At 58.9% G+C, this 57,671-nt stretch carries 46 protein-coding genes and 4 pseudogenes; 37 read left to right on the top strand and 13 right to left on the bottom strand.

The features are described 5' to 3' along the window. The first annotated feature begins 188 nt into the window (after window positions 1-188). From GNZ13_RS32715 to GNZ13_RS32665, 11 genes are all read left to right on the top strand, one after another. Window positions 189-1,526, top strand: coding sequence for an NADH:flavin oxidoreductase/NADH oxidase family protein (locus tag GNZ13_RS32715; RefSeq protein WP_172172298.1), 1,338 nt, complete (start codon window positions 189-191; stop codon window positions 1,524-1,526). Between the two features lie 122 nt (window positions 1,527-1,648). Continuing rightward, window positions 1,649-2,440 (top strand): SDR family NAD(P)-dependent oxidoreductase, encoded by a 792-nt coding sequence (locus GNZ13_RS32710; protein WP_172172296.1) that lies wholly within the window; start codon window positions 1,649-1,651, stop codon window positions 2,438-2,440. A gap of 432 nt (window positions 2,441-2,872) precedes the next feature. Next, window positions 2,873-4,624, top strand: coding sequence for an aldehyde dehydrogenase family protein (locus GNZ13_RS32705; RefSeq protein WP_172172294.1), 1,752 nt, complete (start codon window positions 2,873-2,875; stop codon window positions 4,622-4,624). A 21-nt stretch (window positions 4,625-4,645) separates the two neighbouring features. After that, a complete protein-coding gene (locus GNZ13_RS32700; RefSeq protein ID WP_172172292.1) occupies window positions 4,646-6,298 on the top strand; it encodes a long-chain-fatty-acid--CoA ligase in 1,653 nt (550 codons plus the stop codon). Between the two features lie 96 nt (window positions 6,299-6,394). After that, on the top strand, window positions 6,395-7,000 hold the full coding sequence (locus GNZ13_RS32695) for a TetR family transcriptional regulator (RefSeq protein WP_172172290.1): 606 nt from the start codon (window positions 6,395-6,397) through the stop codon (window positions 6,998-7,000). A 493-nt stretch (window positions 7,001-7,493) separates the two neighbouring features. Continuing rightward, window positions 7,494-8,225: an SDR family NAD(P)-dependent oxidoreductase gene (locus tag GNZ13_RS32690; protein WP_172172288.1), complete on the top strand. Its 732-nt coding sequence runs from the start codon at window positions 7,494-7,496 to the stop codon at window positions 8,223-8,225. Between the two features lie 107 nt (window positions 8,226-8,332). Beyond that, window positions 8,333-9,067, top strand: a complete 735-nt coding sequence (locus tag GNZ13_RS32685) for an SDR family NAD(P)-dependent oxidoreductase (protein ID WP_172172318.1) — start codon at window positions 8,333-8,335, stop codon at window positions 9,065-9,067. Between the two features lie 910 nt (window positions 9,068-9,977). Then, window positions 9,978-11,780 carry a DUF1302 domain-containing protein gene (locus GNZ13_RS32680; RefSeq protein WP_172172286.1) on the top strand — a complete coding sequence of 601 codons (1,803 nt, stop codon included), beginning with the start codon at window positions 9,978-9,980 and terminating at the stop codon, window positions 11,778-11,780. A gap of 23 nt (window positions 11,781-11,803) precedes the next feature. Beyond that, complete coding sequence (locus GNZ13_RS32675) at window positions 11,804-13,186, top strand: DUF1329 domain-containing protein (protein ID WP_172172284.1); 1,383 nt, start codon at window positions 11,804-11,806, stop codon at window positions 13,184-13,186. 65 nt (window positions 13,187-13,251) lie between these two features. Continuing rightward, window positions 13,252-14,430, top strand: coding sequence for a WD40/YVTN/BNR-like repeat-containing protein (locus GNZ13_RS32670; RefSeq protein WP_172172282.1), 1,179 nt, complete (start codon window positions 13,252-13,254; stop codon window positions 14,428-14,430). Between the two features lie 54 nt (window positions 14,431-14,484). After that, the gene (locus tag GNZ13_RS32665) at window positions 14,485-16,920 is read left to right on the top strand and encodes an efflux RND transporter permease subunit (protein ID WP_172172280.1); all 2,436 of its coding nucleotides are present in this window, start codon (window positions 14,485-14,487) and stop codon (window positions 16,918-16,920) included. Between the two features lie 93 nt (window positions 16,921-17,013). Here the strand turns inward: GNZ13_RS32665 and nudC are convergent, their stop codons facing one another. Further along, window positions 17,014-17,979, bottom strand: coding sequence for an NAD(+) diphosphatase (nudC, locus tag GNZ13_RS32660; RefSeq protein WP_172172278.1), 966 nt, complete (start codon window positions 17,977-17,979; stop codon window positions 17,014-17,016). Between the two features lie 170 nt (window positions 17,980-18,149). On the opposite strand from nudC, the gene GNZ13_RS32655 reads away from it, so the two are divergent. Beyond that, on the top strand, window positions 18,150-18,764 hold the full coding sequence (locus GNZ13_RS32655; protein ID WP_172172276.1) for a TetR/AcrR family transcriptional regulator: 615 nt from the start codon (window positions 18,150-18,152) through the stop codon (window positions 18,762-18,764). A 133-nt stretch (window positions 18,765-18,897) separates the two neighbouring features. Here the strand turns inward: GNZ13_RS32655 and GNZ13_RS32650 are convergent, their stop codons facing one another. The 3 genes from GNZ13_RS32650 to GNZ13_RS32640 form a co-directional block, all read right to left on the bottom strand. Further along, complete coding sequence (locus tag GNZ13_RS32650; protein ID WP_172172274.1) at window positions 18,898-19,866, bottom strand: NAD-dependent epimerase/dehydratase family protein; 969 nt, start codon at window positions 19,864-19,866, stop codon at window positions 18,898-18,900. A gap of 505 nt (window positions 19,867-20,371) precedes the next feature. Continuing rightward, window positions 20,372-21,520, bottom strand: a complete 1,149-nt coding sequence (locus GNZ13_RS32645) for an alkene reductase (RefSeq protein WP_172172272.1) — start codon at window positions 21,518-21,520, stop codon at window positions 20,372-20,374. An 18-nt stretch (window positions 21,521-21,538) separates the two neighbouring features. Further along, complete coding sequence (locus tag GNZ13_RS32640) at window positions 21,539-21,937, bottom strand: VOC family protein (RefSeq protein WP_172172270.1); 399 nt, start codon at window positions 21,935-21,937, stop codon at window positions 21,539-21,541. Between the two features lie 102 nt (window positions 21,938-22,039). Here GNZ13_RS32640 and GNZ13_RS32635 point away from each other — a divergent pair. The 3 genes and pseudogenes from GNZ13_RS32635 to GNZ13_RS32625 all read left to right on the top strand — a co-directional run. Further along, a pseudogene (locus tag GNZ13_RS32635) lies at window positions 22,040-22,518 on the top strand (LysR family transcriptional regulator); the annotation flags it as partial. Window positions 22,519-22,574: 56 nt separating this feature from the next. Beyond that, window positions 22,575-22,751, top strand: a pseudogene (locus tag GNZ13_RS32630) (VOC family protein); the annotation flags it as partial. A gap of 38 nt (window positions 22,752-22,789) precedes the next feature. Next, a complete protein-coding gene (locus GNZ13_RS32625; RefSeq protein ID WP_328807332.1) occupies window positions 22,790-23,368 on the top strand; it encodes a class II aldolase/adducin family protein in 579 nt (192 codons plus the stop codon). 253 nt (window positions 23,369-23,621) lie between these two features. Here GNZ13_RS32625 and GNZ13_RS32620 read toward each other — a convergent pair whose 3' ends face one another. The 7 genes from GNZ13_RS32620 to GNZ13_RS32590 all read right to left on the bottom strand — a co-directional run bounded on the left by GNZ13_RS32620 (window position 23,622) and on the right by GNZ13_RS32590 (window position 29,505). Continuing rightward, window positions 23,622-24,704, bottom strand: a complete 1,083-nt coding sequence (locus tag GNZ13_RS32620; protein WP_172172268.1) for a GlxA family transcriptional regulator — start codon at window positions 24,702-24,704, stop codon at window positions 23,622-23,624. Between the two features lie 92 nt (window positions 24,705-24,796). After that, entirely contained in the window at window positions 24,797-25,846 is a 1,050-nt protein-coding gene (locus tag GNZ13_RS32615) for a HoxN/HupN/NixA family nickel/cobalt transporter (RefSeq protein WP_172172266.1), read from the bottom strand. 41 nt (window positions 25,847-25,887) lie between these two features. After that, the gene (locus GNZ13_RS32610; protein ID WP_172172264.1) at window positions 25,888-26,241 is read right to left on the bottom strand and encodes a nitrile hydratase accessory protein; all 354 of its coding nucleotides are present in this window, start codon (window positions 26,239-26,241) and stop codon (window positions 25,888-25,890) included. 9 nt (window positions 26,242-26,250) lie between these two features. Then, window positions 26,251-26,874, bottom strand: coding sequence for a nitrile hydratase subunit alpha (gene nthA / locus GNZ13_RS32605; protein WP_172172262.1), 624 nt, complete (start codon window positions 26,872-26,874; stop codon window positions 26,251-26,253). Between the two features lie 36 nt (window positions 26,875-26,910). Next, on the bottom strand, window positions 26,911-27,654 hold the full coding sequence (gene nthB, locus GNZ13_RS32600; protein WP_172172260.1) for a nitrile hydratase subunit beta: 744 nt from the start codon (window positions 27,652-27,654) through the stop codon (window positions 26,911-26,913). A gap of 97 nt (window positions 27,655-27,751) precedes the next feature. Beyond that, window positions 27,752-28,798 carry a CobW family GTP-binding protein gene (locus tag GNZ13_RS32595; protein ID WP_172172258.1) on the bottom strand — a complete coding sequence of 349 codons (1,047 nt, stop codon included), beginning with the start codon at window positions 28,796-28,798 and terminating at the stop codon, window positions 27,752-27,754. 203 nt (window positions 28,799-29,001) lie between these two features. Continuing rightward, window positions 29,002-29,505 (bottom strand): DUF1097 domain-containing protein, encoded by a 504-nt coding sequence (locus tag GNZ13_RS32590; protein ID WP_172172256.1) that lies wholly within the window; start codon window positions 29,503-29,505, stop codon window positions 29,002-29,004. Window positions 29,506-31,009: 1,504 nt separating this feature from the next. On the opposite strand from GNZ13_RS32590, the gene GNZ13_RS52925 reads away from it, so the two are divergent. The 3 genes from GNZ13_RS52925 (at window position 31,010) to GNZ13_RS32580 (ending at window position 37,914) form a co-directional block, all read left to right on the top strand. Next, complete coding sequence (locus GNZ13_RS52925; protein WP_236002296.1) at window positions 31,010-32,239, top strand: ESPR-type extended signal peptide-containing protein; 1,230 nt, start codon at window positions 31,010-31,012, stop codon at window positions 32,237-32,239. Next, a complete protein-coding gene (locus tag GNZ13_RS32585; RefSeq protein WP_328807331.1) occupies window positions 32,240-37,111 on the top strand; it encodes a beta strand repeat-containing protein in 4,872 nt (1,623 codons plus the stop codon). Between the two features lie 68 nt (window positions 37,112-37,179). Beyond that, entirely contained in the window at window positions 37,180-37,914 is a 735-nt protein-coding gene (locus GNZ13_RS32580; RefSeq protein WP_236002295.1) for an OmpA family protein, read from the top strand. Between the two features lie 226 nt (window positions 37,915-38,140). On the opposite strand, the pseudogene GNZ13_RS52920 reads toward GNZ13_RS32580, so the two are convergent. Further along, a pseudogene (locus GNZ13_RS52920) lies at window positions 38,141-38,368 on the bottom strand (DDE-type integrase/transposase/recombinase); the annotation flags it as partial. Between the two features lie 748 nt (window positions 38,369-39,116). Here GNZ13_RS52920 and GNZ13_RS32570 point away from each other — a divergent pair. The 3 genes and pseudogenes from GNZ13_RS32570 to GNZ13_RS32560 form a co-directional block, all read left to right on the top strand. Next, window positions 39,117-39,311 (top strand): annotated as a pseudogene (locus GNZ13_RS32570) (acetyl-CoA C-acyltransferase); the annotation flags it as partial. 15 nt (window positions 39,312-39,326) lie between these two features. After that, complete coding sequence (locus tag GNZ13_RS32565) at window positions 39,327-39,797, top strand: MaoC family dehydratase (protein WP_172172250.1); 471 nt, start codon at window positions 39,327-39,329, stop codon at window positions 39,795-39,797. Window positions 39,798-39,817: 20 nt separating this feature from the next. Continuing rightward, window positions 39,818-40,696 (top strand): NAD(P)-dependent oxidoreductase, encoded by an 879-nt coding sequence (locus GNZ13_RS32560; protein WP_172172248.1) that lies wholly within the window; start codon window positions 39,818-39,820, stop codon window positions 40,694-40,696. A 10-nt stretch (window positions 40,697-40,706) separates the two neighbouring features. On the opposite strand, the gene GNZ13_RS32555 is transcribed toward GNZ13_RS32560, so the two are convergent. Continuing rightward, window positions 40,707-41,300 carry a TetR/AcrR family transcriptional regulator gene (locus GNZ13_RS32555; protein ID WP_172172246.1) on the bottom strand — a complete coding sequence of 198 codons (594 nt, stop codon included), beginning with the start codon at window positions 41,298-41,300 and terminating at the stop codon, window positions 40,707-40,709. Between the two features lie 103 nt (window positions 41,301-41,403). Between GNZ13_RS32555 and GNZ13_RS32550 the strand changes: the two genes are divergently transcribed. From GNZ13_RS32550 to GNZ13_RS32475, 16 genes are all read left to right on the top strand, one after another. Beyond that, window positions 41,404-42,372 (top strand): quinone oxidoreductase family protein, encoded by a 969-nt coding sequence (locus GNZ13_RS32550; protein ID WP_172172244.1) that lies wholly within the window; start codon window positions 41,404-41,406, stop codon window positions 42,370-42,372. A 136-nt stretch (window positions 42,373-42,508) separates the two neighbouring features. Further along, window positions 42,509-43,366, top strand: a complete 858-nt coding sequence (locus GNZ13_RS32545; RefSeq protein ID WP_216675118.1) for an MBL fold metallo-hydrolase — start codon at window positions 42,509-42,511, stop codon at window positions 43,364-43,366. 165 nt (window positions 43,367-43,531) lie between these two features. After that, window positions 43,532-44,263 carry an SDR family NAD(P)-dependent oxidoreductase gene (locus GNZ13_RS32540; RefSeq protein WP_172172242.1) on the top strand — a complete coding sequence of 244 codons (732 nt, stop codon included), beginning with the start codon at window positions 43,532-43,534 and terminating at the stop codon, window positions 44,261-44,263. Window positions 44,264-44,447: 184 nt separating this feature from the next. Continuing rightward, a complete protein-coding gene (locus tag GNZ13_RS32535; protein WP_172172240.1) occupies window positions 44,448-44,684 on the top strand; it encodes an alcohol dehydrogenase catalytic domain-containing protein in 237 nt (78 codons plus the stop codon). Window positions 44,685-45,183: 499 nt separating this feature from the next. Next, a complete protein-coding gene (locus tag GNZ13_RS32530; RefSeq protein ID WP_172172238.1) occupies window positions 45,184-46,479 on the top strand; it encodes a flavin-containing monooxygenase in 1,296 nt (431 codons plus the stop codon). Window positions 46,480-46,506: 27 nt separating this feature from the next. Beyond that, a complete protein-coding gene (locus tag GNZ13_RS32525; protein ID WP_172172236.1) occupies window positions 46,507-47,232 on the top strand; it encodes an SDR family NAD(P)-dependent oxidoreductase in 726 nt (241 codons plus the stop codon). 90 nt (window positions 47,233-47,322) lie between these two features. Further along, complete coding sequence (locus GNZ13_RS32520; RefSeq protein ID WP_172172234.1) at window positions 47,323-48,660, top strand: MFS transporter; 1,338 nt, start codon at window positions 47,323-47,325, stop codon at window positions 48,658-48,660. Between the two features lie 237 nt (window positions 48,661-48,897). Continuing rightward, window positions 48,898-49,623, top strand: a complete 726-nt coding sequence (locus GNZ13_RS32515; RefSeq protein WP_172172232.1) for an aspartate/glutamate racemase family protein — start codon at window positions 48,898-48,900, stop codon at window positions 49,621-49,623. Between the two features lie 403 nt (window positions 49,624-50,026). After that, window positions 50,027-50,422 carry a Rid family hydrolase gene (locus GNZ13_RS32510; RefSeq protein ID WP_172172230.1) on the top strand — a complete coding sequence of 132 codons (396 nt, stop codon included), beginning with the start codon at window positions 50,027-50,029 and terminating at the stop codon, window positions 50,420-50,422. A gap of 105 nt (window positions 50,423-50,527) precedes the next feature. Further along, window positions 50,528-51,679 carry a porin gene (locus tag GNZ13_RS32505; protein WP_172172228.1) on the top strand — a complete coding sequence of 384 codons (1,152 nt, stop codon included), beginning with the start codon at window positions 50,528-50,530 and terminating at the stop codon, window positions 51,677-51,679. A gap of 75 nt (window positions 51,680-51,754) precedes the next feature. Beyond that, window positions 51,755-52,609: a substrate-binding periplasmic protein gene (locus tag GNZ13_RS32500; RefSeq protein ID WP_216675117.1), complete on the top strand. Its 855-nt coding sequence runs from the start codon at window positions 51,755-51,757 to the stop codon at window positions 52,607-52,609. 153 nt (window positions 52,610-52,762) lie between these two features. After that, window positions 52,763-53,584 carry an amino acid ABC transporter ATP-binding protein gene (locus GNZ13_RS32495; RefSeq protein WP_172172226.1) on the top strand — a complete coding sequence of 274 codons (822 nt, stop codon included), beginning with the start codon at window positions 52,763-52,765 and terminating at the stop codon, window positions 53,582-53,584. A 10-nt stretch (window positions 53,585-53,594) separates the two neighbouring features. Continuing rightward, on the top strand, window positions 53,595-54,266 hold the full coding sequence (locus GNZ13_RS32490; protein WP_172172224.1) for an amino acid ABC transporter permease: 672 nt from the start codon (window positions 53,595-53,597) through the stop codon (window positions 54,264-54,266). A gap of 11 nt (window positions 54,267-54,277) precedes the next feature. Further along, window positions 54,278-54,940, top strand: a complete 663-nt coding sequence (locus tag GNZ13_RS32485) for an amino acid ABC transporter permease (protein ID WP_216675115.1) — start codon at window positions 54,278-54,280, stop codon at window positions 54,938-54,940. Window positions 54,941-55,019: 79 nt separating this feature from the next. Beyond that, complete coding sequence (locus GNZ13_RS32480) at window positions 55,020-55,775, top strand: SDR family oxidoreductase (RefSeq protein ID WP_172172220.1); 756 nt, start codon at window positions 55,020-55,022, stop codon at window positions 55,773-55,775. 322 nt (window positions 55,776-56,097) lie between these two features. Next, on the top strand, window positions 56,098-57,069 hold the full coding sequence (locus tag GNZ13_RS32475) for a LysR family transcriptional regulator (protein ID WP_172172218.1): 972 nt from the start codon (window positions 56,098-56,100) through the stop codon (window positions 57,067-57,069). Window positions 57,070-57,671 lie beyond the last annotated feature (602 nt).

The following is a 57,671-nucleotide window of genomic DNA, read 5'->3' as shown; positions in this document are numbered from 1 at the left end:
TTGAATTCTATATGGTATTGTTTGGATGTAATCCAACCGTCGTTCGCGAGTGCGCCTCGACTACCTCGAAGATCTGGTAGGCCAGCAGAGACGTAGCGGTACGAAGAAGATCCACTGGGGTGCGGGGCGTCTTTCGCGGGCGCGTGCCATGCGCACCGCAACTTTCACGGACATGGAGTCAGCTTTATATGCAGCCTATCGCCACTTACAGCACGCCGCAAAGCCCTTCGGACATTCTGAGTCAGCCCCTGGCATTACCATGCGGCGTGACGCTACCAAATCGCCTGGTCAAGGGTGCAATGTCAGAGTTCCTTGCCGATTCCCGCAATCGCGCGACGGAAAAGCACGCGACACTCTATCGCACGTTCGCGCGTAAGGGCCCCGGACTGCTTTTCACTGGCAATGTGCAGGTGGATCGGCTGCATTTGGAGCACGGCTCAAATGTCGTGATTCAAGGTCCTCAGGACGCCAAAGCCCTTGCGGCACTCAAGGCGTGGTCATCGGCCGCAAAGGCATTCGGCGGTCAGGTCTGGATGCAATTGTCGCATTCCGGCCGACAGACTCAGAAGTCGATCAATCTTGCGCCCAAAGCCCCTTCCGCCGTTAAGGTGAACTTGCCCGGCGATCGTTTCGGGACGCCGGTCGCGTTGACCTCGGACGAAATTGAGGACCTCGTCGAGCGGTTCGCTCATGCCGCGGGGGTAGCTCGTCAGACAGGCTTTGACGGTGTGGAGTTGCACGCCGCTCATGGTTATCTCGTCTCCCAGTTCCTGTCGCCCCTCACCAATCTACGAAGCGACCGCTGGGGTGGTAACCTGGCCGGCCGAGCTCGCTTTCTACTGGAGGCAGTTAGACGTATCCGGGCCACCGTCGGGGCCGACTTTCCAATCGGCGTCAAGCTCAATTCGGCGGACTTTCAGCGCGGCGGTTTCAGCTTCGAAGACAGTCAGATTGTCGCGGGCTGGCTTGATGAGGCCGGAGTCGATCTCATCGAAATATCCGGGGGCAACTATGAGCAGCCCAAGATGGCAAACATTGAGGGGCTTGAACCCTCCTTTGATCCCACTATCAGCAGATCCACTCAGGAACGGGAGGCCTTCTTCTCTCGTTTTGCGCCTGAGATCCGCCGCAGTGTCAGTCGGGCCAAGCTCATGGTCACCGGAGGTTTCCGCACGGCGAAGGGCATGGCTCAGGCGATTACCGACGATGGTATCGACTTGATTGGATTGGGGCGACCGCTATGTCTCTATCCGGAAGCTCCGTCCGAGCTATTAAAGGGTGACCTTGATCAATTCGAGCCGTGGGAGCATCGGCTGCGGTTGGGGCCTGGCCTTCTCGGGCCGCAGTCCCCGATCAAGATCCTCAAGGCAATCAATGGGTTTGGAACAATGAATTGGTATAACGAGCAACTTCTTCGTTTAGCCGACGGACTTCCTGCTGATCCCAAGATGAATTTCCTGATGGCATTCGTTCGGGGCAGCAATCGCGAGCGTCGGGTGGCGCGAGCTTTGGAGTCTGACCGATAGTCTGTCGGGGTCACTATCGTAAATACCTAATAGACCTCCAATACCATTCGGTATCTTTGATTGGTACACTACCCATCAATCCATCGACGGGTGACGGACGACATTGAAAACGGAGGATGCACATGGATAAGTTGAACGGCAAGGTAGCACTGGTAACGGGCGGCGCGCGAGGTATCGGTGCGGCTATCGCATTCGCTATGGCGAGCGAGGGTGCCACGGTTGTCCTCACGGATATTGATAAAGCGGCGGCGGAAACGGCGGCTAATGCAATTCGCAAGGAGGGGTGGGGCTGCATCGCGATGTTGCACGACGTTTCGAACCCTGCCAGTTGGACAACGGTTGTTGCTGAAACGGAACGTCAACTGGGGACTCTGGACGTACTGGTGAATAACGCCGGGATATTGGTAGTGCGGTCTATAGCACAAACTAGCCTTGAGGACTTTCATCGTGTGTCCGCGGTGAACACCGATGGCGTGTTCCTTGGCATCAAGTACGGTTTCGCTGCAATGGGCACGCGTGGGGGATCCATCATCAATCTGTCTTCGCTCGGGGGGATGATCGGCGCGGCGAATCAGATTGCTTACGGCGCATCTAAGGGCGCAGTCAGATTGATGACCAAATGTGCAATGGCCGAGGCCGCGAGTTTGGGGCTGCCGATTCGTTGCAATTCCATCCATCCTGGGGTCATACATACGCCCATGACAGAAGCCCACTACGGTTTCGGAGCCGGTACAGGTGTGGATGAGATGTTCGCTTCAGCGATACCGTCAGGCCGACTTGGAACCCCACAAGACGTGGCTGCCGCAGCTGTCTACCTTGCATCGGATGACGCGTCGTACGTCAACGGTGCGGAACTGATGGTCGACGGCGGCATATTTGCCGCTCCGATTCAAAAACCGAAAGTACCTAACTGATCGGAGTGCACAGCAATCGTTTCGGCGTCTGGCGCCACTTTGGTAGGTGCGTGGCTCCAGATGTGCAATCTACAGATGCGGTGTCCAATCACTGTGTCTATCGATCGAGCCCAAAAGTTCGGTGGCAGTGGGGCGGAACACTAGCCTCACTGCTACCAATCACCATTGCTCGGTCCCGGAAGCTAAAAAAGATGTATTCGCACGCTGAATGTCGGGTACTTGAATCAGGTTGCGTTAGCTTCGACACCACATCCACAGAAATGCACGCACAAAGCGTCTCTCCACGGAATCGTCGTGTGCCCGTGTACCCGTATGTATAGGGTTTTATCGAGTGCGTGAGATCGATAGCGTTAGGTGGGGCGTCGAGTCGGAACTTGCCACTTGCGTCGAGATCAAGTGACCCGCACACCACAAGTTATGCAAAGGAACCCGATGAAAACCTCGGCATCCCAATACGGTCTGAAAAAGACATTCAACCAAGGTCATTTGGACCGCGTGATTGATCGACTCTCCGCCAGCAAGCGTGAATGGGCACGACTTCCGATCAAGCAACGTATCGATCTTCTCCAGCAGGTACGTGCAGGCGTCGTAGAAACTGCCGAGGCGTGGGCGCTACTCGCCGTTACGCGGAAAGGTCTGGCGGTCGACTCGACACTCGCGGGCGAGGAGTGGATGTCAGGACCATGGGCGATGTTGACGGCTATCGACATCTTGCTTCGTACGCTTCAGCGCATCGACGGCCATCGTTATCTGAACGGAGTGAAGGTGCGTCGCACCGCCAACGGACAAACGGCCGCAGAGGTCTTTCCGCTGACCATCACCGACAGGCTGCTGTTGAGTGGTGTGAGCGCGGAAGTGTGGATGGAACCGGACATTTCGCCCGAGACGCTGAGGCAATCATCAGCCGGCAGTTATGGTGCTGAACGTTCCTCAAACGAGGGGCGGATAGCGCTCGTACTAGGTGCCGGCAATATCACCAGCATCGCACCGCTCGACGCGCTTTACAAACTCTATGCGGAAAACAGCGTTACAGTCGTCAAACTCAACCCTGTCACAGACTATCTCAAGCCGATATTCGAGACCATTTTCAAACCGCTGATTGACGCGGGCTACTTCGCGATTGCGAGCGGTGGAGTTGACGTAGGAATCTATCTGACTACGCATTCCCTTATCGATACGCTGCACATCACTGGAAGTTCCGCTTCGCACGACGCCATTATCTTCGGTGTAGGAGACGATGGCGTGGATCGCAAAAAGCGGAATCGGCCTTTAAACAATCGCCCCATCACGAGTGAACTGGGCGCGGTCTGTCCGACAATCGTGGCTCCCGGCCCTTGGACGAAGGCTGATTTGCGATTTCAGGCCGAACACGTCGCCACTCAGAAACTTCACAATTCCGGATTCAACTGCATTGCGGCCCAGATACTCATCTTGCCGCGGGAATGGCCGTTGAAGGAGGCATTCCTCGAAGAATTGCGTCGTGCCCTGGCGCGTGCGCCCTCGCGGTCGCTTTACTATCCGGGCGCGCAGGAACGGCTCGCCGGGTTTTTGGCAACAAATCCCGAAGCGATTGAACTCGGAGATGCTGCCGACGCGTCACGCATTCTTTCCTTTATCAATGTCGAAGAGAGTGAAGAGCCGCCCAGTTTTTCGACTGAAGTTTTTGGCCCCGCTCTCGGCGTGGTGTTTGTTGAGGGGAACGATCCCGCGGGCTTCTTGCAGAGCGCGATCGCTTTCGCGAACGATCGCCTGCACGGCACGTTGGGGGCAAATGTCATCATTGACCCGGTGACTGAAAAAGCGCTTGGAGTGAATTTTGAGCTTCTGTTAGCTGAACTGCGCTACGGGTGTGTAGCGGTGAATGCCTGGAGTGGGCTGGGTTTTCTGCTCGCGCACACCCCTTGGGGCGCATTCCCTGGCCACCCGCTTAATGACATTCAGAGTGGCAAAGGATTCGTTCACAATGGTTTTCTATTTGATCGGCCGCAGCGCTCGATCGTTCGCGCGCCCTTCAGACCATTTCCTCGCGGAATCTTGCACGGGAGCTTTGCCATGCTGCCAAGGCCGCCGTGGTTCGTGACGAACCGTACTGCAACCGCCACCGCTCGCAAGATTGTTGCCTTTCAGGCGAGTCCTTCCTGGCTAAAGTTGCCTGGAATTTTCCTCAGCGCGCTTCGCGGATAACTCACTTGGAGAAGAATTAGCATGTCTGTACGCTTTGCCACACCTGCATCCAGCGCATACCGTCATCAGTTGCTCATTCGTCACATTCTTGAGGGATCGATAGCGGCAGCGGCAGAGCAGGAAATCGTCTACCGAGGCGAGCATCGCCAATCATATACGGATCTCCTTGAACGGGTAAATCGGCTAGCCAGCATGCTGAAAACACTGGGTGTCAGGCCTGGTGAGACCGTGGCGGTAATGGATTGGGACAGTCATCGTTATCTGGAAGCTTACTTCGCCGTGCCTATGATGGGTGCAGTTCTTCAGACAGTTAACGTCCGCCTGTCCACCGAACAAGTAGTTTATTGCTTATGCAGCTCGACTGCGTCTGTATTGCTGTTTCATCGAGATTTTGCGCCTCTGCTGGACGCGATCCTTCCGCAATTGCCCGGTATTCGATGCCGTGTCCTGATCGCCGACGGTGAAGAGTTTTGCAAAGACGGTACCGAAGGCGAATATGAGGAATTGCTCTCCGCCAGTCACGTACGCTTTGATTTTCCGGAGTTTGATGAAAACGCGCTTGCGACCACGTTTCATACGACCGGTACGACAGGAAACCCAAAGGCGGTGAGCTTCAGTCATCGGCAGCTTGTACTTCACGCACTCTCTTTGACGGCGACACTGGCCTCTCAACCGGATGGACAAGGTTTTCGGCGCGGCGATATCTATATGCCGCTCACGCCGATGTTTCATGTCCACGCTTGGGGAATGCCCTACGTAGCGACGATGGCAGGTGCGAAGCAAGTCTACCCAGGCAGGTATGAGCCCGAGCTGTTGCTTAAACTTAAACGCGACGAAAAGGTGAATTTCTCGCACTGTGTCCCTACCGTATTGCAAATGCTTCTTGGCGCGGCGACTGTAGCAGGACATAAGTCCATTGGTCCGTGGACGTTGCTTATCGGTGGTTCCGCGTTGTCTTCGTCCCTGCAGGAGACCGCGGGAACGTTCGGTATCAATGTTCTGGCTGGATATGGCATGTCAGAAACAGCACCGACGATTTGCATCGCTCGGCATGACAGGAATGCAGCCGATGACCGAGGCGCAGCGCTTCGCCGCGCGGGCATGCCGATTCCTCTGGTCCAAACCATGATCGTCGACCCGGATATGAATCCGCTCCCAGCCGACGGTCGCAGCGAGGGCGAACTCGTATTGCGCGCCCCATGGCTCACGCAAAGTTATGAAGGTGACGTGGCCGCAAGCGAGGGGTTATGGCGTGGCGGATGGTTGCATACGCAAGATCTGGCGGTCATCGATCAGAACGGTGCTGTTGCGATTCGCGATCGACTCAAGGACGTGATCAAGACTGGTGGTGAATGGGTATCTTCAACCCAGGTTGAGGACCTGATCATGCTTCACCCGGATGTCGCAGAGGCCGCCGTGATAGCAATTCCGGACATGAAGTGGGGCGAGCGTCCGTTCGCATTCGTTGTTCCGATTGCGTCGGCGGCAGCGTCGCTTACTGCTGACTTGTTGCGGAATCACTTGGTAGCGTTCGTAGAGAAGGGATTGCTTAACCGGATTGCCATACCGGGGAACATCGCCATTGTGGAAAACCTGCCACGGACGAGCGTCGGCAAGATTGATAAGAAAAATTTGCGAACCCAATTCGAAGCGAGTGACGCAAGCAAGGCATGAAGTCAAGTGTGATATGCGTCTATTAACGAGGCGTAACGGCCGGTGTCGTTTCCGCGGGCCCAGAGTACGGACCGGATATCGACATAGGAGATGTCAATGATGCAGAGCAATGCAAGAGTCAGTCGGCTTTCGCGGATTGAGCAACAAGCGCTCACACGCAGGCGACTGATTAGCGCCGCTGAATTTGCATTTTCACGGTTTGGCTACGAAGGAGCATCTCTTGAATTGATTGCAGCGGAGGCCGGCTACACCAGAGGTGCTCTTTACTTCAATTTTTCCGATAAAGAGACTCTCTTTTCCGAAGTACTGCGTCTCCATATGGAAAGCAATATCGCGGCGTTGGAGCGGATTGATCGCCTGAAGCCAGAGAAAATTTTTGACGCAGTGGCGAGTTGGGTCAAGACGACCCAAGCCAGCTCACAGCTAATTGCGGAACTGATGCTTCACACGCGGCGAAGCATCGAATTCGCGACCCGCTACCATACGTTTCAAAAGGACTTAATTGACACGCTGGCACGTATCCTTGAGCGCCACTTTGACGCGCAGTCCACAGCTATTCCGGTCGATGCAGTGCACCTGGCGGATGGAATTACCGCTTTGGCTCGTGGACTGAGTCTGCAGGCTTCTGACCAACCAGCGGCAACGCATTGCGAGTCGGACACCCTCATTGACGAGATGCTGAAGGTCCTTATCCGCGCCTAAGCCGTCGCTTCGGTACTCCCTTGCGTTCCTCGGCAAACTCACAGTGACTGCAGGCCTGCCATAGATCGAGCGACGAAGAGCCAATAGCATAGACATGCGTTCCTACGTTCGAACGGACAATTGAGTGACAACTCCCCGTATCGCATCGACAGATGCGGCTGCGGGCGCGACTGCTTCAGGCCTTGCCTAACCGCCAAGAACGCTTATCGAATATGGATTGCCCTGTCCGGATCGAGAGCTATGCGCACTTTTGGCGGCCTCGTTGGCAGCTACGTGAAGGCGACGGCCCCTTCTCCGTCACGCGTCGCACCTTTTCAGGCCGGAAGCGAGCCAGCCGGCGGATTCGACCAAACTCCTCCATCAATACAAATACCGATTGATATTAGAAGATCAAATGGTATGCTTTCCATCAGCATGGCGTTACATGCGACTTTGATGTTTTCACGTCTTGTTCGGTGATTCCGAAACCTACTAGATATTTGGAGGAAGACTTATGGCTCGGCTGGAAGGCAAGGTAGCGATCATTACTGGGGCGGCGAGCGGGCAGGGAGCAGCGGAGGCACGGCTGTTCGTTGCGGAAGGGGCTCGAGTTGTGATTGCGGACATTCAGGAGGCTGGCGCCCAGGTTGCGGCTGAATTGGGTGAGGCGGCCTTTTTCGTAAGGCACGATGTAGCGGATCAGGGCTCCTGGGAGCGCGTGATCTCGGAGACGCTTGATCGGTTTGGCCGACTCGACATCTTGATTAACAACGCCGCCATGTTCGACCCGAAACCGTTGATGCAAACGGAGCCGGCAGAACTCGACAAGCACTATCGAGTCAACCAGCTCGGAGTGTTCCTTGGTATGCGCGCAGCGGTCGAACCGATGAAGTCCTCTGGCGGGGGCTCGATTGTGAACATCTCGTCCGTTTCCGGATTGCGCGCCCTGCCTGGTCAGTTTGCATACTCGTCTACCAAGTGGGCCGTTCGCGGTATGACGGGTTGTGCGGCAGTCGAGTTGGCACCTTTTGGCATACGAGTCAACTCGGTCTTTCCGGGCCTGATTGACACACCTATGCTCGCAGGCAACTCGCCGGAGACCAACGCGTTCTACGCAAAGATGGTGCCGCTGGGACGGATGGCCAAGCCGGGAGAAGTGGCCGAAGCGGTCGCCTTCCTGGCGTCAGACGCAGCCAGCTACATGACTGGCGCGGAGATTGCGGTGGACGCTGGCGCAAGACTTTAGTCAATCGAATCGGTGCGCGGCTTCACAAGTTGCCGCGCGAATGAATGACTGGAATGCGCCGGTTTTTCGACAAGCCGGCGCATTGCCAATACGAAAGCGAGAGAGCAATGGGCATGAGTTTGCAAGGCAAGGTCGCGGTGGTAACTGGCGGAAGCTCTGGGATTGGCCTTGAAGCAGCGAAACTGTTCGTTGACGAAGGGGCGTTTGTCTTCATTACGGGTCGGCGACAGTCTGAATTGGATCGTGCGATGTCTGAGATCGGGCATCATGTTCGCGCCGTCCAAGGCGACATCTCCAACTCTGCCGATCGCCAACGCCTCTACGAAATAGTCGCGGCAGAGGCGGGCTACATTGACGTACTGTTCGCCAACGCTGGCGTCGGTGACGTTGGGCCTATTGGCACGATCACCGAAGAGCACTTCGATCATATTGTTGGGGTCAATTTCAAAGGAACGTTGTTCACCGTTCAGGAGGCGTTGCCGCTCTTCAGAGACGGCGGTTCAATCATCCTGACCGGCTCGATCGCTGGCGCAAAGGGTTTTGGCGATCTGGTCGTCTATAGCGCGACTAAGGCGGCATTGCGTTCGCTAGCCAGGACCTGCACAGCAGGGCTCAAGGATCGCAAGATCCGGGTGAATTTGTTAAGTCCAGGGACGACAGATACGCCGATCATCGCACCGATGCCGGACGACATGAAGGCCGGCTTTGCTAGCTTGGCTCCGGCGGGCCGACTGGCTCACCCGGCGGAAATTGCGACCGTCGCCTTATTTTTGGCATCTGATGCATCCAGCTTCGTGACAGGTGCCGAAATATTCGCGGACGGTGGAGCGGCGCAGGTGTAGATCGGCATGGAGCGGGCTGATTGATCGAGGCCGCCCTTACGGTGAAGTTCCACGAGCCTATGTTTGGCGACTAACTGGTTTGGTGGGGAAGCTTTCGATCTACGAGCTATCTTGCATTTTTCGATAAGTAATACTGTTTAATTGATGTGGTCACGTAGAGCATGACGGCGAAGGGCCAACCACCCGGCTGACACAGCTCCAGCGAAAATTCACGCAGTTGTGAGAAACGAAGATAGGGAGTGTCATGGTTATCAGTAACCCCTTCGAAATTTGCTTTCTTCTTATCGTTTTCTCACTGCTCGGGATAATTCTCGTCGGGAACATACTTAGAGCGCTCAAGCTGGAGCGATGCCGTCCGAGCCTGGCTGGTGCCATCATCGGGGTGGCGACGGGGCTGGCAATCATTGAGGCGCTCCCGTGGATTTCTTGAGTCGATGCTACGGGTCGAACAACGCGCACTGGTCTCTCAGCGCCGAGCGTGTCGTTCGAAAACCGGAACAGACGGTTTCTGTGGATGTGCGACATAAATTTAAATACCGATTGATATTTAAAGTCACATTGGTATCATTGGTCTCAAGCTACACATTTGCAGTAGGTCGACTGACGGACGCAGCGGCGCAATGGACGAGGTCAGCACTATGACTTGCGGTTCACTTGACTGTGAAGGTGGCAATCATCTCACGCGTGGTCGGGGGTGGAGCTGGGATGGTTGTGGCCACGGGGCCTGTAGCTGTTAAGAGTCTTCAGCGTGGCTGATGTTGCGATTCCGGTTGGGTGCACAGTCCATGAAAATGTAATCCTCGCTTCGTAAGAGAGTTGGCGAGTATCAATTGATGATAGTTAGGAATGCAATTGATATAAATGGCTCGGGACGAGATGTTTATCTGGACATAAATACTAGACGGCTGCGTTGAACATCGCGGCCTTAAGCAAACAGGAGACGCCGGAAATGTTTGATGCTAGACCGCAAGAGACGCTGGCTGGGCGACTGAAGGGAACGATTGCTCTCTCAGCGGTGTTGATGGCTACAGTCCCCACCGGTGCCTGGGCATTTTCATTCAACATGCCATCGGACTGGCAGGTCAGTTGGGACAATACGCTGACCTACAACCTTGGAATGCGCGTTAACGGCGTCGATCCGCTCATAGGAAGTAACCCAAACTATGACGAATCCGACTATAAGTTTGCGCACGCGGGCGACATCGTCACCAATCGAACTGCACTGCTTTCGGAATTGAACGTGACGTATCAAGGGCACGTCGGCTTTCGTCTCTCTGCGTCAATATGGAAGGACTTCGCGTACGGAGGTGGAGACGTCTCAAATCCCGGGATCTATGCGCCCGCAGGTGGTGGGTTCCCGGCTATCACGTACCACTCGATCGATTCTTATTCGGACAGCAAGTATTCCTCTTATACGAATCGCTACTACGCTCAGGGCGAGCAGCTGCTTGATGCATTCGTGTTTGACAACTTTGACGTGGCGGGAAAAAACGTTTCCCTGAAGCTTGGGCAGTTTACGGAATACTGGGGTAACGCTCTGTTCTTTCCGCTCGAGGGTATCTCGTACTCTCAGGGCGCCATTGATGCCATAGCGTTGTCTGCAAGTCCCGGCGCGGAGGTTCAACAGCTATTTCTGCCTCGCCCGCAACTTAGCTTGACCGCGCATCTCACGCCTGAAGTTTCGCTTTCAGGTCAATATGCGTTCGTTTTCAATTCAAACCGCTTGCCTGCCGGGGGGACATTCCTCGCTCCCGCTGATTTTCTCTTTACTGGGCCGTCCAATTTCTTCGTTGGTGCCGTGCCGAGCAGCCAATTGGGCTTGCCGGCCGGCGGATATCTGCCTATCAACGTGCCGGCCGGCGCTAGCAATACACCACGGAATCTTGATAATAATTTCGGCGTGAAGCTAGGTTGGACACCAGCATTTCTAAATGGTGGGATGGGTTTCTATTTTCGACGCTTCGACGAAACGCAGCCTTGGGCTCCCTTGCTGGATTTCGGAGCCGGCGGAGTTCCTACGGATTACCATCTTTCGTACAACCGCGGGGTCCAACTATTCGGATATTCCCTCGATACCACAATAGGAAATATCGGCACCGGTTTCGAAGCCTCATACCGAAGAAATACCGCACTGAATAGTACAGCTAGTCCGCTGGTGCCGGTTGAGCCGCAAGGTGCAAAGGGAAACACGCTTAACCTGATCGCGAACGCGATTGTCCCGTTGTCGCGGTCATTTCTGTGGGATACCGGAACGCTGACTGCCGAACTGGCTTATACGAGACTTTTGTCCGTCACCGCAAATCAGCTTCTCTATAACGGCGTGGGTTACGCCGGTTGTAGTACCGGCAAAAAATGGGACGGATGTTCAACTCGCAACTATGCCGCAGCCGAAATCCTGTTCCAGCCGCAATGGTTGCAGGTTTTTCCGGGCGTCGATCTGAGTATGCCGATTTCGGATGTGTTTGGTATCTACGGAAATAACCCGCAGGTAGGTACTTCGCAGAATGGGCAGGGGACAAACTCGTTTTCGATTGGTGTGCAGGCAACGATCCGGCAGAAAACGACAGTTACGCTCGCATACAACGGGTACCACGCTCATACCAATGGAGTCGCCTTTACACCAAGCGGTCTTGCCTACTATTCCAGCGGCAACGGACTGTTTGGAAATAACGACCGTAACTGGGTTTCACTCACAATGCAAAGCTCGTTCTAGTAATACTTGTTGGAGGAGACGTTATGAAGAAGGTATTTGGAATTATGGCGGGAATGCTTGTCGTTGTCTCGCATTCAGGAGTTGCGCTCGCGGCGGTATCGGCGGACGAGGCCAGGAAACTAGGCACCTCGCTTACAGAGTTCGGCGCCGAGAAACAAGCAAGTGCCGATGGCGCGGTTCCCGCGTATACGGGCGGGCTTACCACGCCGCCCGCCGACTTTGATCCGAAGAGCGGCTTGATTCCGGATCCGTTCAAGGATGAAAAGCCGCTGTACAGCATTACTGCGAAGAATATGTCGCAGTATGCGGATCGGCTGACGCCTGGGGTGCAGGCATTGCTCAAGCGCTTTCCGACTTATCGTGTTGATGTCTATCCCACACATCGGACCATGCACTATCCGAAGTGGGTGCTCGACAACACACTCAAAAATGCCATCACTGCAAAGCTCGTTGGGAAGATTCAAGGGGATGGCGTGGAGGGTGCATTTGGCGGCCTTCCGTTTCCAATTCCGAAAGATGGCTATGAAGCAATGTTCAATAGCAGTCTGAACTTTCAGCGGACTCAGTACGAAGATCAGGCAAAGTCCTGGTTGGTCGACAGCGCTGGAAATCGCAGCGAACTTCCCGAGAATGACGCGAACGATTACCGACCGTACTACGATCGGGTGCTAGGGCAAGGGAAGGCGCCGCATAACGCTTACGACATTTATCACGTTGTCCAGGTATCTCCGCCGACCGGAGTTGGGACAGCGATCCTTGCGTACACTCCCATTAATAATTCGGTAGACGATCAAACGACGTGGCTATATATGCCCGGGCAGCGGCGGACGAGAATGGCTCCCGACTATAAATACGACACACCAATTTCCCAATTCGGTGGCGTTATGTTTTGGGACGATCTTGGACTCTTTCATGGGCGGATGGATCGGTTCGATTTCAATTTGATCGGTAAGAAGGAGCTGATTGTTCCGTACAGTTCGTATAAGTATCTGTCGATGTCGCCAGACCAGTTGTTCGGGAAAGAGCATCTAAATCCAGACGCAATTCGTTGGGAGACGCACCGTGTATGGGTTGTCGAAGCAACTCTGAAACATGGGGAGCGGCATGCCTATTCGAAGAGAACGTTCTACGTTGATGAGGATAGCTGGGCGATCGTGGAAGCGGACGCGTACGATCCCGAAGGGAAGCTATGGAAGGTTGGATTTGACTACACATTTAATTTTTACGATGGGGGCGGGGGAGTGTTTAGCGCAACCTATAACATTTACGATTTACAGAAGGGCAACTATTTCGGGACAAATTCTGGCGGTCCTGTCGATGGCCGTCCGTTGATCAAGCCTTTCGATACGCATCAAAAAGAGAACTTGTTCACCCCAGCAGGCATGGCCGGAACTGGTATGCACTGAAGAAAAAGCAGAGCGGCGCATCGGTCCGCGTTTCGGATGTGCTGCTCTGCAAATGGATTGGGATAGTGCGTTATTTCTCGAATCGGTTTTTGATTAGGTTTACTGATATGGTCATCTTCGAGAAGGTGTTGGACGCCCACGGTACGAGGAAGTGGACCGGTGTCGCTGTGGCTATCGCGATGGCGTTTGTGGGACTGGGCAATCAGGTCGCAACTGCATCAACGGCAGCATCGGACGGCTCGACGAATCGAGCTTTCGTTGATCCTCTTGACGCGCCGGCGCTGATGCGTACGTCCGTTGCTGGGCGACCCATAATGTCAGTTGTGGGTGCGGGCCGACGCCTTGTTGCGGCAGGCATGCGCGGCTTGATCGCGATATCCGATGACGGTGGCAAGACGTGGACGCAGGCTTCTGTGCCGGTCCAAAGCGATTTGCTGGCGCTCAGTTTCCCAACGAACCTCGAAGGCTGGGCAGTGGGCCACGACGGGGTGGTGCTGCACAGCGGGGATGGCGGGGCAACGTGGAGTCGGCAACTGGATGGGCGCGTTGCGGCGCGCAGCCTGTCTGCCATATATCAACAGAAGGTCGCGGCCGGCGATCAGTCGGTACAACCCTATCTGGATCAGTTGAATCTCAACTATAAAAGCGGCCCCACGTTGCCGTTCGTCAGCGTGGCGTTCGAAAACGCCCGCATGGGGTTCGCGGTTGGTTCGTTTGGGATGATCGTAGCAACTGAGGATGGCGGAAAGACTTGGCAACCTTATCTGGACCGTATTGATGACCCTCAGTTCCTGCATCTGAACTCGATTCAGTACATCGAAGGGAATCTTTATATTGCCGCGGAAAAAGGGACCGTCTTCAAATTCGACCGCCAATCTGGACGGTTTGTCGCCGCGACGACGGGGTACCCAGGAAGCTTCTTCGGCATTGTGGGCAATGCCAAGGTGCTATTGGCCTACGGATTGCGCGGCACCGTCTATCGCAGCACGGATTCGGGCACTACGTGGACACCGACGAACGTACCCATGCACGGCGCCATTACTGGCGCCGCCTATCTTCCGCAGCGCCGCGCGTTTGTTTTGGTGACAAGCGCCGGAGAAATCGCAACCGGGGATGAGATGGGCGACAACTTCCAGTCGCAGGTAGTCGGGAACCCGACTGTTTTTACGGCCGTTCACGACATGGGAGATAGCGCTGTGGCGTTGTCCGGATTAGATGGCACGCGCATCTTAGCGCTTCACTGACTTTAGCGGATCGCCCCTGGTAGGGCCCTTGCTTCGAGATCTTGAGAGTGTCTTATGGAAAGCAATATCGGAAGCGGTGACGGGATGCCTGTAGTACGGTCGCAAAAAGACTTCGATCGCCGTTCAGGATCTCGTCTGGAACGGCTGATTTTCAATCACAGACGGTTGATCATGATCATCAGCCTACTGTTGATTGCTATTTTTGGATTTGAAGCATCAAAGTTGACGATAGGCGTGAGCTTCCACGACATGATGCCCCAATCGAGCGAATTCATTCATAACTACCTCGAGAATGCTGATTCTTTGCGTAGTCTGGGTAACTCGGTGCGCATTGTTGTTGAAAACAAAAAGGGGAGTATATATAGCCCGCAGTATCTTCAAACACTGCGCCAGATCAACGACCGGGTTTACGTGATTCGTGGAGTCGACCGCGCTTTTGTCAAATCTCTCTGGATGCCCGTTGTCCGATGGACGGAAGTCACCGCTGACGGGTTCCAGGGCGGTCCGGTTATGCCCGACGATTACGACGGTTCCCCGGCAAGCATTCAGCGCCTTCGCGTCAATATTGCTCGTGCGGGCATTGTCGGTTCCATCGTCGGGGGCGACCAGAATTCCAGTACGATTTTTGTGCCGTTGTTGACGACGTACGGCGACAGCGGAAAGCCCATCGATGACCTTGCTGTTCGAGACGCGATAGAGAAGATCCGCGCCGACTATTCAAATGATCAGATTGCGATCCACGTAATCGGCTTTGCCGAGCTCACGGGCGACCTGATTCATGGCCTGAGGCAGGTCGTCGTTTATTTCATTTTTGCTGCACTGATCGCGATGGGGATTGTGTTCCTGTACACGCGATGTCCACGCAGTACATTGCTCGTGAGTTTATGTTCTCTGACAGCGGTATTGTGGCAGCTTGGGATTATGCGCCTGCTCGGTGCAAAGCTTGATCCGTATTCGATACTCGTACCATTCCTGATCTTTGCGGTGGGCGTCTCGCACGGTGCTCAGAAAATGAATGGCGTTACGCAGGGCATCGGTCGTGGAACAGACAGATATGTGGCAGCGCGCTATACGTTTCGCAGATTATTTGCGGCGGGCCTGACTGCGTTGCTGGCGGACGCCGTCGGGTTCGCTGTTCTGATGTTCATCGACATCCCCGTTATCCGCGGGCTCGCGCTGGCAGCTTGTATTGGCGTGGTAGTGCTGGTTTTCACGAATTTGATATTGTTGCCCGTATTACTGTCATATACGGGTGTGAGCCAGGCTGCGGCTGAGCGCAGTTTGCGGACGAGCACTAATCACCCGTTTATACGACTTCTCGCACCATTCTCACGCCGACGCGTGGCTAGCGTCGTCCTGCTGCTCGCGGCCGGGCTGACTGTTGGGGGCCTTGTCGTAGGCGAACATCTCAAGATTGGCGACCTTGATCCGGGAGCGCCGGAATTGCGTGCCAATTCGCGCTACAACCGTGACGCGGCCTACGTCACAAATCACTACGGATTGTCGACGGATCAGTTTGCGATCATCGTGAAGACACCGCAAATGGGACTTACCGGCTTTCGGACACTGTTGGAGATGGACCGGCTCGAGGAAGCGTTGCGCGATGTGCCCGGGGTGCAAACTACGACGTCAGCCAGCAGCCTCGCACGCTTGTACACCGCGTCTGGTTACGAGGGTGACCCGCGATGGATGACGATCAATCGGGATCCTTATGTGACAAACGATGCGATCAACAATGTTTATGTTGCAAACCCGGAACTTGTAAACAACGATCGTTCCGTGGCCCCCATTATTGCGTTTCTTTCGGATCATAAGGCGGAGACCCTGGAACGCGTCGTTGCAACCGCGCAGCAATTCTTGTCTACGCATAACACAGGCGATACGAAATTCCTGCTCGCGGCGGGCAGTGCTGGTATCGAGGCCGCCACGAATATCGTGGTTCGCAATGCGAATAGACGCATGTTGTTCATGGTCTACGGCGCGGTTATGTTGCTGTGTTTCGTTACCTTCCGCAGTTGGCGCGCGGTTGTCGTCGCGCTGGTTCCGCTGATGATAACGTCGATCCTTTGTGAGGCACTGATGGTCGTGCTGGGGATTGGTGTAAAGGTGGCCACTCTGCCGGTTACGGCACTCGGGGTCGGTATTGGAGTGGACTACGCCTTATATTTTCTTAGCGTACAACTGGCAATGCAGCGTCGAGGTTACTCCCTGGAGGAGGCGCATCTGTCGGCTTTGAATTTTACGGGAAAAGTGATCGCGCTCATTGGCGTCACATTAGCCGCTGCTGTGGTGACTTGGGCGTGGTCGCCAATCAAGTTCCAGGCTGATATGGGTATCTTGCTTACCTTCATGTTTCTCTGGAATATGGTTGGCGCCTTGGTCCTGATCCCAGCTCTCTCGCATTTTCTATTGAGGGACGTGTCGAAATTGCCGTTGACGGAGAAAAATTCAGGCTCACCGGGGGCGAAGTCGCGCGTTGCTTCCAGTTGAGCTGGCGAGTTGATTTTGTCCAGATATCTCCGGTCGCCGTGTAAGTGAGCGATCGGAGGCTACCGGCTTCTGTTCGACGTGATACGCACGGATTCAGGACGGAGCCGGTTCAGTAGCGCGTAGAACCGCAGCGCCTTCACTGGCGAACGCGCGGAGCAGATGGTGTGCAATGGCGAAGGGCTTGGGTGCGGACAGTCCTCCAGCGTGCGTGCTGGACAACATCGCGGCGACTTCCTCTCGTGAAAACCAGCGCGCGTCTTCCAGTTCTGTCGTGTCAACGATGATTTCCGTATCATTCGCCCGAGCGAAACAGCCGATCATCAGTGATGATGGAAACGGCCAGGGCTGAGATGCGAAATAGGCGACCTGAGAACAATGCACGCTGGTTTCCTCAAGCACTTCGCGACGTACCGCGTCTTCCACCGTTTCGCCGGGCTCAACGAAGCCAGCAAGCGCCGAGTACATTCCTGTTGCGAACTGACTCTGACGTCCCAACAGACAGTGATTGTCGTTGATGCCTAACATGATCACGACCGGATCGACTCGCGGAAAGTGTTGCGATCCGCAAGCGTCGCACGAACGTCGCCAGCCTGCGGTCGACGCCCGGCTTGGTTGGCCGCAATTCGCGCAGAAGCGATGGCGCCGATGCCAATCGAGCATTGCTTTTGCCTGAGCGAGTGCGCCCAGTAGACCGGGCGAGGCCAGGCCGCCAACGGCAATTGAACGCAGATCGATCAGTTCGAAGCGTGTCGACAGTGAAGCGGGATCGAACACACCCTGATCGAACCCGAGGGCGAAGCATGCCGACCCGGTGTCAGCCTGTCCTAGAAAAACGACCTGAACAGGGGGGCCGAACTCAGACACTTCGCTTGCCGAGAAAAGAATGTCATGTTCACTGCCGCGCTTCAGCACTGGGATATCCGCGGAGAAGACAATAAAGCGCGTTGACGGATCGCTTCGCAAACTCTCGATGAACGCGGCATCGTCGCGTTTTTCGTTTCGCCGGTCGAGCGGGTTGAACGCGAAGCCGATAGCGGTGGACTGATCACGGATGGACATTGGAGTATCTTTCGGTACGGTTACACCGGGTTGGCGTTGGGTCCCGTGCGATGCGTTTTACGGCACCCGGACGAAGGCGAGGCGAAGACGGCACATGCAAAGGGCTTTCCTAAACGGCAAAAATAAGTTACAACTTACAGTAACATTCTAAATACTGGTTAAACTTCAAAATGCAAATGGAAGTCCAGCGTCCAGTTCGCCGTAGTCGTGCTGAACAGCAAGCGCTCACGCGTGAGCGGCTGCTGGCCTCGGCCGAGAGCGCGATCGCCCGGCTCGGCTATGGTGGCGCCTCGGTCGACATCATCGCTGCAGAAGCAGGCCTCTCGAAAGGCGCCATCTACTCCAATTTCTCGACGAAGGAGGACTTGTTCCTCGAGTTGTTGCGACTCAACATGGAGCGCGACATGGCGGCGCTGGAAAAGATCGTCGAGTTGGAGCCGCAGGAACTCTATCAGGCGATCAGCCAATGGCTTGCCACCATGCATTCGGAAAGCGATTGTCCCGTTCTTGCCACGGAGCTTCAGTTGCAGGCTCGCCGCAGTCCGGAGTTTGCAGAGCACTATTATGCGCTTCAGGAGCAACAGATACGGACTCTCGCCCGTATTCTGCGCGCGTACTTCAAGGTGTCTTCAGCCAATCTTCCGATTGATGCCGCGGATCTTGCGGCGTGTATTATCGCGCTGGCCCATGGCCTGAGCCTCCAGCGTCCGATGGGTAAATCCAGATCCCGTAATCAGGCAGGCAGAGTGATCGATGAACTTCTGCAGGTCTTTCTGACGAAGTAGCTGGCGCTGCGAGCAACGCCGGTCTGGTGCCTGTGGTGGGCCGCCGCGCAAGCAGAGCTTGACACGGCGCCGTTAGCATTGGCTTCGAGGAGGGGGATTGCGGTTTTCTGCTATCGGTGCAACCGCAACGAACTCAGGTGGCGTACGACCCGAACTCGATGTCGTGCAGGATGTCCGTGCGGGTCGGCGACCAGTCCAGCAGATGTCGCGTCTTTTCTGACGACATGCGCTTGTTCAAGGAAAGACTCACGCCGATCGGGCCGCCAGTCGCGAACATTTCCCCGAATTCAAGACTTGCCGTGCGATCGCCGGCGCCGATCATGCGGCTAACGGCGGCGGCGAGTTCGCGCTGGCTCACTTCACCTGCGACGCCGTGCAGCACCGCACCCGCCGGCGCGCGTTCGACAGCGAGACAATACAGCTCGGCGAGTTCATCGACATGAACGTATCCTTGCAACGTAGCACCGGATCCGAGGTGTGGAGCGACCCCTTGAGCGCGAGCCATCCTGATGAGACCGGGCAGGTCATAGCTGCCGCCGTGTCCGTAGACGAGGCCCGGACGTATCACGATGCCGCGGACGCCCGAGGCGTTCGCTACTTCCTTCTCCGTCTCGACGCGCGCGGCCATGGCTGCGCCGAACATTTCGACCATCACCGGTGGCACATTTGCTGACGCAGGCGCAAAGACCGAGGGTGGCAAAGGCAGATCCACATCTTCATCAAAGACGTTGGGCGTCGCCTCGCCTCCATTGACGATGCCAAGAACCGCCGAGCCGCTGGTGAAGATCAGAGTCTTGCCCGTTCCTTCGATAGCGCCGAGCATGGCGCGAATCGCGTCCCGATCCTGCGCGAACGTTTCAGCGCTGCCCGCCAGTGAGCCAATGCTTGCCGTGCTGACAATGGCATCGACTTCGTTGGCCGCTTTGATCAGACTCGCGCTGTCGGCAAAGTCGCCGGCAACCGGGGTGATTCCGGCAAGGCGAAGCCTCCCGGCAGAATCTTCCGATCGCGCGAGGCCGAAGACCTCGTGTCCACGTTTGGCGAGCGCCCTGGCGGCAGCGCCACCGATAAAACCGGTCGCGCCGGTCACGAGAATCTTCATTGCATTTCTCCTTGATAGTTCAGAATTCTTTCCTGATGTCTCATATCCACAATCCGTTGGATCTGAGAGTTAAACCCGCCGTCCGGATCCGGCGAATCGTTGAGTTGAGTGTGCTCCGGGTCACGCGATAACTGTGTTGTGCGCTGCTCAGAGTCCGGGCTTCGACTATATGGATGGCCGTGTCTGATATGGCGGTGCAGATGGCTTGAGTCAAGCTGCTTCCTCAAGAATACCATTATGAATTCAAAGATCAAATGGTATTTTAGGTGGCCAGGTAGTGGCTCGCACGCTTGTCCGTCCAGGATAGGCGACAGCTTTTCTCTGGTCGAAGGCCTTCAGGGTTTTTTGAACGACCGATTCCGGCCACGTGCAGCAAGCGCTTCCGCGAAGACCTTCCCTAGTCCTTTCGACGCACCGGTAATCAGGGCGGTCGAGCCGCGATAAACAAACATTTTCTGCCCCTTGCATTGGGAATAATTTGTAATGCCATTCCGCACGTTTTGAACTAGGCGCTAATTGCTAGTTGTGTGGCTCTGTCGGAAACTTCGACTTCCGGCGACGCTGAATAGTCGCTGTAGCCACGCTCATCGCCACCAAACAGCGTGCTGCCGTCGAAGGTGCTTAACGGCAGGCCCTCGGCGAGCCGGCGCGGGAGGTCTGGATTGGCTACAAACGGTCGGCCGAAGGCGACCAGGTCGGCATAACCATTGGACAGAACCCATTCGGCGCGCGCCTCGTCGTAGTTGCCGGCAACTATGATCGGCCGCGTGAAGCGGGCACGGATGGCCTGGCGGAATTCCGCGGTGAACTGCGGTGCGTCGTCCCAGTCCGCCTCGACCAGATGTAGATAGGCAACGCCGCGTGCCTGCAGGAATTCGGTGGCTTCGAGGATGGTCGGCAGAATGTCCGGGCAGGCCATGCCACGTGCGGTCAGGAACGGAGCCAGGCGAATGGCCGTGCGCTCCGCGCCAACTTCGTCCGCTACGGCGTTGACGACTTCCTTAAGAAAGCGCAACCGGTTCTCGCGTGAGCCGCCGTATTCGTCGGTGCGCGTGTTGGATGTCGTACGCAGGAACTGGTCGACGAGGTAGCCGTTGGCTCCGTGGATCTCGACGCCGTCGAAGCCAGCAGCCAATGCGTTACGTGCAGCCTGGCGGAAATCGTTCACTACGCCCTTGATTTCGTCACAGGTCAGTGCGCGCGGGGTCGGGCAGTCGAACATGGCGCCGACGCCGGTGGCCGGGTCAACCTTCCAGATCTGGGCGTCGAAGGGGACGGCGGAAGGAGCGACCGGCAACTCGCCGTTGTGGAACTCCGGGTGGGACATGCGGCCCACATGCCAGAGTTGCAGGAAGATCCGGCCGCCGGCGGCGTGAACCGCATCGGTCACCAGTCGCCATCCGGCGACCTGTTCGGGGCTGTAGATGCCCGGCGTGAAGGAATAGCCCTTGCCTTGTGGCGAAATTTGGGAGGCTTCGGTCACAATCAGGGCGGCCGAGGCACGCTGGGCATAGTAGCGGGCGTTCATTGCATTGGGCACGTCACCGGGCTGAGAGCTGCGCGCACGCGTCATGGGAGCCATGATGACGCGGTGAGCGAGCTTGCGGCCGGCGACTGTGATCGGTGTGAAAAGTGGCGAGGCGGTAGTAGTCATGATCGCGGATCTCCAGGCTTAGTCGACGATGATTGAAATGGACCTGCTTAACTGGGTTACGACTTCGATAGCAACGCCAGGTGCCAGCGAGACGAAGAGCTGAGGTTCGTCTGAAAGCGGTACCTCGGAGAGCGTGTAGGAAACGTTGTTTGATCCCATCCGATCGACGAGCGCCGCCCACTCCGCGACGTCATCGACACGCAAGGCGATATGGTCGATACGAGGTGAGGCTTTCCCCGCGAGGGCGGGAATGGTCGCTTCGACCAGATGGATGACCGGGCGACCGTCGGCGTACAGCCAGTAGCCACCTACTCGGATAGGAGGTCGCGGACCATCGCTCAGACCGACGATGCCGCAAAGGAAACGCCGCGTACTTTCGGGGTCCCTGGTAACGATGGTTGCGTGGTCGAGCTTCATGGGGGCGCTGGCTGATTACCGATGTTGCACATTGTGCAAAGCTCAGCGCACTTTGATAATTGGCGTACGATTTGAATGATCTTCAAAAAAAGCAGAAATATCGTGGAGAACCTCGGCGACATCCGGCTTTTTGTCGAAGCGGCGAACCTGGGCGGGCTATCGGCGGCCGGACGCAAGCTCGGGCTGTCTCCCGCTGCCGCGAGTGCACGCGCCCGGTGAAACTGGGGACGACTCTGCATACGCGGCTTTTTGAACGCACGACGCGCCAGCTAAGGCTCACAGAGGAGGGGCGGATTTATCTGCTGCATTGTCAGCAGGCGCTTCAGTCCCTGGAGGATGCTCATGCGGCGCTGCATGCCGGTCGGAGCATTGTTCGCGGAAAGGAGCGGATTTCGGCTACCTCGGATTGCGGCCGTCATGTTTTGGAGCGGTTTGATTGCATCATTCTCGCGACGGCATCCGGGCCTGCGAACGACTGGCGGTTCACGCGCGGCGGTGAGGTCGAGACTTATACCGTGCCCGTTGCAAATGCCAGGGAGACCAACGACGGTGCGCTCGCGCGCGAGTGGGCAGTGGCAGGAAAGTGAAATTTTCCTTCTTGGCGTGTCAATTTTGATGGTCTTCCCTCGTCGTCTCAATGGCAGCATGCGGCTTGCCTCCGCATTTAGCCAACACTGACAGGAGATTTGCCATGACGATTCAGAAGATCACGCCTTTTCTTTGGTACTCCAAGGAAGCTGAGGAGGCCGCTGCTTTCTACGCGGATATCTTTCCAGACTCGCGCGTCATTCGGGTCATTGCGGTGCCGAGAACCATTTCCTGATTAACGCGTTCGGCGAGAATTACGACGAGGTGAAGGCGTCGAGCCTCGTGAAGATCGACGTCGACGGCAAGGTGGTTTCGGGCGCGAACAGCGCGGTGAACTACGCGGGCTTCGTGATTCATTCGGCGATCCACATGATGCACGAGGCGGGCAATCTGGTCGTGATGCATATCCATTCGCGTGCGGGCATGGCGATCGCCGCGATCAAGGAAGGCCTGCTGCCGATTTCCATGTTCTCGACCGTGTTCTACGAAAACATCGGCTATCACGATTACGAAGGTGCGTCGCTGTATCTCGACGAGCGGGAACGCATCGTTCGTTCGCTGGGCTCGGCGAAAGCACTGATCTTGCGCAATCACGGCTTGCTGGTGACAGGCGCATCGGTCGCGGAATGTTTTCTGCGGCTATACCGGCTGGAGCGGGCGTGCCAGATTCAGGTTGATGCCGCTGCCTGCGGTACGCCAAATCTGATCGGCGCGCCGGTGGCGACCAGATCGCGCAACGACCTCGGCGAATTCCAGGGTATGCAACGCGTGCCGGAAGGGACGATCGAGTTCGCGGCACTCAGACGCAAGCTCGACCGGATAGATCCCGGGTATCGGGACTAGACCAGCGGCGTTGCTGCCAGCCGCACGCGCACGATTCGACGGCTCGCCGGGGCCGCCAACAACCGCTGTTTTGATTCGTTACGGCATATCCGTGCAGAGGTGATCAAGGTAGTCAGCCCATTCCTGCATCACTTTGCGGCGGTCGTCGTCAAACGTTGTTCTGTCGTACGCCTTTTGCGCCTGCGAGGGCTTAGCGGAAGCTGTCTGCTCGAGGTGTGGATGCGGGAGTGGCGGCGCGACGCGTTGAAGCTGTTTAATGCAGATCGTGCGATACCAGTGCGTCGCTCGATGCGCTACGCGCATCGGGCCCCTTCGGCGCCTTCTGGACCGCAGGCTTTGCCTTGCGCGGCGCGCGCCCGGCGTGCGCCTTGGTTTCGGTGCGAAAGCGGTCGCGGTATTCGGCGGGATTGATCTGCAGTCGGCGCGCGAATACGCGGCGCAGCGCATCGGTGCCGTCGAATCCACAGCGCTTCGCGATCTCGCGCAGCGACAGATCGGTGGCTTCCAGATAGCGCCGCGCGGCGTCGATGCGCGCGTTGCTCAGGAACGTGATTGGCGTCACGCCGCATTCCTTGATAAAAGTCCGCGCGAGATTGCGCGAACTCATGTGGACGCGTTGCGCAAGCGACGCCACCGTGTGATCGACATGCAGGTTGTCGAGAATGTACTGCTGCAGCGCAGTCGTCTGCGATCCCGGCGCCGCCTGCGACTCGAGCAGCGGGCTGAACTGTGACTGCCCACCCGCGCGGCGCAGATAGACGATCAGGTATTTCGCGACGTCGAGCGCCATCACCTTGCCGAAATCTTCCTCGATCAGCGCGAGCGACAGGTCGATGCCGGCGGTCACGCCGGCCGTCGTGTAGATGCTGCCGTCGTTGACATAGATGTGATCGGGCTCGATGCGTGCCTTCGGGAAGGTCGCCGAGAGCCTCGGGACGTCCATCCAGTGAGTCGTGACCACGCGGTTGTCCAGCAGACCGGCGGGCCCAAGCGCGAACAGGCCGTTGCAGATCGCGCAGACCCGCCTCGCGCGCCGGTACTGCTGGCGCAGCCATTCGCTCAGCGCGGGGTCGTCGAACGCATCGAAGATGCCGAGGCCACCCGGCACGATGATCGTGTCGAACTCGGGGCATACGTCGAAGATCGTGCGATCCGGCACTACCGTCAGCCCACTGGAGGATTGCACGGTGCCGCGCGTCGTACCCACGGTGAGCATTTCGTATTCGCACTCGCCGCAGCTCAGGATCCGGACTTCGGCGAATGCATCGCGCGGGCCCGCGATGTCGAGCAGCTGGAAGCCGGGAAATACCACCATGCCGATCTTGATGCGCTTCATCGAAGTCACCCGCGGATACGTGAAACGGTTGAACGCTAACGTGGATCGTCGCGCGGCGACCTGGCGGCGCGATATGCCGCGCGACGCGCCGGTCAGGCCGTGGTGACGTCCCGATCGTACCCGTTGAGTTTATAGAGCAACGCGGAGACGATCCAACCGACGATAAAGATCCCGACGATCGCGTAGCCGAGCATGCCGAAGTTGTCGTTGAGCGTATCGACGAAATGCCAGAACGGTCCGGACAGGCTGAGCGCCTGACTCGCGATGCCAAGCGCTTCGATCCCGCCGATCAGCAGCGCGATGACCGTCGAGATCAACGTGATCGTCACGTTATAGTACAGCTTGCGTAGCGGCCTCACGAACGCCCAGCCGTAGGCGCCGAGCATCAGGATCCCGTCGGTCGTGTCGACGGTCAGCATGCCGGCGGCGAACAGGCAAGGAAACACGAGGATCGTCCACATCGAAAAGCCTGCCGATGCCTGCGACGCCGAAGTGCCGAGTAATGCCACTTCGGTCGCGGTTTCGAAGCCGAGCCCGAACAGAATGCCGAGCGGGAACATTAGCCAGCTCGAGCGAACGAGACGAAACAGCGGCTTGAAAACGCGCGCGAGTAGATTGCCGTCGAACTGCAGCAGCCGCGGATCGCCGATCGGCTGCATCGATCCGCTTCTCATCCGACGGAAGGCCCGCACCAGGTCCGCCAGCAGCACGACGTTGACCGCGCCGATCCCAAGCAGGAACGACGCCGACACCACGGTGCCGATCATTGCTCCCGTTTCCCTAAACGCATTGAAATGGTGAACCAACGCGTTCGTTGTCATCGCGACAACGACGGCGCCGACGACCACCATAAGCGAGTGCCCGAGCGCGAAGAAGAAGCCGACGGAGACGGGGCGCTTGCCATCGTTCATCAGCTTTCGCGTGACATTGTCGATCGCGGCGATATGGTCCGCATCCATCGCATGACGCAGGCCGAAGCTGTACGCGAGAAACGCCGTGCCGACCAGTGCCGGCGACGTGCGCAGGACGACGCATGCCCACGCCCATGCGAACAGGTTGATCAGCCCGAGTGCCACATACATCGTGACGATCCTGCCTCGCGTCGAAGCGGCGGGGCGGGCGGTTCCGGTTAAGGTAGTCATGGCGGGTTTCCTTTGCAGTCTGTGCTATTTGATGTCGTGGATCAGCAGATGGTGGCGGACGCTGCTTGGCGGGCGGCCAGCACAAGCTTGAGTTCGGCCGCGGAGAGCGTGCCGCTCGACTCGATCACGCTCAGCAAGGCCTCGAGGAAGCGCTCGTAGTAGTCCCAGCGCGGCTGGTTCGTGCAGTCGAGCGCCTCCCATCGGGCGATTGACGCGATCAGGCATTGCCTGAACGCTTCCCACTCGAAACAGCCTGTTTTGGAGAGCGACAGGGCAAGCCCGAACACGTCTCGTTCCCAACGGTTGGTGAAGAGCAGCTTGCCGTCGAGGCGAGGCGGCGAGTCCGGATCCCCGAGCATCGATGCCGTGGCGTATTCCTCGAATCGCGTGAACATTGCGCGCTCCTAGGCCAGCGGTGCCGTGACGAGCGCGACGCCCATCATCGATTCCGGTGTGACCAGCGCGGCAAGTTCATCCTCGCTCATGCCTTCGGTGTTCGCCGGGCGTTCGGGAATCACAAACCAGCGGATCTGCGCACTGCTGTCCCACACCTTCACTTCCTTCGTGTCCGGCACGTTGACACCGAACTCGCGCAGCACGGCGCGCGGTTCGCGCACGCCGCGCGCGCGGAACACCGGGTCCTTGTACCAGTACGGTGGCAGGCCCAGCACCGGCCACGGGTAGCACGAGCACAGCGTGCAGATAATCAGATTGTGTACCTGCTCGTCATTGATGACCGCCGCCATGTGCTCGCCTTCGGCGCCGGTCATGCCGGCCGGCAGATCCAGTTCGGCGATCGCGCCCGGCGTATTCGCGACGAGCCGCTTCCTGTATTCGGGATCGACCCACGCACGGGCCACGATCTTCGCGCCGTTGAATGGCCCCGCGACGGTTTCGAAATGACGCAGCACCGTGTCGACCGAATCGGTGCCTATCACGCCTTTCTCGATCAGAAGTGCCTCGAGCGCGCGCACTTTCGCTGCGCTGGTTGCCTCGCGATCGTCCCGATAGCCAAAGATTTCACCCATGTCGTTTCCCTCCGGTCCTATGAAAGATAATTGCGCTCAGTTGGCGGCCTGTACGTAGGCTTCGTACAGGTCGGCATAGATGGTCGTGTTGGGTTCGCTCTTACCCGAGCCCCAGATGTCGGCGGCGTCGAATGCGATCCGGTAGACAGGCATCGGCTTGCCGATGCCGTCGGCGCCCGTCGACACGAAGTACGAGAAGCTGCCCGGATAGACGACGTCGACCACGCCGGTCTTGTTGCGCAGATAGCCGGGAAGGCGCGTGTGGTCGACCGCCTCCGGATCGGCAATGCGAACCTTGTCGCCTGCTGCGAAGCGCGGCGCGCGATCGGGTTCGTGATAACCGGAATCTCCCTGCTGCAGATACGCGTTGATCTGCGCGGCAATCGGCGCGCTCGGACGATCCGGTAATGCGGCATTCGGTTGCGCGCGATAGAACGCACTTTTCTTTTCGAGCTCCGGCGCACTGATATAGCCCGAGTCGACGAAGAACTGCGCGATGCCCCCGAGCCACTTCTCGTAATAGCGATACTTGAAATATTCGAACGGATGCATGTCTTCCGCGCCGGTGCGCAGCGACGCCCACGTCCAGTCGCTTTTGAACGTGGTAGGCAGGTCCTTGATGGAATAGGCGGGCAATGCATCGGCGAGATGCGCGCTCTCGGCCATCATCGCGGTGTGAATCCCGAAGATGCGCTGCTCCCATGGCTCGACGAAGACCCGCGTCTCGAGATTGACGGGTCCGAGGTTCTCGATGCCTCCAAGATGATGCTGTAGTTTCACGGTGTACTCCTAACGGATGATGAAGGTCCTGCGCGGAGAAGCGCATTGGTCGCGTGACGCTGGAAGTTGGTTGCGCTCGTGTGGCGCGGTGTTGCCGTTAGCCTGAGAGGTCTGCCAAAGTCGGGTGCGCAGCGGACTCCGGCAGGCCGGCCGAAGCCGGTACGGTCGCTGCGGCGCCGGCGACACAATCGAGCAGACCTGCGCGGAGCGCGTCTGCATCGAGCGCGCGGCCGATCACGACGAAGCGACTCTCGCGCGCCTCGTCTGTGGTCCAGGCGTTGCCGAAACTTGTCTCCATCAGCATGTGCACGCTGTGAAAATGCAGGCGCCGCGCTTCACCGCTCACGTTCAACACGCCCTTCATCCGCAGCAGCGCCGCGCCATGCGACTGCACGAGCTGGTTCGCCCAGCGGTTGAAGCGAACGCCGTCGAGCTCGCCGGCGATATGGAATGCGCAGGACGCGATGCTCGTGTCGTGCTCGTGATCGTGCTCGCTTTCGGTGAGCAGGCCGGGCTCGATGGCGAGCAGGTTGTCGATCGAGAAGCTGCGCTGGCCGAGTAGCGTATCGATCGCGACGGCGGACCGCATCGCGAAGTCGAGCGTCGCGGTCGGATTCAATGCGCGGATGCTCGACTCGAGCGCGGCGAGGGCGGACGGTGCGACGAGATCCGTCTTGTTGATCACGATGCGGTCGGCGAACACAATCTGCTCACGGGCGGTGTCGTCGCTCAGCTGGCCGTGCGCGTGCCGTGCGTCGACGATCGCGATCACCGATTCCAGTTCGACGCGCTCGCGCACGTCGGGATCGGCGAGGAACGTCTGCAAGACCGGCGCGGGATCCGCGAGACCAGACGTTTCGACGATCAGCCGCTCGAGCCTGTCACCGTAGCGCGCCAGTAGTTGCAGCACGCTCGCGACGAGGTCGCTGCGGACCGTGCAGCACACACAGCCGTTGTTGATTTCGATGACCGCTTCCTCGTCGGCGACGATCAGTTGCCCGTCGATACCGACTTCGCCGAACTCGTTGACCACGATGCCGATCGGCGTCGGCCGCGTGCGGTCGAGAATGTGGTTGACGAGGGTCGTCTTCCCGGCGCCGAGGAAGCCGGTAACGACGGTGGTTGGGATCTTCCTGATACGCATCTCGCGACTCCGTGGGCGCCTCGCAGCGCTGATATATCAACAAAATAACGGCTTTTACGCGGCAAAACCGCCGCTGTCGCGCCGCGTAACAACGTTGGCAGAAACTGCATGTGCGGATGGCGAAAAATGTCGAAACCATCCGATACGGACAGATCGGCTTCTTCCTGTGGTTGCGTGCCGGGCGCGAGCGGCCGCCCGCGAAGCTAGTTGAGGCGCACTTCGCGCTTGAACGTCAACGCGTTGCCGATTACCTCCGACACGAACCCGAACACCGCGCCCGTCATGAGCGCGGCGGCGGCGACCAGCGCCGGGTTGGACAGGCCCGCGGTGGTGATCGCCTTGCCGGTGGCCACGGTGGTGCCGACGGTCGAGGCGAAGCCCCAGACGATCGCCGGCAGGACGTCGAGCAGTTTGATCTTCGACGCCTGCACTATCGCCGCGTTGCCGATGCCGACGCATATGGCGATGGCGATGGCGGTGTTGCTAGTCGTCGCGATCGCGAACAGCGTCAGCGAGCTGATCAGGAGGCCGGTGAGATTCGACGCGACGCTCTTGACGAATCCCGCCGTACCTCCGCCGAGCACGAAGAACGATGCCCACGCGATGAACGTGACCCAGACCGGAACGGGGAAGACCGTGCCGGTCAGCCAGGTATCGACGACTGCGAGCACACCGATGCTGAGCGTGTATGCCTCGGGCTGTTTCATGACTCTCTCCTTTGGACGATCGATGCGTTGATGGATGCGGACATGCGTTTGCACGGCGCATTTCTAGCGACTTCCAGGCCGGACTCGCGTCGCTGTCCGTGTCGTACACACGATTGACCGGAAACGAAGGACCCGATGTCCGAAATGGAATGAACGCTGCTTGACGGACAGCAAAGCCCCAAACGAACAGCTTGTGGCGATGACGCGATCTCTGGCGAAAGGGCTTCCGATCGATCCAGTGTGGTGCGCGCGTCACTTAAACCGTGCGTTGCGCATCGATTTGGACGCGTGCGGGTGCGCCAGGCAGTGCAGTGTGGGATGTCGCGAGCTTGCCCTGCTCGTGGGGCGGCCGTCGCATGCGCAGCTTCTCCGGTACTGCGTCTCGAACAGTTCAACGTGACAATGCCCTGGGAACACAGCGCTACCGAATGAATCTTTATTTCATTTTTATTTCATTTTCACTCTCGAGCTTTCACAAGGGCGTGAGAACAATGGCGAGACTAGAAGAGTCTTCGTTATCTGTCTTGCATGAATTTAATTAATAAGAATTGTTTCACGAAATTGACTTAAAAAATACCGAAAAAATTACGAAACTCCTTAGTGAGATGTCAGGAAATCCTGGCGGACGTTTGACCTGTTTGGGGCGTGTAAGGCTTTCAATCCTTGGGTTTCACACATCGTTGACTTTCGTACCAGGCGTCGGCAACCCGTTGACAGCGATTCATGGCGCAATACGAACACTATGCTGCATCACACGACGCAGTACAAAGGCGAATCCGCAATAGGTTACTGGTCCACCAATTGTTAAATTTAGTAATGCCCAGATATCGCAAAAGGCTTTTTGTAGACAAATGAAAAGACCTATGAGAAAGTTCCCAACGAGCACTTAACTTTCTTTCCCTTACACGGTTTAATAATGGGAGATGCCGAATTCGATGCGAATAGCTCGGCGGCCTTCGTCTCACATAGTGCTCAAGATGTCGCCAGAAAGAAAAACGGTGCTTGCCGCCTGGCATAGGACTATTTGCCATGCCGTGCGCCGACGAAACGGTTGCAACGGGCTACTAAGGGGCCGGTAACTATGAGTATTCCAGGCGGAACAGGGCGGGGCAAAGACTCAGCGACAGAAGAACATCAGTCAGGCAAGCAATTGGCGCGTCGCAGTGCGATCGCCATTCCTATTCAGGGACCCTTCGGACCTTCATAACCCACGACCCGGAGATCGTTTGAACGGTGCGGCCGCCGGAAAACTGGCTATCTAGCCGATCCTCATCGATCACCTGGGCGCGTAACCTCCTTCGTCAGGAGGACAGATTCGTGCGCGCTAAGGATTCGCCATCCATCGGGGGCGGCAGCAAGGTGTTGCAGTTTCAACGGTAAAGCGACGCACGCGGCAGCCAAAGCTTTCGCTTGCATAAATAGGTATCCTTAATAAATAGAGGTGCGCGCACACGCTCGTGCTTAAGAAATTCGCATTGCCACATTACTTCTTGAGGAAACGATCATGAACAAGGTATATCGGTCGATCTGGAATAAAGCGCTAGGTGCCTTTGTAGCCGCGTCGGAGTTGGACAAGTCGCGCGGCAAGGGGAAGTCAGTGGCGGCTGCCTCCGTATGCGATGGGCGCAGCGGCGAGCATGGTGAACATGGTGCTTCGGCGCTGTACGGTTTCAATCCGCGTGTCCTGACGGTTCTGTTGCTGATTGGCGCGGGCGGATGGGCCGCGCAGGCGCAGGCGCAGGTGAGCTGCTCGGCGGCACCCTTCAACTTCTATAGCGGCAGCACCACGTGCGTGGGCTTTCAGTCCACAGCCTCTGGGGGTGGAGCCACTGCGGTAGGTTACGCCGCCAACAGTACGGGACTTAATGCCTTGTCCTTCGGCTTTCAAGCCATTGCGGCTGCTACCAACGCCATTTACGTGGGCGCGCGCACTGCTCCGGGTACCGGCGCGACCGCGCAGTCGGCGATTGGCATCGGTACGGATGTCACCTCTAGCGGCTCGTCGGCCATTGGTATTGGCACTGACGTCGTCTCTAACGCCGACTATGCCACCGCGATTGGCTTTCAGGCGGTGGGGAGCGGGCCTGCAGCCGTCGCAATGGGTTATATCGCCACTGCCTCCGGGACGCATGCCGTCGCTCTCGGCTTTCAGTCCATCGCCAGCGGCCTCAACGCCGTTTATCTTGGGCCGCGTTCCGTCGCAGGCACGGGTGCAACGGCGGCGGGGGCGATTGGCATTGGCACGGATGTCACTGCTTCCGGTCCCTCTTCGCTGGCCGCCGGCACAGTGTCCACAGCCTCGGCACAGAATGCAGTGGCATTGGGGGCGGGCGCCGCCGCCACAGGGCTCAACTCGCTCGGCATGATGAACGGCTCCAAAGCGAGCGGTGCTAATGCGATAGCGTTGGGCGGAGCGGATTCTGTCGCTGAAGGCGGCTCGTCTGCCCCAGCGACGGTGGTTGGCGCCGCGGCGTCGGGCATTCGCGCCATTGCGATTGGCTCTGGCGCGAGCTCGGGTGGCTCCTCGTCCATTGCGATAGGCGATTCGGCTCAGACGGGAGCCAACACCGACGCCATCGCCATGGGTACCTCAGCGACGGCTAACGCCACAAATGCCTCTGCCATAGGCAATGGCGCACGTGCGCTCGCCGCCTCCACGGTCGCCATCGGCGACGGCAGCACCGTCGCTGCGGCAGCCGGCGCGGGTTCGTTCGCCGGCGGACAGAACTCTTAGGTGCTCAGCGGGACGGGCGCGGTGGCGCTCGGTCAGGCGCAGACCGCCAGCGGCAACGGCGCGGTTGCGATTGGCGATCCCAATACCGCGACCGGAAACGGTGCTGTCGCCGTGGGCGCGAACAATACCGCCACGGGCGATGGTGCGGTGGCACAAGGCAACAGCAATATCGCCAATGGCCAGGGCGCGGTTGCGCTGGGTAACGCGAGCAACGCAACCGGCGCCAGCGCGCTGGCATTCGGCGATACAGCGGTGGCCAATCAGGCTCATGCGATTGCGCTGGGTGCCGGCGCGTCGGCCAGCAACGCGAACGCGGTTGCGTTAGGTTCGGGCAGCACAACTGCCGCCGCGGTGGATACGGGCAGCATCACGGTGGGCGGCATCACGAGCACGGTAGCAGGCGCGACACCCGGCAGCACCGTGAGCGTGGGTTCAGTGGGCAGCGAACGCACGATTACCAACCTCGCGGCGGGCCGCGTGAGCGCAACCAGCACGGATGCGGTGAACGGCAGCGAGCTGTATGCGACGAACCAGGCCGTCAACAACCTGACCAGCGGCACCGCAGGCCCGTTTGTATCCAATAGTTCGGTGACGTCGACACAGCCGGTATCGTCGGGCGCGAACGCTGTCGCCGGCGGCTTCGGTGCGACGGCGACAGGGGCCGCCTCGTTAGTGGTCGGCAATCAGGCAACCGACAATGGGGTCGCTGACTCCACTGTGCTGGGCCAGGGCGCGAGTATCGCCGGCGGCGTGACCGGCTCCAACGTGGCACTGGGCCAAGGCGCGTCGGTGACCTCTGCCGCGGTGCCGACGGCTAGCGGCACGATCGACGGCACGACGTTTACCTACGCGGGCGGCACGCCTGCCGGCGTGGTCAGCGTCGGCACGTCGGCTGCGCCGCGCCAGATCACCAACGTGGCGGCCGGCCGCGTGACGGCGGCGAGCACAGATGCGGTGAACGGCTCGCAGTTATACGCCGCCGATACGGCGATCACGTCGGTCGGTACGCAGGTCACGAACCTGGGCAACAGTGCTGCGTCGGGTCTCGGTGGCGGCAGTGCCTACAACAGCACGACGGGTGCGCTGACCACCAGCCTGAGCTATGGCGGTAACACCTATACCTCAGTGCAGAACCTGGTCAACGCCTTGACCGGTGGGGGCACGACGCCGGGCATCAAGTATTTCCACGCTAACTCGAGTGCACCGGACAGCCAGGCGCTGGGCACCAACAGTGTCGCGATCGGACCGAACGCGACGGCAAGCAACGCGAACGACGTTGCGCTCGGTGCGGGAAGTGCGACCGCGGCGCCGCATACGGGCACCACTGCGCTTTACGGCGGCACGGCGGCCGGCATCGCGAGCGCGGCCAATGGCGTGGTGTCGGTCGGCTCGGCCGGGCAGGAGCGGCAACTGCAGAACGTGGCAGCGGGCGTGATTTCGGCTGCCAGCACCGATGCCGTCAATGGCTCGCAACTGAATACGGTCTTCACCGGCGTCAACAATCTGGGCACGTCGACAGCGAGCACATTGGGCGGCGGCGCCAGCTATAGCGCGGCTACCGGCAATCTCACCGGCTTTAGCCAGCCGGTCAACAGCGTCAGCAGTACGGGGGCCGTGACCGGACCCACGGCGCAGACGACGGTTGCCGGTGCTTTGACCGCGCTGAATACGAATATCGATAACACGGCAAATATCGCGGTCAAGTACGACGCGGCCGGTGGTACGAAGATCACCCTCGGTGCGACTGGCGGAGCGGGAGCAGGGTCCCCGGTGACGATTACCAACATGGCGCGGGCTGCGTTGAACGCAACGAGCACGGACGCTGTGAATGGCTCGCAATTGTTTGCAACGAACCAGAATGTGACGTCTATCGTCAACGGCCAGTCTGGTCCATTTGTATCGAACAACAGTGTGACGGCAGTACAACCGGTATCGAGCGGAGCCAATGCCAGTGCCGGTGGTTTCGGAGCGCGCGCAACGGGTGCATCCTCCACGGTGCTGGGCAACCAGTCTACTGACAACGGTAACGCCGATGCGACGGTATTGGGCCAGGGCGCGAGCATTTCGGCGGGCACGACCGGCAGCAATGTTGCGCTGGGCCAGGGCAGCACTGTGACAACCGGCGCTGTCGCCACCTCCGGTGCGACCATTGGCGGTACGGCCTATACATTTGCCGGCAGTGCGCCGGCAGGTGTCGTGAGCGTGGGCACGACAGGCGCTGAACGGCAGATTGCAAATGTGGCGGCAGGGCAACTGAGCGCCACGAGCACGAACGCGGTGAACGGTTCGCAGCTGTTTGCAACCAACCAGCAGGTAACGGTCAATACCACGGCGATCTCCAACATCAACAATGGCGCCGGGATCAAATATTTCCACACCAATTCGGTTCTGGCGGACAGCGTTCCGAGCGGTACCGACGCGATTGCGGTGGGGCCAGCTGCCAATGCTTTCGGCAACGATTCAATAGCACAGGGTCTGAATGCGGTTGCCGGCGTTAGCGGCACACCGGCGACGGCCAACGACATTGCCCTGGGTAATGGAGCCCAAGCCACCGGCGGCAATTCGATCGCCCAAGGTACTGGGGCAACTGCGAATACGGCCGGCGCCATCGCGATAGGTCAGACGGCAACCGCGACAGGCGGCAAGGCCGTGTCGATTGGCGTGGGCAATACTGCCAGCGGCAATGGCGCGGTCGCCATCGGCGATCCGAACTCGGCGACCGGCACCGGTGCGATAACGATGGGCGCCAACAATACCTCCAACGGTCAGGGCGCGGTTGCGCTTGGCAATGCCAACACGTCGACCGGCCAGGGCTCTGTCGCGCTGGGCAATGCATCGCAAGCGAACAATGCCGGCGCCATCGCCCTGGGTGACGCTGCAACGGTGTCGGCCGCGGCGACGCAAGGCGTCGCGATCGGCTCCGGAGCCACGGTCACCAACGCCGGCGCGGTGGCCCTGGGTGCAGGAAGTACAACTGCTGCGGCGGTGGCGACGACCGGCGACACGATCAACGGCACGGCCTACACGTACGCGGGTACTGCTCCGACGAGCACGGTGAGCGTGGGCAGCGCAGGTAACGAGCGTACGGTGACCAATGTGGCGGCAGGCCGGGTGAGCGCGACCAGCACCGATGCAGTGAACGGTTCGCAGCTGTACGCGACGGATCAGGCGGTCGACAGCCTCGCTAACGTGGTGACGGCCAGCAAGACGCACTACTACAGCGTCAACGATGGCGGCACGCAGGGCGGCAACTACAACAACGATGGCGCCACCGGCGCCAATGCGCTGGCGGCGGGCGTGGGGGCGACGGCAAGCGGCGTGAGCAGCTTCGCCGGCGGCAACGGCGCCGCCGCGCAGGCAGACAACGCGCTTGCACTGGGCGCCCTGTCGAGCGCCTCGGTGGCCGGCGGGGTCGCGATCGGCTCGGGATCGGTGTCCAATCGCGTGGTCCTGTCCGGCATCGGTTCAATTGCGAACGGCACCCATGCGATTCCCTTCAACACGTCGGATCAAACCTTGCTCGGCGCACTGTCTTTCGGCAGCGCGGCCGGCAACACCTATCTCCAGTTGACCAATGTCGCGGACGGCACGCAGGCACAAGATGCGGTCACCATCAGGCAGCTTGCCGGTGCGCTGTCGTCGTTCGCCGTTACCGGACAGATGTACTTTCACGCGAATTCGACGGCGGCGGATTCGCTGGCGGTCGGTGCGCAGTCGATTGCCGTCGGACCGACGACGGTGGTCAACGGTGACAACGGCGTGGGCATCGGCAACGGCGCCATAGTCGACTCGACGGCACCGGGCGGCGTCGCGATCGGCGAAAGCTCGAACGCGGCCCAGGCCGATGCGCTTGCGCTCGGCAGCGGCGCTATCGCAAGTGGCGCCCAGTCGATCGCACAAGGGGCGAACGCAAAGGCTGCGAACGCAGGCGGCATGGCTATCGGCTCGGGTGCGCAAAGCAGCGCCGTCGATGCGGTCGCGCTGGGCTCAGGCGCGAGCGCGTCGATGGCGAACAGCGTCGCGCTGGGCGCGGGATCGGTGACAACGGTTGGCGCGTTGAGCAATTACATCGCGTACGGGTTGAGCAGTCCGCAGTCGTCCGCGGGCGAGGTCAATATCGGCAATCGGCAGATCACCGGCGTGGCAGCCGGCAAGGCCGGAACCGACGCGGTGAACGTCTCGCAACTGGACGCGGTGTCAACCCAGTTGACCACGCTGATCAACCAGCGGACCACCAACACCGGCGGCAGCTTCTCGTCCACGCCTGGGACGCCGACGCCACCGGCGTCCACGGGACCGAATTCGTCGGCGGGTGGGCAAGGCGCGTCGGCATCCGCCTCGAACAGCACGGCGGTCGGCAACAGTTCGCAAGCCAGCGCGACGGGAGCGACCGCTGTGGGTGTCGGCGCAGCCGCGAGTGGGAATAACTCGGTGGCGCTGGGTGCCGGTAGCACGGACGGGGGGCGTAGCAACGTGGTATCCGTCGGCTCGCTTGCCGACACGCGGCAAGTGGCGAATGTGGCTGCGGGAACGCAGGGGACGGACGCAGTCAACGTGAACCAGCTCAATGCCGGGCTCGCGCAGGCGAATGCCTATACCGATCAACGGGTGGACCAGTTGCAATCGGGAATTAACTCGGTCGCGCGCAACGCTTATTCCGGTATCGCCGCAGCGACGGCATTGACGATGATTCCGGAGGTCGACAAGGACAAAACGTTGTCGTTTGGCATCGGCACGGCGGGCTTCCGCGGCTATCAGGCCGTCGCGCTGGGGGGAACCGCTCGTATCACCGAAAACATCAAGATGAAAGCAGGCGTTGGCATGAGCCCTGGCGGCACGACCTTCGGGATGGGCGCGGCGATGCAATGGTAGGGCGCAGACGCCTTTGCTCAAATGCGGACAACATCGTTCTGTTCCGAACCGGCAGTACGAAAAACAGTATGGAGAACACAATGAAGCAACTCTATGGATGGGGTTTATCGCTGAGCCTGGTTTTTCTTGCCGGATGTTCGAGTGCCTCGGGGCCGACGTTTAACGCTTATACGGTCACGACCGCGGACGGTTCCAGGCTTCATCAGGTCGAATGTCATGGGATCTTCGAGGGACCTGCCACATGTATGAAGGTGGCCCGGCAGATATGCCGCGGAGAACCTGTTCGCGCGGTGCAGAAGATCGGGCGCCTCCAATCGGATAATGACGAAACCGATGTAACGCGGCGGCTCACCTTCGCGTGCGGTGGCGCACCTGATACCGCGCCTGCAGCGGCCTCGCAGCCGGTCGCATCCAAGCCGCAAACGGTCGCCCAGTTCGTGCTGCAAACCGATACCCTGTTTGCTTTCGGGCAGTCCAGCCTGGCTTCAATATTGCCGGGCGGAGCGGCCAACCTCGAGCAGGTCATCGCGCGTATCAAGCAGCGAAGGGGTGTTCAGTCCATTTCGGTCGTAGGCCATACCGACCGCCCCGGGCCGGAAACGGTCAACCAGCCGTTGTCACTGGCGCGTGCACAAACGGTACGGGAATACATGATCAATCATGGGCTCGACGGTGAAGTGATTCATGCGACGGGAGTGGGGTCCCGTGATTCAACAACCCAATGTCCGGTCGGCGAGAGCAGGGCAGTTATCGCTTGCCTTCAATCGGACAGGCGGGTCTCCATCGAAGTTCGGGCACAGTGAGATGGCTCAGTGCCGAATCGACTCGCGATGAACGAGTGAACGTTCGGCGCTGGGCGTACACGCGCGGCCCTGCCAAGGTACGCTATACGCTAAGCTTGCGTGCACGTCGCGCCACAGCCGGCGCGACGCCCCAAACCATCCCTCGCATGTCCACCGCATGGTCGTCCAAGACGGCTCTGGTGCAAATAGCGGAAATAGTCGAGGAGGTTGATTTTGATAGGATAGCTTATTGACCAGAGGCGACCGCATTCCAAACGGCCGGTGTAGCGGTGTCTTGGAGGTCGAGCGTTGCGAGATTGAACTGACCCTTGCGAATGCGATGCATCAACTCGATGCCTGCAATCGTGGTTGTGGCGCTTGTGAACCGCCTGAAGCCAAGCATGACCTTTGTCCGGGACTTGATGTTGCGATGGTCTTGCTCGATCAGGGTGTTCAAGTACTTCGAAGATCTGATCTCAGTGTCCGCGGGCAGCAGGCTAAGCTTGTAGGGCAGGTACCAGCGAACACACAGAAGGATGATCTCGCGATCAAAGTGTCGCCCATCGAACAGCTTGTCCAGGCTCTTCGACTTACTCATCGTCCGTCATCAGTTCGTGTAGTCCGACGACTCGAACCCATTCACTGTCTCCAATTTGCACCAGAACCCTCCGCACCATCACGAAGATCGGCGAAGACCACCGACGCACACTTCCAGGCGTCGACGGCCGTACACTCCTAGCCTGCGAGGAGTTCAGTAATCAGAAAATAGATTCGTAGTACAAATTTTCGATGTATGTTGCTGCAACGATTATAGGTTTCCGTGAAGGGTGCGACAAAGACCTTGTAAGCAGGGCGGCATGCGTCTCGGGCATGGCAGGAGAGGGCATGCCATCCCTCACGGGGGCACGAGGTTGTTCGCGCAGATGAACCGGGCAACCGGTTGGCATTCACCCAATCTTCAGGGCCAGACCCGGCAGCGATGCGCCCGGTTCCTGACAGGCATCAATTAGTCGTCGCTTGTCCGCATGGTCGAAGCTGCGTTTGCCGCCGGTATCAACGCGTGTCATCCGAAAGGGTAAAAAGGAATCCAGGCTCGGCTGCACGCTCCTCCCGTTCCGATTTCTCGCTTGACAAAGTAACAGACCTGTCCGTAATATTAAAATTACTTACAGGTTAGTCACTTTACTGTGAGCAGCCATGCGGGTGATAGAACCAGAGACTTTCTCAGGCTGTCCCAAGACATCGTCAATGTCGAAGGCGGCTGCATCGCCGGTAGCCACCCGATCGGGGCAACAGAGACCGTGCTCACCACCCGTCTTATCCATTCGATGCGCTGTGATGGTTTCGAACGAAGCATCGTCACCTTGTGCATCGGCGGCGGGGAAGATATTGGGCTCGCGCTCGAAACCATTGCATAAGGCTGGGACGGGATCATGGATCAGTTGAACGAGCAGCGCTATCTAGAAGATTTTGCAGTGGGGCAGACGTTCGGCTCAGGGCGGCTGCGCATCGACAAGGAGCGGGTCCTCGCGTTCGCTGCCGAGTTCGATCCGCAGCCCTTCCATCTCGATGAGGCGGCGGCACGCCACTCGATTTTCGGTGGTCTGGCCGCCAGCGGCTGGCACACCGCTGCCGTGACAATGCGGTTGTTGATTGAGACCGAACTCAAGCCGGCTGGCGGCTTTATCGGCGCTGGCCTTGACGAGTGCCGCTGGCCCCGGCCGGTGCGTCCCGGTGACGAGTTGCGCGTCGAGTGCGAGGTGATCGAGGTGCGACCGTCAAAGTCTCGTCCGGAGCAGGGGCTGATCAAGCTCCGAACGACCACGTTGAACCAGGACGACGAGGCCGTGCTCGTGCATGTCGTGAACATGGTTGTGCCGCGCCGGAAACAACATTCGTCTTGATACCGGAAGGCGGGATATTCATGGACATCGGTTTCATCGGCTTAGGCGTCATGGGACAGCCCATGGCGCTCAATCTGGCCCGCGCTAGCACACAACTCGTTGTCTGGAACCGCTCCGCTGACAGATGCGAGTCGTTGCGAGCGGCCGGCGCAACCGTCGCGACCCATCCTGCCGAGGTATTTAAACGGACCCGAGTGGTATTCCTGATGCTGGTCGACGGCGACGCAATCGACGCCGTCCTCGGCCGCGGCACATCGCAGTTCAGCGCGAACGTTGCGCACCACACGATCGTCCACATGGGGACGACCTCGCCCGACTACTCGCGCGGACTCGAGGCCGACATTCGCAACGCCGGTGGCAGCTACGTGGAAGCGCCCGTCTCAGGCTCGCGCAAGCCCGCCGAGGCGGGCCAGCTCGTGGCGATGCTGGCGGGCGAAAACGCGGCTATCGAAGGCGTCCGCCCTCTGCTCGAGCCAATGTGCCATCAGACGATGGTGTGCGGCCCGGTTCCGAGCGGGCTTCTCATGAAGCTCGCGGTAAACCTGTTTCTGATGACCACGGTCACCGGCCTTGCGGAAGCGGCTCATTTTGCCGAGCGGCATGGTCTGGACATGCCGCAGTTCCGTGCCATCGTCGACGCCGGTCAGATGGCGAGCGACATCTCACGCTTGAAAATTCACAAGCTGGTGACGCGTGACTTCGATGTCCAGGGGTCGATCACCAATGTGCTGGAGGTCAATCGATTGATCGCGGAGGCGGCGAGAGAAGCCGGGGTCGCGTCGCCACTATTGGATGTCTGCTACACGCTATTCGGTGAGACGCAGGCATTGGGGCACGGACAGGCCGACATTGTGGCCGTCGTCCGCGCGCTCGAGGCAAGAACCGATTCCGGCAAATGATCGCGTTCGACTAGACCAGCAATTTCGTGGCAGCGTCGATGAGGTCGCCCCTTAGATCACCCGACTCCGCTATCAAACCGGTGACGTAGGCGCCGTTGATGACCAGCGCGATCTGAGACGCGGTGCGCCTGGGATTACTCACGCCCACCCTGGCAACGATCGCTGCGAGCCTCGCCCGCATTTCCGCCTTGTTATCTCGGGCGATAACCCGGCCTGGATAGTCGTCGTCGGGAAACTCCGTCACCAGGTTAAGAAAGGGGCAGCCGCGATAGGCTGGGTGCGCAATCCGTTTCGCGATTCCAGATAGCAGCGCGTTTAACAAGGCGCGCGGGTCCTCAGCGTGCTTCTCTTCAACGTCATCCCACCACACCCAGAACAACCGGTCTTTCTCGGCGGCGAAGGCGGAGATCAACGCGTCCTTGGACTCAAATACGCGATAGAGGCTCGTCTTCGACACCCCGGATTGCTCGACGACCGTGTCGACGCCGATGGCACGGATGCCCTCGCGGTAGAACAGGTCGCTTGCCGTCGCGAGGATACGCTCGCGTGCGCTGACTTCGCCCTTTGGTGGGGCTCCCCGCCGGGGTCGGGCTCCTGCCTTCATATCCGCAAACTCCTTTCATTCGGATTATCTGATTGACAAAGTAACAGATCTGTACCTAGTATGAAAGTTACGTACAGGTATGTTACTTTAAAGGGTGGTACCCATGCGTGTGATTGAAGCGGAAACCTTTTCGGGCTATGGCGGATTGCGGCAGATCGAACTACCCAAGCCGCAACCGATGAAAGACCGGGTGCTGGTTCGCGTGACGGCCGCCGGCGTCACGCCGCTCGAATACACGGTCCTGTCGGGTGGACACCCTCGAGCCAAGGCGCCGCTGGTGCTCGGCAATGAGGGCGTCGGTGTCATCGAGAACGCAGGCGACTCCGGGCTTGCGGTGGGAAGCCGCGTGATGTTCACGGGACCCTATGGCGTTGGTGAGAATGGCGCATGGCAGGAATGGCTGCTGGTGAGGCCGGAACATCTTGCGTCGGCTGACGCGATCGGGGACGTCGTCGCGGCTAGCCTTCCGGTGGCCTATCTAACGGCGCAGATCACGCTGACGCAGGCCGGGTTCAAGCCGGGTATGACGGTGTTGGCTCCAGGAATCGGCGGGTCGGTCGGCAACGCGACCTATCAGCTCGCGCGGGCGCAGGGCGCCGGCAAGGTGATCTCCACGGCTGGCAGTGCGGCGAAGGCCGCGAGAGCGCGCGAACTTGGCTTCGAGGACGTGATTGACCTCACCGCGGAAGGTCTCGCCGACGGCGTTCGTCGGATAACGGCCGGCAAGGGCGTCGATATCGTCATCGAGAGCATCGGCGGCACTGTGACGAGTGAGGCGTTGAACAGCCTGGGTCTCGGCGGTGTCCTGATCACATTGGGCTATTCCGCAGGACGCAAAACCACGATCGATGTCACTGACCTGATCTGGAAGCGCGCGCGGATGGCTGGCTTCTCCCTGTTCGCCCAGTCACCGACCACAATCGCCACTGCGTGGCAGGACATCATCCCGCTAATCGTAAGCGGATCAGTCAGGCCGATCGTCGAGCGGGTCTACCCTCTCGTCGAAGCAGGCGAAGCCTTGCGTCACCTGATAGAGGATAGGCCGTTTGGCAAAGTCATTTTAACGATGTGACCGACATGACAAGCGGATATTCGCGGCTCCCATGCGCGCCCGTTTCATTGAGGCGATTTGCTTATCCTGGCTCCAGGCAGTCAGACGTTGCGCGGACGAGATTTCCTCGACGCGATGCAACCATCAGGAGGACGTTATGCTGAATTGGCAGGTGGGCTCGGTGAAGATAACCTGTGTGGTCGAGATTTTGATGTCGCTTCCCTACGATCCGGAGAGCTTCTTCCTGCGGGACGCGACGCCGGACGCGCTGAGGGCCAGCCCCTGGCTCTATCCGCACTTCGCCAACGAGGATGGTTCGCTCAACGTCTCCGTCCAGGCCCTGCTCGTGGAGGCGCCTGGGTTGAGGCTGATGGTCGACACCTGCATCGGCAACGACAAGCCGCGCGGTCTGGTGGGCGGAAACCCGCTGGCGACGTCGTTCCTGCAACACCTGACGGACGCGGGCTGGAGCCGCGACGATGTTGACGCCGTGATCTGCACCCATCTGCACGTGGACCATGTGGGCTGGAACACGATGTTGGTGGACGGCAAGTGGGTTCCCACCTTTCCCAAGGCCCGCTACCTGATCGGCAAGCGCGAATTCGAACATTGGAACAACGAGGGCGACGAGGAGCAGCAGGCGATCATGGGCGACAGCGTGCGGCCGATTTTCGACGCCGGCCTGGCCGAACTGGTGGAGATGGATCACCGCATCTCGCCTGAGGTGCGCCTGAGGCCAACCCCTGGCCACACGCCGGGCCATGTCAGCGTGATGATCGAATCGGAAGGGCAGAGCGCGGTGATCACCGGCGACATTGCCCACCATCCCTGCCAGATGGCGCACCCCGATTGGGCCACGAGCCTCGACAGCGACACCCAGGCCGCGACGACCACCCGCGCGAAGATGTTCGCCGAATGGGCCGACCAGCCGATCCTGGTCATCGGCACCCACTACGCCGCGCCGACAGCTGGACATGTGAAGCGCGACGGGGCGGCGTTCCGGTTCGAGGTCTAGCCGCCAGACGGCCAAGGAGAGGATCGACTGACTGGCCGGCGTTGGTTGATACGCGCAAACCACCCTCGAATGCAGCCGCGCATGGGCGTCCGGCTATTTTTTGGCAGCTGACCGCCAGCCCAGAGGCGCTGCCAACCGGAATTAGCAATCAACGGAGTAGTCGCTATGGATAGGTTGCAGGGAAAGGTGGCCGTCATCACCGGCGGCTCGTCAGGGATAGGCCTCGCCGCCGCGAAGCTCTTCGTCGCCGAGGGCGCCTACGTCTTCATCACCGGCCGTCGCCAGAAGGAGCTCGACGAAGCCGTGAGGGCCATCGGGGGCAATGTGATCGGCATCCATGGAGACGTCGCCAATCCGGATGATCTTGATCGTCTCTATGAGAACGTCAACGCGACAGGGCGAAGAATCGACATCGTCTTCGCCAACGCTGGCATCGCTGAGTTCGCCACCTTGGACAATATTACTGAAGCGCATTTCGACAAACTGTTCAATACCAACGTGAAGGGAGTGCTCTTCACCGTCCAAAAGGCTCTGCCGCTCTTGAATAACGGTGGATCGATCATTCTCACGGGCTCCGTCGCGAGCGCCAAAGGGACGCCTGCCTTCTGGGTATACGGCGCGACCAAGGCCGCCATCCGCAATTTCGTACGAGGATGGACTGTGGAGTTGAAGGACCGTCGCATCCGTTCAAACGTCCTTAGCCCGGGGCCAATTGATACCCCGATCATTGGCCAGCAGCCTCCGGACGCTATTGCGAGGATTTTATCTACCATCCCGATGGGACGCATGGGGAAAGCCGACGAAGTTGCCAAAGCTGCTCTGTTTCTCGCTTCGGATGATTCGAGTTTTGTCACGGGCATCGAACTCTTCGTGGACGGGGGCAGAGCGCAGATCTGACCGTCAATTGATTCGCTCCGAGGGACACCGCCGCCTTGTTCGCTAAAGATAGGGTTGTCGAGCTTCCGTATCTGGCGGGGTCTCGGCATGCAGTGGCAATACACGACATTCCGCAACCCGATGCCCTATCAGGTATGTCCGGGCGCCGTATCTACTTAGGCGTCCATCGAAGAGGAGTTTCATCATGAAAGGGATTGTGCTCACCGCATATGGCGAACCTGCAACGGGACTTGAATTCCGTGAGTTGCCCGAACCCGGCGATCCGGGCGCGGGCCAGGTGATGGTCGCGGTCGACTATGCCCCAGTCAACTTCAGCGACATTCTCGTCGCGCGGGGCTGGTATTCGGTGCATCCCGAGTTGCCATCTGTTATCGGCAACGAGGGTGCGGGGCGCGTGCTGGCTAATGGCCGATACTGTTGAAAAAGTCGTAGCGCGTCGCCCTAACACCACGAGCGAAATATTCGACCTGTCTGATCGCCCCACAAACCGCTCGGGAGCATCGGTTAAGGGTAAAGCGACCCATGAAAACCGGGTTAGAACGACCATCACCGACTTTTTCAACAGCCTCGGCCATGAGCCGTCATTCACCTATGCCTTCGCTCGGACATTCAAACGGCAGTTCTCCCCTGAAGCGGTCCGTCGATGGGGCCCTATCAAAGCACCGATGATGAGACACGGCTCCTTCGCCCTTCCGCGCGCTGCCTAGGACAATAGACGCCGGGTGACTTGGCGCGCGTCTTGTCCGGCGCCTGCGATTGGTGGAAAAACGCTTGCAAATAGCTTTCATATAGACGTTCACTATGGGAGCCACCAACCGCGCAATCTTCACGCAGGATTTTGGTATTTCGATACTGCCATCACGTTGACACCGACTGGTTTGGCGCATTTCGCGACCACAGTCAGACAGATGGAGATATCGATGTCGAATCAAGCACGTTATTGCGTAATTGGGGCGGGCGCAGCCGGTCTGGCGGCCGTGAAGACGTTGTCGGAGCAGGGTTTCGCCGTGGACAGCTTCGAAAAGAGCGACCGGGTTGGCGGCCACTGGCACGTCGATTACGACGCCTTGCATCTCATCACGCCGAAGAGCAGCTCGTTCTTCGACGGCTTCCCCATGCCGGACTCGTACCCGATGTATCCGAGCCGCGAGCAAGTCGCGGCCTACATGGTCAGCTACGCCGAAAAGTACGGGCTGACCCGGATGATCCGTTTGAACACCGCGGTCGAGCGCATCGAGCCGCTGGGCGAGCGAGGCCGTGACGGTTGGCGCGTGTCGCTTTCGGATGGCTCGCAGCACCTTTACAAGGGTGTCGTCGTCGCGAACGGGCACCTGTGGGACCAGAACATTCCCGCAGTTGGAAAGGGCTTCACGGGCCGTTCGATCCACTCTGGGTCGTACAGGAACACGAGCGAAATCGAAGGCCGCGTGCTGGTCGTGGGCTTCGGCAACTCCGGCTGTGATCTCGCCGTCGATGCAGCGCAAAGCCGGTTCGACGTCACGATTGCGATGCGCTGCGGCCAGGTGTTCCAGCCCAAGACGTTCTTCGGCCGCCCGCGTGCGGAGCTGCCGTTCCTGAACGCGATGCCGCCCGAGATGGCGAACATGGTCACTTCGACACTGATCAACACCGTGCTCGGCTCGCACGAAAACTATCCGGGCATGCCCGCACCGGAGACCTACGACCTCGAGAAGCAGCCGCCGGTGGTGAACTCGCTGCTGCTTTACTGGATCCAGCACGGCCGCATCAAGGTGGCGCCGGGACTGCGTGCCATCGAGGGCAAGCGCGTGTTCTTCACCGACGGCACGGACGCCGAGTACGACACGATCCTGTGGGCAACCGGCTTCAAGACGACGCTGCCGTTCATCGACAGGTCACTGCTCGAATGGCGCGACGGCGTGCCGCTGCGCACGGCTGCGATGACGCTCCCGACGTCGCTCGAATCCCTGTACTTCGTCGGCCTGGCGGCGCCGCGTGGCGCACAGTGGCCGGTGTATTGCGCGCAAAGCCGTCTGATAGGGCGCCTGTTCGCCATGCGTGAGCGCGGCACCAAGAATCTGGCGCAGCGCTTCAGCCAGATGCAAACCCCGGATTCGCGCATCGACATCGTGCGCCGTTTCTGGCAGGCGAACCTCGACGAGAGCAATCAGCAACTCGATACGCTGGATCACAAGGCCGTAGCTGCGCAGGAAGTGGAACCCGACCTCGCAATCTGATCACGACTAGACCTGAGAGATATGGAAATGACGACATTGAAACAACGCTCACCCGAGAAGAGCGTAATCGTGACGGGAGCGAACTCGGGTATGGGCCGCGCGACGGCGCTGAAGTTTGCCAATGAAGGCTGGCATGTCCTGGCGGTTGACGTGGCGCACTCCGCCCACGAGGTCGACGAAAACATCACCACTGTCATCGCCGACATCAGCGACGAAGCGGTCCTGAGCGCGGCGGTCGAAAAAGCTCTGACGGGCAAGCCGCGACTCGCTGCGGTTGTGAATGCAGCGGGCGTGTTCCCGACCTCGTCGCTCGACAGCTACGACGCGAACATCTACCGGCGCATCTTCGACATCAACGTGCTCGGCACGCTGAACGTGGCCCGTGTCGGTGCGAAGCATATCGGCCCGGAGCAGGGCGGCACGATGGTGTTCTTTGCATCGGTCGACGCATTTGCGGTGTCGCGCAACCAGTTGCTCTACAGTGCGTCGAAGGCTGCCGTCGTGTCGATCACGCGTTCGCTGGCGATCGAGTTGGCCGAGAGTCGCATCACGGTGAATGCGATCGCCCCCGGCTGGGTAGATACTGAGGGCACGCGCAAGGGCGGACGCATCGAAGCAGCGCTTCCGGGCATCCCGCTCAAACGCGCCGCTTCCGTCGAGGAGATCGCTGGGTGGGCATGGAACCTTGCTCACGAGCCGTCCTACATTACCGGGGAAACCGTCTGCATTGCCGGCGGCGTCTTCATGCGTTGAGCACCCGCCATACCGAGACGTGCAGCCGGTCGGCGACCGTGCTGCATCGGCATGGACCGATGGAGGAGATTCAAGATGACTACCAAAAGCATGACACCGCGCGACATGCATGAATTCGACGCGCCACCGAGCGATCATCACACGTCTACGGCTTCGCTTAGCCGTGCCGTCGTGGGGGTGACTTGCGGCAACATGATCGAATGGTTCGACTTCGCGCTCTATTCGTCGCTTGCCACGACGATTGGTAGGGTGTTCTTCAAAAACGAGGATCACGCCACCCAATTGCTTTCGATCTACGCGACATTTGCGGCTGGTTTCCTGATTCGCCCAATCGGCAGCTTTGTCTTTGGACCGATCGGCGATCGCTATGGCCGTCGGATCGCGTTGACATTGAGCATCGCGTTGATGTCGGTCGCGACCTTCTGTATCGCCATCCTGCCGGGATATGAACGTATCGGCTTGGCTGCCCCGATTCTCCTGCTTTGTATTCGCCTGCTTCAAGGCCTTTCGACCGGCGGCGAATACGGCGGCTCGTGCACGTTCATCGCCGAGCATTCGCCCGACAAGAAGCGCACCTTCATGACAAGTTGGCTGGAGTTCGGAAACATATCCGGCTTCCTTCTCGGAGGAGCGCTCGTCAATCTGCTTACGTTCTCTTTGGGTACGGCGAGCATGGAAGCTTGGGGGTGGCGCATTCCGTTCGTGGTCGCCGGTCTCGCAGGTCTCGTCGCGCTTTATCTCCGGCTTAACGTCGATGAGTCGCCGGTCTTCAAGCAAATGCAAGAAAACGAGAAGCATCAGAAAGGACTCGCCAAGAGCAAAAGCATCGTGCAGCTTCTTATCGAGGAGTGGCCGCAACTTCTCAAATGCGCGGGACTCACCGCCGTGTTCAATATCACCTACTACGTGGCGCTTGGTTATATTCCGGGCTACCTTTCCGATGTGGTCGGGCATCCCGTGCAGTTCGGCAATCTTCTGGCAATGATCGCCACGCTCGTCATGCTTGCCTTCATTCCCGTTGCCGGATGGCTGGGCGATCGTGTAGGCGCTAAAAAGATGATCGGCCTGGGCTGCGCGGCGATCATCTTCGGCGCGATTCCCGCATTCAAGTTGTTGAGCAGTTCGAGCGTGGTGATTGTCTTCGCCGGCCTGATGATGCTGGTTCTCGCCCAACTGCTTTTCGAGGGCGTCATGCCGGCGACGCTTGCTTCTCTATTCCGCGCTCCCGTGCGATATAGCGGCCTTGCCATCAGCTACAATGTATCGGTCTCCTTGCTTGGAGGAACCGCGCCACTCATCAATACCTGGCTCATCCACCGAACAGGCAATCCGGTTATCCCGGCGTGGTATCTAATGGGCGGTGCAGTGCTCGGCCTGATTGCGCTCAGATTTGTCAAGGATATGACGGGCAAGCCGCTTCCGATGTAATTCCTCCGCGCAGATCATCCTGCGCGATTCGAACGCAAAACGCAGGTATCGGTGCAAACCGATGCCCTGGTGCTGCGTGTCAAGTACGCTTTCTTGTCGTCTTTGAGTGACAGGAGAGTAATGACGCCTGATGCGTTCACTCGATAAAAATGGAGTTCAGTGATGCGTATATGCTGGGTTCACCCGACGGCGAAAGTGCCCGAGATGGAGCAACTTTGGAGCACCATCGAAAGGACGATGAATCCAGTGCTCGCGGCTGGGAACGAAATCGAATATCGATTCTGCGACGGCAGTGCCAATTTCACACGGTCTTCGTACGCGGAGCACATGAACTCCGTGCTGATGATGGATCAGGCGATCCGCGCCGAGGAGGACGGTTTCGATGGGGTATTCCTCGGCTGCTGGAACGATCCGCTTTGGGAGACGAGAGAAGTCCTCAGCATCCCGGTGGCGTCAGTCGGCGAACAATCGATGCTAGCGGCGATGGCGATGGGACATCGGTTTGCGGTGGTCACCGTTTCACGGAAGACTGCGATCGCGATCGAACGAGATGTGCTGGCGTATGGCTTCGGTGAACGCGCCATAGCGCGTCCGGTGCGGTCGATATCGCCGGAGTCCGACGGTGGCCTGCTGATGAGCGCAGTGACGGACCCTGTAAGGGAATTCATCCCCCGTTTCGAGCAGGCCGCACTAACCTGTATCGCCGACGGTGCAGACGTGATCCTGGTGGGTTGCGCCTACTTCGGCCCGTTGCTGAGACGCGTCGGCTACACGCACGTGGCGGATACGGGTGTTCCCGTAGTGGATTCGACGACCGTTGCAATCAAGTATCTCGAAGCGATGATCGGAATTGCACGTACGACAAGCCTGACCAAATCGATGGGACCGACCTTCAAGACACCAGATCGTGACAAGGTCGAGCGCGCGCGTCAGGCCGTTGCTGGTGCGCGTACGTGGTTCTGAAGCTGGATCGTTCGACGGCAAGGTTCAGGTAGTCGATTAGCCAAGAGAATCGTTCGGTGCTGGTGTCGTTAAAGAGAGCCGAGGCGTTGCGCCTCGGCTTTTTTTTCGCGCTCGCTGCGGGATTTCCCGAGCCTCGATGCTTCACATGCGATTTCAAATCGCCTCTGGAAATCTTCCATAGCCAATGCCTTTGGGTGGTACCGGCAACCCTATCCTTCACGCCGCATTTTGGCCTTCCGATACTGCATTCAACGTGAAGATAACGAAGTAAAGAACCCAGTTCACGAGTTGCTTTGCACCATCCACAAACCACCCGTATGACTGCATGACCATCGTGCGGAAATCGCTCTGCGATCGAAGTCGCGAGCACCGATGAAGTCGCATTAATTGAGGATATCCAAGTATGAATTCGAAAGTCACTGCTCGCCAAAAGATCTCATCAGGCGGCGCCTATGAGAGCGTCTTCGGTTATTCGCGCGCCGTGCGAGTAGGGCCGCACCTGCACATCTCCGGCACCTGCGCTCCGCCGGCACACGAGAAGAGCGATGCCTACGCGCAAACGCGGGCAATCATCGAAGTGATCCAGAAGGTGCTCGTGGAAGCGGAAATGCGCTTTGAAGATGTGGTTCGTACAGTGGTCTACGTCCGCGACATCAATGATGCGGAAGCGGTCGCAAAGGCGCATCTCGAGACGTTCGATTCGATTCGTCCGGCCAGCACGCTAATTCAAGTCGATTCGATGCTTCGTCAGTGGCAGCGCGTAGAGATCGAAACCTTTGCGATCAGGGAAGAAGCTTGAAGGAACGCCGCCGACCGGTCGATGCAGCGTCATAAAACAGAAATATCTAGACCGGGCTTGATGGTTCCGTCCGGGCGACTTTCGACATTGTTTGGAGATTGGGTAATGAAAATCAACAGAAAGCTAACGGTCGTCGCGGTGTCTGCGCTCGCATGCGGAGCAGCGCATGCACAGTCGTCGTCGGTCACCCTGTACGGTGTCATCGACGTAGGGCTCGACTTCACGAATAACAGCGGTGGCAAGCAGCTCTATCACATGCAGGACGGAACCTACGACGGAATCTATGGAAGCCGCTGGGGCCTCAAAGGCGAAGAGGATCTCGGTGGCGGACTCAAGGCGATCTTCAGGCTGGAAAACGGCTTTAACGTGGTGAACGGTTCGCTGGCGCAGGGCGGACGCGAATTCGGCAGACAGGCCTGGGTCGGCGTGTCCGACGCCCGGCTGGGTACGGTCACGCTGGGCCGTCAGTACGACTCAGTTGTTGACTACTTCCAGCCGGTCACCATGACGGGCAACTGGGGCGGCGTGGCATGGCATGCCAACGATATCGACAACAGCGCAAACTCGTTTCGGGTCAACAACTCGATCAAGTACGCGAGTCCGGACATTCATGGACTGACGTTCGGCGGCTTGATGGCGTTGACGAACGCGAATACGGAAGGCACGAGCAAGATCGGACTGTGGAGTGGCGGCGCAGGCTACACGGTCGGCAACCTGAACATCGGAGCGGCATACCTGTTTGCGAAGTCTCCCGGAACGTTCCTCTCGGAAGGAAGCTATCAACCGAATACGACTGGGGCAGCCGTAGGCGCAACCGGCATATTCAGCTACATAGGACAGCCTTCGAACGAGCAGGTTGTCGCCGTCGGCGGGACATACAAGCTCGGCAGCGCCATGTTGGGTCTGGACTACTCCAACGTGAAATTCGACCGTGCCAACGGCTCGAGCGCGACCGTGAAGTTCAATACGTACGAAGCGTGGGGACAGTATCGGTTCAATCCGGCCACCACGCTTGCGCTCGGATATGAATTCACGAATGGCGACATCGGCTACTCGTCCGCCGCGCCGAAGTACCACCAGATCAACTTGATGGTCGACTATCAGTTAAGCAAGCGCACGGAGGTCTACCTGTCGGGGGCTTACCAGATCGCGGCGGGCGCGTCGCAGCCTGCCGACATCTTCGAAGGGGTCACGGGAACGGCCTCATCCACCAACCACCAGGTCGCCCTCCGCGTCGGCATGGTTCAGAAGTTCTAAGCGGGCCGCTTTCTCACATCGATCGCCTTTGCAGCCACTCGTCGAGTCGCTTGCAGTTTCACATCCGGAGCATATATGAACATCTTGACCCTTCGAATCAGTCGTGTACCCGTACGCATCATGATCGCAGCCGTTGCTACCTGCGGCTCTCTGACAATCCAGACCAGCGCACATGCGGAAGTGCAAGTGGGCAACACATGGCAGAAAGTTCGGGAGACCGGCGTTCTGCGGTGCGGAGCCGGAATTACCCCGCCGTATGTCACGCGCGACGCCAAGACTCAGCAGTACGGTGGTCTGTTCACCGAGTTGTGTCGCGGGTTCGCGCGAGACGTCCTGCACGTCAAGCCGGAGTTCGTCGACACGAGTTGGCCGAACATGATTGCGGGCGTGCAGTCGAACAAGTGGGATCTCGCAATGTCGTTGAGCTATACCGAAGAGCGAGCCAAGGCGATCAAGTTCTCGGCCCCGGTTGTGTATTCGAGCGTGACGTTCGTCTACAACAAGAACAACCCGAAACTCAAGACGCCACCCAAGACGGTTGAAGATCTCGACAAGCCGGACTTCTCCGTGGCGGTCATGTCGGGTTCGATCGCTGACAAGGCGGTGGGCGCTGGAATGAAGACGACGAACGTCATGCGGCTTCCGGGCACCGACGAAACACGGCTCGCTCTGATGTCGAAGCGCACCGACTTCATGGCCGATGACAGTGCGACGAACCTGATTGTGGTCGCCGCTCACCCGGATACATTGTCGGTGTTCCAGCCGAAGCCCGAACTCGTTCCGCAACCCGCTTGCTTCGGGATGAATAAAGCCATGTCCGATGCCGACATCGACGTACTGAACAAGTACATCGAAGAACAGAGAAAAAATGGCTCGAATGACAAGCTCACCAAGCAGGCCGTTGATGCAACCGTCGCGTCGGATAAGTAAAGCGTCGGGAAGCGGCGTCGCCCCAAAAACGCGGGCGGCGCTAGATACGGTAACGCAATAGTTGTGCTGGAGCGACTGGAAGTTGTTCGCGGAGAGATGGAATCTCCGTTGCAGCCAGTTTCGAAGGCAAGACATTAAAGTTGGAATGCCACCATGAATGTTCAAACCTGCATCGAACTCGACCCGGCCAGTGTAGCGTGTGAGACGACGGGCGAGCCGGCGTTTGTCGAGTTCCGCGACGTCTATAAGTCCTACGGCGAGAATCTGGTCGTGATGAACGGCATGACGCTCGACATGCGCGCCGATGACCGGCTGGTCATCATCGGCCCTAGCGGTAGTGGCAAAAGCTCACTCCTGCGCGTAATGATGGGGCTGGAAGGCATTCAGGGTGGTGAAATCCGCTTCCAAGGTGAGCGGTACATCTACAGTCCTGATCGGAGCAAGCCCAGCAAGCTCGAGAAGAAGACGCAAAAGCAGATTGGGATGGTGTTTCAGCACTACACGCTTTTCCCTCATCTTTCCGTGCTGGGCAACCTGATTATTGCGCCCGTAAAAGTAGGCGGGTTGTCACGGAAGGAGGCGACCGAGCGGGCCCGGAAGTATCTCGCGAGACTCGGACTCGAAAGCAAGCTGCACGCGTATCCGAGCCAGCTTTCGGGAGGACAGAAGCAGCGTGTCGCCATCGCGCGTGCGTTGATGCTCGAGCCGAAACTGATGCTCTTTGACGAAGTCACATCGGCGCTCGATCCCGAGATGGTGGTGGAAGTACAAAGCGTGATGATGCAGCTCGCCGAGCAGAAGATGGCGATGATCATCGTGACGCACGACATGCACTTTGCGAGGGATATCGGCACGCGGGTCGTCTTTTGTGCAAACGGCTCGATCGTGGAACAGGGGCCGCCAAATGACCTGTTCCGTCAGCCGAAGGAAGCTCGCACACGCGAGTTTCTCGAAAAAGTCCTGCATCTCGACTGAGGAGTTCACCGTGGACTATCACTTCGATTTCGACTTCCTCCATGGCAAGCTCGGCCTTCTGTTGAGCGGACTGAAGATCACCCTTGAATTGACCGTCGCGTCCAATTTGATGGGCCTGACGCTTGGCTTTCTCCTGTGTCTGGTCACGATGAGCAAGTGGCGATTCCTCAGGTGGCCCGCGCAAATGTTCATCGAGTTCTTTCGGTGTACACCGGCCCTGTTGCAGATCGTCTGGTTCTTCTATTGCATCCCGATGATGTTCGACTTCTTCATCGCTCCGGTGCCGCTCGGGATCCTGGCTCTGGGCCTCAATGTCACGGCGTTCAACGCGGAAGCGTATCGCGCCGGCGTGCAGGCCGTACCCAAGGAGCATCTGGACGCGTGTGTTGCACTTGGGCTTCGTCCCTGGCAGCGGACACTCTATGTGGTGTTACCGCAGGCGCTGCGCATGGCCGCACCGGTCCTGATGACCAATGGCATCGGAGCGCTTCAGCAAAGTGCGCTGGTCGCGATCGTCGCTGTGGGGGACCTGATGTACGTCGGCAGCCAACTGGCGACGGAATCGTACCGGCCGCTCGAAACATACAGCCTCGTTGCTCTGATCTACTTCGCCCTTTCGATTCCGGCTTCACAGATCGTACGGATGGTCGAGCGTCGGCACGATCTGTCAATTCAGCGCTGAGGAGAATGCAGATGTCCCACATCAACGTGGTCTATCCCTACGTCGCCGTCCTCTTGCGTGGACTCGGCATGACCCTGGCGTTTACGACTGGGTGCGCAATCGTCGGAAGCCTTGGGGGTTTCGTTCTCAGCTTGCTGAGGATGTCTTCGAATCGCCTCGTCAAGGCGGCGACGGGCTTTTACGTCGAGTTCTTCCGGGGGACACCGCTGCTGATTCAACTGTTCTGGATGTTCTTTTGCCTGCCGGTCGTTTTTAACGTCTCGATCGCACCGGCCGTTTCGGTTTTGCTTTCATTGACGCTTTATATGGTCGCCATTACGAGCGAAACATTCCGCGGTGCGTTGAGATCGATCGCCTCCGAGCAGCACGATGCATCGGTCGCGCTCGGCCTCACTCCGAGAGTCAAGATCCTGTATGTGATCTTTCCCCAAGGCCTGCTGCGGGCGACGCCGCCGTTGCTTTCGAACGTGGTCAGTCTTTTCAAGGAGAGCGCGCTCATCTCGAGTGTAGGTATCGCGGACCTGATGTTCGTCGGTCAGAACATCTCGAACAACACCGCTCGTCCGCTGGAGTTTCTCACCGCAGTCGGCGTGATCTACTTTCTCGTTGCGTTTCCACTTACGCGGCTGGTCGGTGTGGTCGAAAGCCGCCTGCTGCGCCGTTATGCATATTGACGCGCGAACGATTGCGAGGCGATTGGCACACGCGTTGTCGGATGGATTTTGTTGCAAGCAACCACTTCATCGAGGAATCATGAGTCGAATCACGAGCAGTTTGCCGTACCAGTCCGCTGTTGTCACTGGCGCATCGAGCGGTATCGGACGCGCCGTTACCCGAAGGCTCGTGGGCGAAGGACTGCGGGTTCACGCGATCGATCGCGATGCCGAACAACTGAAAAGCCTGGCGCGCGAATGCGATGTCGCGACGACCGTCATCGATCTTCAGGACACGACGGGACTCGCTGAACTGTTCATGCGGGAGGAGATCGACGTCGTGGTGAACAACGCGGGCGTGTTGCCCGGCACGGGAAAATTTGGAGAGAGACCGGAGACGGATATCGATTTGATGCTCGGCATCAATCTGCGGGCGCCGTTGCATATCGCGCACATGGCCCTGCAGGGGATGCTGGAGCGAAAGCGCGGCCATCTGTTTTTTGTCGGATCGAGCGCTGGGCGGTATCCGCATCCGAATTGCGCGGGTTACAGCGCCACGAAAGCGGGTATCAGCATGTTCTGCGATGCCTTGCGCTGCGATCTGCTTGGCAGCGGAGTCCGTGTGACGGAGATTGCACCGGGACGCGTACAAACGCACTTCTACCGGACGGCGCTTGGCGACACGACAGCGAAGGAGAAACTCTACGACGGTTATCGCTCGATTCAGCCGGAACATATCGCTGAACTCGTAGGCCGGGCGATGACGCTGCCCGACTACGTCGATGTCTCTCGTATCGAGGTGTTCCCCACGGATCAGGCGGCCTGTGGATCTCAGATCGTGTCGTACGAGAAATAGGGCTCTTTATCGAGGGCGCCCACGCGGGCGACGCGGAGCCGTGCCCGCTTTTTGCGAAGTGAAGTTCTTTCGCGGCAGCCGCTCTGCGAGCACCGCTCGTTAATCGAGCCGCTATTTTGGCAGGGACTACAATGCTGGGATCATCCGGGCTTCCGTGAGCTCGCGGCAGGTTGCACCGATGAGGCCGTCGAGGGTTCACGACGCATGGACTTGCACGCCGTATCGAAACCGGACAACGCGACGGGTGGAATCCATCCTGAGTTCTGTCCAGCGGTCGAGTCGATCGGCTTGAAATCCGACTTCTTCAACGACCAAGACAGCGATGACGCTCCAGCAGCTCCATTACTTTCTCGCCGCTATCGAACACGGCACGCTTTCCAAGGCAGCGGAGCTGCTGAACGTGGCGCAGCCGACGCTTTCTGACCAGATCATTCGGCTGGAAGAGTCGATGGGAACTACGCTGTTCATTCGCACGAACCGGAAGCTCATGCTGACCGAAGCGGGTCGGCGGCTTCAGCCATTCGCCCAAGCGACCATCACCGCATCGCGACAAGGCTACGAGGCGGTCCAGTCGGTTCGAGAACTGAAGGGCGGCGTCGCGAGCTTTGGCACATTCGGAACCGCGCACCACTACTTTCTAACGGACCTGATCAAGGAGTTTCGAACCCGTTTCCCCGAGATGAAGGTGAAGATCGTGGGGAACAACTCGTCTGAGATTGCCGAGGCGGTGAGCCGCGGCGAACTTGAAGCGGGGCTCGTCATGATTCCGCTGAATGAGCGGAACCTCGCGGTCAGCGAGCCGGTGTGGTCGGCACGCGTGGGCTATATCAGCGCGGAGCCGAGCAGAGTCGAACGGCCGAAAACCATCGAGGAGATAGCGGCCGCGCCTCTCATTTTGACGGAGGCCCGCTGGAATACCTCCGATTCAATTCGCACGACGCTCACAGCCCGGGCGCAGAAAGCCGGGGTGATCCTCAATCCGATCATCGAAGTGGATCATCAGCAGACAGGGTTCGAGCTGGCTGCACAAGGCGTGGGCGATGTCATTGCGTCACAACCGATCCTTCATCAATTGGGGTACGCAGATCGCCTTGGGTGGACGCCCCTTGATCCGCCGCTTTACGAGGTCTTTGCGTTCATTCATCGCTACGACGCCCCGTTATCGGCATCGACGCGTGTGCTGATTCAAATGATGCGTGACCATCTCGCGCGCATTCAAAGACGATATGCGCACCTCGATTCGGACACGCATTCGGCCGAAAGACACGGTGACAATACGCGCGACATCCCCTGATGTTGGCCGGGAATGGGCCTGCTGTCATTTGTCTCGATGGTCGCTGGAACAGCTTGAGTTGCGGGCGGCGCGCAGGCCCGATCGTACCGCGATCGTTTTTTTATGAATGTGGTGTTCCTGCCGACGTCTTCATCTGAACGCGGGCAACGGTCGATCATTTGCTTGCGTTGTGGGTTTGTTAATGGCCGTTTCGACTATGATCGCGTTGAAAAAGGGCGTGACCTGACGGTATCAACCTCCCAAGCCGTCTTGAGGGGTGCGTGGCTTTCTTTTTTTAAGGCGGGCGGCGTTGACCTTCCAATGCGGCGCCCCTAAAGCCGTTGAGTGCCCGGAAGGAATGCCGGTATCGCTGACGGTATCGGTGGGCGCAATGGGACCCGAGCGAGGCACAGCGTTGGGTTTGCGGCAGGTGGTTGTCAATCGAGTGGGAGTAGAATTCCCGCTAGGAAACATCATTCGCTAGTTGATTGGCTATTAAGTGTTTCGAGTAAACGAATTTCACGATATCAAGTCTGATGGGTAACCGAACCCGACGACCTGCCGATGAAATACGTTGTTGAATTGAGCGAACCGGAGAAGAAGACCTTGCAACAGCTGTCGCG

The sequence above is a fragment of the Paraburkholderia elongata genome (assembly GCF_013177735.1).
Classification (GTDB): Bacteria; Pseudomonadota; Gammaproteobacteria; order Burkholderiales; family Burkholderiaceae; genus Paraburkholderia; species Paraburkholderia elongata.
The sequence above is the reverse complement of the archived record's forward strand: the minus strand, read 5'-3'. Positions and strand labels throughout refer to the sequence as shown.

Excerpts from the sequence above, each read along its gene's own strand:
- GNZ13_RS32715 (WP_172172298.1), top strand. The coding sequence starts at position 189 with ATGCAGCCTATCGCCACTTACAGCACGCCGCAAAGCCCTTCGGACATT.
- GNZ13_RS32710 (WP_172172296.1), top strand. The coding sequence starts at position 1,649 with ATGGATAAGTTGAACGGCAAGGTAGCACTGGTAACGGGCGGCGCGCGA.
- GNZ13_RS32705 (WP_172172294.1), top strand. The coding sequence starts at position 2,873 with ATGAAAACCTCGGCATCCCAATACGGTCTGAAAAAGACATTCAACCAA.
- GNZ13_RS32700 (WP_172172292.1), top strand. The coding sequence starts at position 4,646 with ATGTCTGTACGCTTTGCCACACCTGCATCCAGCGCATACCGTCATCAG.
- GNZ13_RS32695 (WP_172172290.1), top strand. The coding sequence starts at position 6,395 with ATGATGCAGAGCAATGCAAGAGTCAGTCGGCTTTCGCGGATTGAGCAA.
- GNZ13_RS32690 (WP_172172288.1), top strand. The coding sequence starts at position 7,494 with ATGGCTCGGCTGGAAGGCAAGGTAGCGATCATTACTGGGGCGGCGAGC.
- GNZ13_RS32685 (WP_172172318.1), top strand. The coding sequence starts at position 8,333 with ATGGGCATGAGTTTGCAAGGCAAGGTCGCGGTGGTAACTGGCGGAAGC.
- GNZ13_RS32675 (WP_172172284.1), top strand. The coding sequence starts at position 11,804 with ATGAAGAAGGTATTTGGAATTATGGCGGGAATGCTTGTCGTTGTCTCG.
- GNZ13_RS32665 (WP_172172280.1), top strand. The coding sequence starts at position 14,485 with ATGGAAAGCAATATCGGAAGCGGTGACGGGATGCCTGTAGTACGGTCG.
- nudC (WP_172172278.1), bottom strand. The coding sequence starts at position 17,979 with ATGTCCATCCGTGATCAGTCCACCGCTATCGGCTTCGCGTTCAACCCG.
- GNZ13_RS32655 (WP_172172276.1), top strand. The coding sequence starts at position 18,150 with ATGCAAATGGAAGTCCAGCGTCCAGTTCGCCGTAGTCGTGCTGAACAG.
- GNZ13_RS32650 (WP_172172274.1), bottom strand. The coding sequence starts at position 19,866 with ATGAAGATTCTCGTGACCGGCGCGACCGGTTTTATCGGTGGCGCTGCC.
- GNZ13_RS32645 (WP_172172272.1), bottom strand. The coding sequence starts at position 21,520 with ATGACTACTACCGCCTCGCCACTTTTCACACCGATCACAGTCGCCGGC.
- GNZ13_RS32640 (WP_172172270.1), bottom strand. The coding sequence starts at position 21,937 with ATGAAGCTCGACCACGCAACCATCGTTACCAGGGACCCCGAAAGTACG.
- GNZ13_RS32620 (WP_172172268.1), bottom strand. The coding sequence starts at position 24,704 with ATGAAGCGCATCAAGATCGGCATGGTGGTATTTCCCGGCTTCCAGCTG.
- GNZ13_RS32615 (WP_172172266.1), bottom strand. The coding sequence starts at position 25,846 with ATGACTACCTTAACCGGAACCGCCCGCCCCGCCGCTTCGACGCGAGGC.
- GNZ13_RS32610 (WP_172172264.1), bottom strand. The coding sequence starts at position 26,241 with ATGTTCACGCGATTCGAGGAATACGCCACGGCATCGATGCTCGGGGAT.
- nthA (WP_172172262.1), bottom strand. The coding sequence starts at position 26,874 with ATGGGTGAAATCTTTGGCTATCGGGACGATCGCGAGGCAACCAGCGCA.
- GNZ13_RS32595 (WP_172172258.1), bottom strand. The coding sequence starts at position 28,798 with ATGCGTATCAGGAAGATCCCAACCACCGTCGTTACCGGCTTCCTCGGC.
- GNZ13_RS32590 (WP_172172256.1), bottom strand. The coding sequence starts at position 29,505 with ATGAAACAGCCCGAGGCATACACGCTCAGCATCGGTGTGCTCGCAGTC.
- GNZ13_RS52925 (WP_236002296.1), top strand. The coding sequence starts at position 31,010 with ATGAACAAGGTATATCGGTCGATCTGGAATAAAGCGCTAGGTGCCTTT.
- GNZ13_RS32580 (WP_236002295.1), top strand. The coding sequence starts at position 37,180 with ATGGAGAACACAATGAAGCAACTCTATGGATGGGGTTTATCGCTGAGC.
- GNZ13_RS32565 (WP_172172250.1), top strand. The coding sequence starts at position 39,327 with ATGGATCAGTTGAACGAGCAGCGCTATCTAGAAGATTTTGCAGTGGGG.
- GNZ13_RS32560 (WP_172172248.1), top strand. The coding sequence starts at position 39,818 with ATGGACATCGGTTTCATCGGCTTAGGCGTCATGGGACAGCCCATGGCG.
- GNZ13_RS32555 (WP_172172246.1), bottom strand. The coding sequence starts at position 41,300 with ATGAAGGCAGGAGCCCGACCCCGGCGGGGAGCCCCACCAAAGGGCGAA.
- GNZ13_RS32550 (WP_172172244.1), top strand. The coding sequence starts at position 41,404 with ATGCGTGTGATTGAAGCGGAAACCTTTTCGGGCTATGGCGGATTGCGG.
- GNZ13_RS32545 (WP_216675118.1), top strand. The coding sequence starts at position 42,509 with ATGCTGAATTGGCAGGTGGGCTCGGTGAAGATAACCTGTGTGGTCGAG.
- GNZ13_RS32540 (WP_172172242.1), top strand. The coding sequence starts at position 43,532 with ATGGATAGGTTGCAGGGAAAGGTGGCCGTCATCACCGGCGGCTCGTCA.
- GNZ13_RS32535 (WP_172172240.1), top strand. The coding sequence starts at position 44,448 with ATGAAAGGGATTGTGCTCACCGCATATGGCGAACCTGCAACGGGACTT.
- GNZ13_RS32530 (WP_172172238.1), top strand. The coding sequence starts at position 45,184 with ATGTCGAATCAAGCACGTTATTGCGTAATTGGGGCGGGCGCAGCCGGT.
- GNZ13_RS32525 (WP_172172236.1), top strand. The coding sequence starts at position 46,507 with ATGACGACATTGAAACAACGCTCACCCGAGAAGAGCGTAATCGTGACG.
- GNZ13_RS32520 (WP_172172234.1), top strand. The coding sequence starts at position 47,323 with ATGACACCGCGCGACATGCATGAATTCGACGCGCCACCGAGCGATCAT.
- GNZ13_RS32515 (WP_172172232.1), top strand. The coding sequence starts at position 48,898 with ATGAATCCAGTGCTCGCGGCTGGGAACGAAATCGAATATCGATTCTGC.
- GNZ13_RS32510 (WP_172172230.1), top strand. The coding sequence starts at position 50,027 with ATGAATTCGAAAGTCACTGCTCGCCAAAAGATCTCATCAGGCGGCGCC.
- GNZ13_RS32505 (WP_172172228.1), top strand. The coding sequence starts at position 50,528 with ATGAAAATCAACAGAAAGCTAACGGTCGTCGCGGTGTCTGCGCTCGCA.
- GNZ13_RS32500 (WP_216675117.1), top strand. The coding sequence starts at position 51,755 with ATGAACATCTTGACCCTTCGAATCAGTCGTGTACCCGTACGCATCATG.
- GNZ13_RS32495 (WP_172172226.1), top strand. The coding sequence starts at position 52,763 with ATGAATGTTCAAACCTGCATCGAACTCGACCCGGCCAGTGTAGCGTGT.
- GNZ13_RS32485 (WP_216675115.1), top strand. The coding sequence starts at position 54,278 with ATGTCCCACATCAACGTGGTCTATCCCTACGTCGCCGTCCTCTTGCGT.
- GNZ13_RS32480 (WP_172172220.1), top strand. The coding sequence starts at position 55,020 with ATGAGTCGAATCACGAGCAGTTTGCCGTACCAGTCCGCTGTTGTCACT.
- GNZ13_RS32475 (WP_172172218.1), top strand. The coding sequence starts at position 56,098 with ATGACGCTCCAGCAGCTCCATTACTTTCTCGCCGCTATCGAACACGGC.